The organism is Bradyrhizobium sp. CCBAU 53421 (genome assembly GCF_015291625.1).
Lineage (GTDB): Bacteria > Pseudomonadota > Alphaproteobacteria > Rhizobiales > Xanthobacteraceae > Bradyrhizobium.
On sequence record NZ_CP030047.1, the window covers coordinates 6,287,931 to 6,345,601 of the forward strand.

Consider the following 57,671-nt stretch of genomic DNA (forward strand, 5'->3'; position numbering starts at 1 on the left):
AACCAGCAGGCCGAAGGGGGCGATGCGGTCCATCGAGCAGCGCGCGATCAGCCAGAACCAGAGGCCGAACCCGACAATCCCCCCGATAAAAATGGTGTAGGCCAGCGCCAGCCAGCCGCGTCCATCCGCCGTGGCAAGGCTCGCCGCTTGTCCATACTCAAGCAGCAGCGACATCAGCAGCACCTGCGGCACGGTGAGCAGCGACGACCACCCCATCAACATCAGCGGGTCAAACGGGCCGTAACGTTTGGTCAGGACCGTGGACACCGCGAATGCGAAGGCGGCTCCGACCACAAGCAGCAGCGGCAAGGCGTTCGCCGACCGGCCGGGCTCCGCTGTCAGCACCACGCCGGCGAACGCAAGCACCACGCCGGCAGATGTGACGAGCGACGGCCGCTCCGCCAGCAGCGGCCAGGCCAGCAGCACGGTGAAGGGCGGCGCAAGTTGATAGGCGACGGCCGACATGCTTCCCGAGCCAAGCCCGAGTCCGACATAAAACAGCCCGAAGTTCAGCCCGCCGAGAAAGAGCGAGATAACTGCGATCGGGCCGAGCTGTTGGCGCGTCGGCGCTTTGACGAACGGGACAAGCAGGAGCGCCATCGCCAAAAAGCGCAGCGCGAGGAAGAACAGCGGCGGAAATTCCGTCACGCCGACCTTGATGACTACGAACTGGTAACCCCAGAGCAAGGGAACGGCCACCGCGCAGACGATCTGGATGGCAGACATGGCATCTTTCCTTTCAAGACCGATCGGTCTATATATCGGCACGCCAATAGCGAAGGCGTCCACGGGTTCCTTACCGGAGGAAGCGATCGAGCAGCGCGTCGGCGGTGGCTTGCGACGTGCTCCGCGCCGGAGCCGTTTTGGCGACCACGCGCAGCCCCCAAAGGAAACAGATCAGAATTCGGGCGGCACTCGACGGCTCGACGCCAGCGGCCAACTTGCCCGCGGTCTCCGCACGGGAAAATGCGTCCGCCACCCTGGCCTCCATGATCTTGAAGAAGCTCGCGAAGCGACGACCAACTTCGGCATCCTGGCCAGCCAGTTCCATCGCCGTCGCCACCAACAGGCAGCCGCGCCGGCCATTGGCACCGCACGCGCGCTCGACGTAACCGGCGAGATAGGCCCGCAGGCCATCGACCGGATCTCTGCCTGGATCGAGTTCGTCATCCATCCGGGTCAGGGCATCGGCAATGTAGCGATCGAGTGCGCGCAGGAACAGCGAGTGCTTGTCGCCGAAAGCGGCGTAGAGGCTGCCGCGCGAGAGTCTTGTCGCACGCAGCAGGTCCGGCAGCGCGGTGGCATGATAGCCGCGCGACCAGAACACATTCATCGCGCGCTCGACGGCGGCGTCCATGTCGAAACTTCGCGGGCGACCACGGGGCGCCTGCATGGTGATCTGGCGGCTCATCACGGATATATAGACCAATTGGTCCATATATCGCAAGGGATCGTTTCAGTGATTTTCGACTGCCGCGTAAGATGGGTCGAGCGGAGTGCGGGTGGCTTTCCCTTCGTCATTCCGGGGCTCGCGCAGCGAGAGCTGCGGAATCCTTTCCACCACTTCCGCAAGGCTCGGAGGAAATGCGCCGCGAGAACGAGGACGTATGGTTGACACGTCGCGTAACAATTGCGCACGGGAGCCAGGACGACGGCGTGATTTCGGTGCAATGATGCAATTGCAACTGATTGGCGATTGCGTGTTTGGGAACGACACTTGATGTTCACGGTTGGCCTGCTACACCGCCGCCCATGAACTCTTCCAGCACCAGCGCATCCAGCACCAAGACATCCGTCGCCGCGATCTCGATCCTCGCCAGCGGCAGCATGGCCGCGGCGAAGTTCGTCGTCGGGATCGCGATCGGATCGCTGGCGCTGATCTCCGAGGCGCTGCACTCGACGATCGACCTGGTCGCCACCATCATCACCTGGGCGGTGGTGCGGGTGTCGGACCAGCCGGCCGACGCCGAGCATCATTACGGCCATGGCAAGTTCGAGAGCGTCTCGGCGCTCGGCATCATCGCCCTGCTCTATGTGCTGGCCGGCGGCATCCTGGTGCAGGCCTACAGCCATTTGCGCGAGGGCGCGCCGCCGCCGTCGATCTCGGCCATCCCCTTCATCGTCCTCGTCCTCGATATCGGCGTCAATTTGTGGCGCGCCCGCGCGCTGCATCGTGCCGCGCGCGACACCAAGAGCCAGGCGCTGGCCGCCGACGCGTTGCATTTCGCTTCCGACGTGATGGGCTCCGCGGCCGTGATCGTCGGCCTGGTGCTGGCGGGCTTCGGCTTCTGGTGGGGTGATGCGGCGGCGGCCATCGCGGTCGCCGTGATGATCGCCCTGCTCGGCCTGCGCATGGCCCGCGAGACCGTCGAGACCCTGCTCGACCGCGCCCCCGAAGGCGCGCTGGAAAAGGCCACCGCCGCCATCAAGGCGGTGCCTGGCGTGGTCGACGTCGACCGCCTGCGGGTCCGCATGGTCGGCGCCACGCATTTCATCGACGCCATCGCCAAGGTACCGCGCACCTACCCGATCGACCGCGTCGAGGACATCAAGCGCCGGGCGCAGGCCGCGATGACCAAGACGTTCGGCGATGCCGACCTCACCTTCACCGCGGTACCGGTGGCGCGCGACAATGAGAGCGTGCGCGAACGCATCATGGTGATCGCGCGCAACTCCGGTCTCGCCATTCACCACGTCACCGTGCACGACATCGGCGGCAAGCTGATCGTCGGCATCGACCTCGAGGTCGACAGCGACATGGCGCTTGACGCCGCCCACGACATCGCCCACGAGCTCGAGCGCGCGATCCGCGAGGATTTTGGCGAGGACGTCGAGGTCGACACCCATATCGAGCCGCTCGAGCCGGAGCTGCCGTGGGGAACCGACGCCGCACCCGATCGCATCGAAGCCATCAAGGCCGCGCTGGCCGGCTTTGCCGATGGCGGCGCGATCCATGACATCCATAATGTGCGGGTCCGCAACACCGACGCCGGCGAGATCGTCAACTTCCATTGCCGCGCCGCGCCCTCGCTGAGTGTGATCAAGGTGCACGAAAGCGTCGACGAGATCGAACGCAAGCTGCGTCGCACGTTCCCCACCGTGAAGCGTGTGATCAGTCACGCAGAACCGGCGCGCGCGTAAATCTACGGAGCCGTTCCTGTTTCGGACTCACTTTGCGCGACCTGATTCTGTTTTGGACAAGAATTATTTCGTATTAACGAATCGTTGACTCTCGACAGTCTCGGAAATCTGGATTCAAATGATCATGATTCGGATGCATCGTGGGGAGCATCCGATCCGGGTAAAAATCAGCTTAGAGCGGGGGTCTAAGGCATGGCGCGCGCGCATGCAGCGAACGCGTGCGTCCAATCCGATTCGATCAAAGGATTGGCGCAGTCGATCGCGAAACCGGCCTATCACAGGCTCTTGACGGCCGAGCCTGCACTGCGCCGCGCCGTTCCTACGCTGATCATCGCCTTCCTCATCACGATTTGCCTCGGCGCCTTCGTCCAGGTCATCGACCAGAACCGCCAGAAGCGCGGCGCGATGAAGCGCGACCTGGCCGCGCTCTCCGACATCCTCGCCGAACGTCTCGACCGCCTGACCTCGGTGCGTCGCGACCGGCTCGCCAATATCGAGCGGATGCAGGAGCTGCTGCCCGATCTCATTCCCTCCTGGGGCATCGCCTATGGCCGCCACATCATCATCACCAGCGCCGATCATCGCGTGCTGGCGCGGGTGCCGATCGACGGCGCCGGCGAGAACGACCGCGTCCTCGACATCGTCTCCACCGCACAGCTCCTGATCGCCCCGGGCCAGCAGGGCGCGGTCAGCGACATGACCTTGCCGAACGGCGCCGGCGCGCTGGCGATCTCGCAGCTCGTCAAGTCGCTGCCCGGCCAGGTCGTCGTCATCCAGGAGATGAACGAGCCGATCTGGGGATCGGACGCCGCGCTCTCGGTGACGCTGTCGGCGACCACGAGCTTCGTGGTGCTGATCCTCGGCTTCGCGTTCCACTGGCAATCGACCCGCGCCCGCGAGGGCGACCTGATCAACGACGCCGTGCGCGGCCGGATCGACACCGCGCTCAATCGCGGCCGCTGCGGCTTGTGGGACTGGGACCTGTCGCGCGGCCGGATCTTCTGGTCGCAGTCGATGTTCACCCTGCTCGGCCTCGATTCCCGCAACGACCTTCTCACCTTCGGCGAGGTCAACGCGCTGGTGAACTCCGACGACATCAACCTGTTCGACATCGCCGAGCAGCTGATCTCGGGCAAGATCGATCACATCGACCAGAGCTTCCGCATGCGCCATGTCGGCGGCCACTGGATCTGGCTGCGCGTCCGCTGCGAGCTCAGCCACGCTGCTGCCGACAGCGGCCTGCATCTGATCGGCATCGCCGTCGACATCACCGAGCAGAAGAGCCTCGCCGAGAAGTCGGTGGAAGCCGACCTTCGGCTGCGCGACGCGATCGAGACCATTCCGGAAGCCTTCGTGCTCTGGGATGCCGAGGACCGCCTCGTGCTCTGCAACTCGCACTTCCAGCGGCTGCACAAGTTGCCGGATAGCGCAGTCAACCCCGGCACCTCCTATGAGACCGTGATCGAGGTCGGCAGCATGCCGGAGGTACGCACCCGCCTGCACGAAAGCGGCGTGCCGGCGCCCGGCGCCCGCACCTTCGAGGCCCAGCTCGACGACGGCAGCTGGCTGCATATCAGCGAGCGCCGCACCAAGGACGGCGGCTACGTCTCGGTCGGCACCGACATCACTCGCATCAAGGCGCACGAGCAGAAGCTGGTCGACAACGATCTGCGCCTGCGTGCCACCGTGATCGATTTGCAGCGCTCGCAATCCGAGCTGGAGCGCCAGGCCGTCGAGCTCGCCGACCTCGCCGAGAAGTACTCGCAGGAAAAGACCCGCGCCGAGGACGCCAACGCCGCGAAGTCGAAATTCCTCGCCAATATGAGCCATGAGCTGCGCACGCCGCTCAACGCCATCATCGGCTTCTCCGAGATCATGGGCTCTGGCCTGTTCGGCACGCTCGGCTCGGACAAGTACGCGGAATACTGCCACGACATCCTGACCTCCGGAAAATACCTGCTCGAGGTCATCAACGACATTCTCGACATGTCGAAGATCGAAGCCGGCCGCATGAAGTTCGACATGGAGCCGCTCGACCTCTCCGGCATCCTCGCCGAGTCGCTGCGGGTGGTCTCCGGCCGCGCCGAGCACAAGGGCCTGTCGCTGGAATCGGATATCGAAAGCACGATCTCGGTCGTCGCCGACCGCCGCTCGGTCAAGCAGATCATCGTCAACCTGCTCTCCAATGCGGTGAAGTTCACGCCGGACAACGGCCGCGTGCTGGTGCGCGGCCAGATGCTCGACGACTCGATCGTGCTGCTGATCGCCGACAGCGGCATCGGCATCGCACCGGACTCGCTGCGGCGGCTCGGCAAGCCGTTCGAGCAGGTCGAGAGCCAGCTCACCAAGAGCTACCAGGGCTCCGGCCTGGGCCTCGCGATCGCGCGCTCGCTCACCAACCTGCACGGCGGCTCGATGAAGCTGCGCTCAAAGCTCGGCGTCGGCACCGTGGTCCGCGTCACGCTGCCCCGCGATCCGCGCTCGCTGCAGACGAGGCTGCCGGAAGCGGCCTGACCCCACGCTACTTTGCGAGCACCCCTTCCAGCAGGACGGAATCGCCGAGCACGGCAAGCGTCTCGCGCGGCGTGAGATGCGCGACCGCCTCGTCGAAGCTGTCGCTGGCCTCGATCCGCGCCCGCGCTACCGCGAGATGAAGATCGATCTCGCCCGGACCGCCGCGCCGCGCCGGCGGCAGCGACGCGAGATGACGCCGCAGCAGGCCGGAATCCTGCCGGAGCATTGCGAGCGCGGGGGCGGATGCCTGGGCGGGCTGCGACGCCAGCTCGTTGGCACGGATCAGCACGCGCGGCGGCCCGCTCTCCTCCGGCGTCACGAACAGCGCGCGCATCGCGGGCTTCGCGGTCCAGGCGCCGATCGGAATCGCGAACAGCAGGCCAACGATCACCGGCGACATCCAGAGCAGCAGCGGCAATGACACCGCCCAGGCGCTGATCGCCATCGCGACACCGCAGGCGGTCGGGATGCCGTACTTGCGATAGAGCTCGCGTCGCTCGACCGCGCCATCGTCGCGCCGCTGCGTCTGCCAGCCCGCGTCGCGACCGAGCAGGATCTCGACCACGGCAATCGACTGGAACACCATCATGACCGGCGCGATCATCGCCGAGATCAGCACCTCGGCAATGACACCCGTCAGCGCCCGGAAGCCGCCGCCGAATTGCCGCCTTGTGTCCCGCCGCGTCAGCAGCAGGATGAAGCCGAGCAGCTTCGGCACGATCAGGAGCGCCATCGTCAGACCAAACACCCACGCAGCGAGCACGGGATCCTGCGCCGGCCAGTTCGGGAACAGCGAGAAGCCCTTCGGAAAATATTCGGGGCGAATGAAGCGCGCCTGCAACGAGATCAGAATGCCGAGCAGCAGGAACGCAAGCCAGAGCGGCGCGGTGATGTAGGAGCCGATCCCGGTCATGAAATGCAGCCGCGAGATCCAGTGCAGGCGGCGCGTGGTCAGCACCGCGAGATGCTGCAGATTGCCCTGGCACCAGCGCCGGTCGCGCGCGGCAAAGTCCAGCAGCGACGGCGGCACCTCCTCGAAGCTGCCGCCGAGCGTCGGCGCCATGTAGATGCCCCAGCCGGCGCGCCGCATCAGTGCCGCCTCGACGAAATCATGGCTCAGGATATGGCCGCCGAACGGCTTGCGCCCGGAGAGTTCGGGCAACCCCGCCTGCTCCGCAAAGGCCTGGATCCTGATGATGGCGTTGTGCCCCCAGTAATTGCCCTCGGAGCCGTGCCACCACGCGACGCCTGCGGCGACCATCGGCCCGTAGAGCCGGCCGGCGAATTGCTGCAGGCGGCTGAACAGGCTGCGCGCATTGACGATGACCGGCAGCGTCTGCAGCAGCGCCGCCTGCGGATTGGTCTCCATGGCATGGACCATCCGCACCATGGTGTCGCCCGACATCAGGCTGTCGGCGTCGAGCACGATCATGAACTGGTAGGCACCGCCAAACCGCGTGATCCACTCCCCGACATTGCCGGACTTCCGCGCGGTGTTGTCGGCGCGATGCCGGTAGTAGAGCCGGCCACCACCGCAGGCATCGCTGAGCGCGAGGAACGCCTGTTCCTCGGCGATCCAGATATCGGGATCGCGGGTGTCGCTCAGCACGAACCAGTCGAAGCTGTCAGCCTGTCCGGTCGCCTCGATGGACTCGTAGATGGCGTGCAGGCGCGCCATCAATTGATGCGGATTCTCGTTGTAGGTTGGCAGCAGCACCGCGGTCCGGCTCGTAAGCTGCGGCAACGGACCATCGTCGCGGATCGGCAGGGAATTCCCGTTGCGCCGAAGCAGCACGAAGAAGCCGGCCAGCGCCGAAGCGAACGAAAACGCGATCCAGGCGAGCAGCGCCACGAACAGCACCAGCACCATGCCTTCCATGATCGTCACGCCGCCGACCTGGACCACCATGTACATCTCGTAGGCGCCCGCACAGGTCAGCGCGACGGTCAGCATCAGGACGAACGCGCGGCGCACGAACATGCCCGCACCGACCGACACCGGCGTGCTCACCGCGCGCGGCGGCTGGCCGAGATCGGCCGCCGCCATCGCAAGCGGGCTCTCTCGTGGCAGGAAGCCTTCGGCCGCTGCCGCGACGTCGGGACGAGGCGACGTGACTATGGCGCCCATCGATAGACCCAGATCTCCGAGAGCGGCTTGTCATCCTGCGCCAGATAGGCGCGCAGCTCGATCGGCTCCTTCTTGACGGCACACTGGAAGCTGAGCCGCCATCCGCCGGTATTCGGGTTCGGCTGCGTGACGATGTTGGTGATCTCGGCCTTCTCCGCCGACACGACGCCCTTGATGCTGGCGGGATCGATCCCCTTCAAATTGTCGCCGAACAGGTCGAGCACGAACAGCTTGCTGTTCTCGCCATGCGCGCCGATACCACTGCGCGTGAAGCGCGCGAGCGAATGCGGCTTCGGCGCGTCAGGTCCCCAATGCAGCCGATAGGTGAGATTGGTCTCGCTCTTGGCCTTGAGCGGCGCCTTCGGCCGCCAGAACGCGGCGATGTTGTCGTGGATCTCCTCCTTGGTCGGAATCTCGAACAGGATCACCGCGCCCTCGCCCCAATCGCCGATCGGCTCGACCCACAGGCTCGGACGCTTCTCGAAGCTCGATTCGATGTCTTGATAGGCGAAGAAATTCTTCTCCCGCTGCATCAGCCCGAAGCCGTGCGGATTGATGTCCTGGAACGTGCTGATCTGCAGGTCGCGCGGATTGCTCAGCGGGCGCCACAGGCTCTCGCCCCTGCCGTTGTAGATCGCAAGCCCGTCGGAATCGTGCACCGACGGCCTGAAGTCATCGACCTCGTTGCGATCGTTGGGACCGAAGAAGAACATGCTGGTCATCGGTGCAACGCCGGCGTGCTCGAGATCGGCGCGCGGATAGAGCGATGCCTCGACATCGAACACGGTGGTCTTTCCCGGCCTGATCGTGAAGCGGTAGCTCGCCGCGCAGCTCTTGCTGTCGAGCAACGCGTGAATGACGAGGGATGTCGCGTTGGGCACCGGCCGTTCGAGCCAGAATGCCTTGAAGAACGGAAACTCCTCGCCCTTGGCCTCACCGGTATCGATCGACAGGCCGCGCGCCGACAGGCCATAGGTCTCGTCCTTGGCGACGGCGCGGAAATAGCTTGCGCCGAGAAAGACGCAGACCTCGTCGTAATAATCCGGCTTATTGATCGGCGCGTGGATGCGAAATCCGGCAAAGCCGAGGTCGGTCTCGGTGAACGCAGGCACGGTCTCGCCGAACGAGAACATGTCCTTGCTGTAGCCGACTTCGCTGACCTTGCCGTCCGCGACCTCGAAGATCTTGACCCTGTTCTTGTAGGCGAAGCCGCGGTGGAAGAACTGCGCCTCGAACGGCAGCCTCGCACCGCGCCACAGCGCACGCTCCGGCGCAAAGCGGATGGAGCGATACTGATCGTAAGTCAAATCGGTCAGGCCATTCGGCAACTTCTCGTCCGGCGCCTCGAACGACTTGCTGGCGAGATTGCGGGCGAGCTCCCGCACCATCGAAGGGTTGAAGGGTGCATCAGACGTGTTCCCCGCCGCGGCGGTCGCCCGCTGCGGCAAGAGCATCAGTGCCGGCAACATGGCCGATCCGTGGAGTAACTGGCGACGATTCAAATCGGCTCCTGCTTGCTGACCGGGACGCCGCAATGAAACCGCTCAACCCTCGCTGAGTTCCATGATTGACACGCGCGCAGGACGATTGCTTCGCCGCGCGCCGAAGCGCGGCGATCATCTGAAGGGGAACCGTCGTGGAAGAGCCTCGATTGCCGCGCTTTAAGCGCTCTCGAGCTTCGGCGCGACCTCGCGCGCGACCTGCACCAGGGCCGCGATCAAGGGCGTCATCGGATCACGCTGCGGGATCACGAGGCCGATGCTGTAGTCCACCACCGGATCGACGATCGGAATGCTGCGCACCGCGTCGGCAAGGCCAAGCGTCTCGGCAAGCTTGGCGGGCATCACGCTGGCCCAGCGTCCGGTCTTCACGTGAGTGTAGAGCACCAGCAGCGAGTTCGACGTCAGCGTCGGCGTCGCCTCCGCACCGACCGAGGTCAGCGCGCGATCGATGATGCGGCGGTTCTGCATGTCGGGCGTCAGCAGGCACAGCGGCACGGTGCCGACTTCCTTCCACGTCACCTGCTTGCGGTCGCCGAACATCGCATCCGGCGCCGTCAGCAGGCGATAGCTCTCGTTGTAGAGCGGGATGGTGCGAACCTTGCCGATCGGCTCGTTCTCGATGTAGGTCAGCCCGGCATCGACCTCGAGATTTTCAAGCAGACCGAGCACGTCGGCGGACGTGCACGACTGGATGCGGAACCGTACATCGGGATGCCGCGCCCGGAACGGCGTGGTGAGCGAGGCCACCATGCCGAGCGCGGTCGGGATCGCCGCGATCCGGATCTCGCCCGACAGCTTGTCCTTGAGGCTGTTGATCTCCTGCTTCATCGCCCGCGCATCGCCGACGATGCGCCGCGCCCAGTCCAGCGTCCGCTCGCCCTCGGGCGTGAACCCCTGAAAACGCGATCCCCGCTGCACCAGCATGACGCCGAGGATCTCCTCGAGCTGCTTGAGGCTGGTCGACATGGTCGGCTGGGTGACGCCGCAGGCCTCCGCAGCCCGGCCGAAATGCCGCTCCTTGGCCAGCGCCAGCAGAAGTTCCAGCTTGTCGATCAAGGTTCAAATCCCTTCGGAAAACGGCGCCCCAAGCGGCAGCCCGACGCGTCCATAGGTAGCACGATCGGGGCGCGATCCCGAAATCCAAAGCGCCCCGGAAGTGCGTGATTCCAGAACATTATTGCGATCCCGGATCGTCCCATTCGGCAACGCTATTAATCGCGTTTCGCAATCGCCGCATGAGACAGCTTTATTGATGTTTCGAAGGATTCCAATTCTCATGTGCGCAGCAAAAAACTGATCGTGAGAAGCGCTGATGACGGTGGGATACGAACCTTGGGACACGGCGCGCGGCGCTGAAATCATCGCCGAGCATGCCGGGCTGGAAGGCGCCACGCTGGTGATCCTGCACGCGCTGCAGGAGGCCTTCGGCTACGTGCCGCAGCCTGCGATCCCGATGGTCGCCGAGGCGCTTAACCTGTCGCGCGCCGAGGTGCACGGCGTATTCACCTTCTATCACGACTTCCGCAAGGAGCCCGCCGGACGCCACGTCCTCAAGCTGTGCCGCGCCGAGGCCTGCCAGGCCGCCGGCGGCGATGCGCTTGCGGCGCGCGCTGAGGCCAAGCTCGGCGTATCCCTGGGCAATACCACCGCGGACGAGCGGGTGACGCTGGAGCCGATCTACTGCCTCGGGCTGTGCGCCACCGCGCCCTCGGCGATGCTGGATGGCCGCGTGGTCGGCCGGCTCGACGAAGCGCGCATCGATGCGCTGGTCGCGGAGGCACAGCGATGACGATGCGAATCTACGTCCCCCGCGATGCCGCGGCCGTCGCCGTCGGCGCCGACGATGTCGCCCTCGCCTTCGCGCAGGCCGCAACAGCGCGCGGCGCCGCAATCGAGATCGTCAGGAACGGCTCACGCGGGCTGTGCTGGCTGGAGCCGATGGTCGAGCTTTCGACCGCGCAAGGCCGTATCGCGTTCGGTCCGGTGACGCCGGCCGACGTGCCGTCGCTGCTCGATGCGATGGCCGGTAACGGCCAGCACGCGCTGCGGCTTGGTGTCACGGACGAGATTCCCTGGCTGAAGCGCCAGACCCGGCTGACCTTCGTCCGCTGCGGCGTGGTCGATCCGCGCTCGGTCGACGACTACCGCACCCATGGCGGCTACAGGGGCCTGGAGCGCGCGCTGACGCTGAGCTCCGACCAGATCTTGGCCGACGTCACGACGTCGGGCCTGCGCGGCCGCGGCGGCGCCGGCTTCCCGACCGGCATCAAATGGAAGACGGTGGCGCAGGCCAGCGCCGACCGCAAATACGTCGTCTGCAACGCCGACGAAGGCGACAGCGGCACCTTCGCCGACCGCATGATCATGGAAGGCGACCCCTTCGTCGTGATCGAGGGCATGACGATCGCGGGTATCACGGTAGGCGCCACCAAGGGCTACATCTACATCCGCTCGGAATATCCGCACGCGGTCGAGGCGATGAACGCGGCGATCGTGGCGGCTCGGCGCGCCGGCTTCCTCGGCAAGCGGATCGGCGGCTCCGCGCATGAGTTCGATCTCGAGGTGCGGGTCGGCGCCGGCGCCTATGTCTGCGGCGAAGAGACTTCGCTCTTGGAGAGCCTCGAGGGCCGCCGCGGCATCGTGCGCGCCAAGCCACCGCTGCCCGCGCATAAGGGCCTGTTCGGCCGTCCGAGCGTGATCAACAACGTGCTCTCGTTCGCGGCGATCCCCTTCATCCTCGACAACGGCGCCAAGGCCTATGCCGATTTCGGCATGGGCCGCTCGCGCGGCACGATGCCGATCCAGCTCGCCGGCAACATCAAATATGGCGGGCTATTCGAGACCGCGTTCGGCGTCACGCTCGGCGAGCTCGTCGACGAGATCGGCGGCGGTACCTTCACCGGACGCGAGGTGCGCGCGGTGCAGGTCGGCGGCCCGCTCGGGGCCTACTTCCCCCGCGCGCTGTTCGACACGCCGTTCGACTACGAGGCGTTTGCCGCGCGCGACGGCCTGATCGGCCATGGCGGCATCGTGGTGTTCGACGACACCGTCGACATGGTCAAGCAGGCTCGCTTCGCGATGGAGTTCTGCGCGATCGAATCCTGCGGCAAGTGCACGCCGTGCCGGATCGGCTCGACCCGCGGCGTCGAGACCATCAACAGGATCATCAACGGCGAGCGCGTCGCGGAAAACCTCGCCGTGATCGAAGACCTCTGCAACACCATGAAATTCGGCTCGCTGTGCGCGCTCGGCGGCTTCACGCCCTACCCCGTGATGAGCGCACTGAAACACTTCCGGGAAGATTTTGGCGGAGATTTAGGTCCCGCACCGGCCCGGCTGCAGGCCGCGGAATAGCAAGGAAATCACGATGTCGCTGATCCAGGAAATCGATTTCGGCACGCCCAGGTCCAAATCCGAGACGATGGTCACGCTGACCATCGACGGCAATCAGATCACCGTGCCCGAGGGCACCTCGATCATGCGCGCGGCGATGGAGGCCGGCACCCAGATCCCGAAGCTGTGCGCGACCGACATGGTCGATGCGTTCGGCTCCTGCCGGCTCTGCCTGGTCGAGATCGAGGGCCGCGCCGGCACACCGGCCTCCTGCACCACGCCTGTCATGCCCGGCCTCGTCGTGCATACCCAGAGCGAGCGGCTGAAGAAGCTGCGCAAGGGCGTGATGGAGCTCTACATCTCCGACCATCCGTTGGACTGCCTGACCTGCGCCGCGAACGGCGACTGCGAATTGCAGGACATGGCGGGCGCGGTCGGCCTGCGCGACGTGCGCTACGGCTATGAGGGCGAGAACCACGTCTTCGCCAAATCGCACGGCTGCGAAAACGACAACTGGATGCCGAAGGACGAATCCAATCCGTACTTCACCTACGATCCCTCGAAGTGCATCGTCTGCTCGCGCTGCGTCCGCGCCTGCGAGGAGGTGCAAGGCACCTTCGCGCTGACGATCTCCGGCCGCGGCTTCGACAGCCGCGTCTCGCCCGGCATGAGCGAGAGCTTCCTCGGCTCCGAATGCGTGTCCTGCGGCGCCTGCGTGCAGGCCTGCCCGACCGCGACGCTGACCGAGAAATCCGTGATCGAGATCGGCCAGCCCGAGCACTCGGTGGTCACCACCTGCGCCTATTGCGGCGTCGGCTGCGCCTTCAAGGCCGAGATGCGCGGCGAGGAAGTGGTGCGCATGGTGCCGTGGAAGGACGGCAAGGCCAATCGCGGCCATTCCTGCGTCAAGGGCCGCTTCGCCTGGGGTTATACCACCCACAAGGAGCGCATCCTGAAGCCGATGATCCGCGAGCGGATCGAGGATCCCTGGCAGGAAGTGTCATGGGACGAGGCGTTCAACTTCGCCGCCGCCAAATTCAAGGGCATCCAGCAGAAATACGGCCGCGACGCAGTCGGCGGCATCACCTCGTCGCGCTGCACCAACGAAGAGACCTATCTGGTGCAGAAGCTGATCCGCGGCGGCTTCGGCAACAACAATGTCGACACCTGCGCCCGCGTCTGCCACTCGCCGACCGGCTACGGCCTGTCACAGACCTTCGGCACCTCGGCGGGCACGCAGGATTTCGATTCGGTTGAAGACACCGACGTCGTGATGATCATCGGCGCCAACCCGGCCTCGGCGCACCCGGTGTTCGCCTCGCGGCTGAAGAAGCGGCTGCGCCAGGGCGCCAAGCTGATCGTGCTCGATCCGCGCCGCACCGAGATGGTGGAGTCGCCGCATGTGAAGGCGCTGCATCTGCCGCTGATGCCCGGCACCAACGTCGCGGTGGTCACTGCACTCGCCCACGTCATCGTCACCGAAGGGCTCGTCAACGAGAGCTTCGTGCGCGAACGCTGCGACTGGAGCGAGTTCGAGGAATGGGCGGCCTTCGTCGCCCAGGAGAAATACAGCCCCGAAGCGACCGCGATCATGACCGGCGTCGATCCGAAGACTCTGCGCGAGGCGGCGCGGATTTATGCCACCGGCGGCAACGGCGCGATCTATTACGGGCTCGGCGTCACCGAGCACAGCCAGGGCTCGACGACGGTGATCGCGATCGCCAACCTCGCGATGGCGACCGGCAATATCGGCAGGCCCGGCGTCGGCGTGAACCCGCTGCGCGGCCAGAACAACGTGCAGGGCTCCTGCGACATGGGCTCGTTCCCGCACGAGCTGCCCGGCTATCGCCATATCTCGGGTGACGCCGCGCGCGAGCAGTTCGAGGCGATGTGGAACGTCAAGCTCAACAAGGAGCCGGGCCTGCGCATCCCCAACATGTTCGATGCCGCGATCGAGGGCACCTTCATGGGGCTCTACGTGCAGGGTGAGGACATCCTGCAATCCGATCCGAACACCAAGCATGTGGTGGCGGCGCTATCGGCAATGGAATGCGTCATCGTTCACGATCTCTTCCTGAACGAGACCGCGAACTACGCCCACGTCTTCCTCCCCGGCTCGACCTTCCTCGAGAAGGACGGCACCTTCACCAATGCCGAGCGTCGCATCCAGCGCGTCCGCAAGGTGATGACGCCGCGCAATGGCTATGCCGACTGGGAAGTGACGATCCTGCTCGCCAAGGCGATGGGTTTCGAGATGCACTACAACCATCCGTCGGAGATCATGGACGAGATCGCGGCGCTGACGCCGACCTTTACCGGCGTCTCCTATGCCAGGCTCGACGAACTCGGCTCCGTGCAGTGGCCGTGCAACGAGAAGGCGCCTGAGGGCACGCCGATCATGCATATCGGCGGCTTCGTGCGCGGCAAGGGCAAGTTCATCGTCACCGAATATGTCGCGACCGACGAGCGCACCGGCCCGCGCTACCCCCTGTTGCTCACGACGGGGCGTATCCTCAGCCAGTACAATGTCGGTGCCCAGACCCGGCGAACCGAAAACGTGGTCTGGCACGCCGAGGATCGTCTCGAGATCCACCCGCACGACGCCGAGCAGCGTGGCGTGCGCGACGGGGACTGGGTGCGGCTGGCGAGCCGCGCCGGCGAGACCACGCTGCGCGCCGAGATCACCGACCGCGTGGCGCCGGGCGTGGTCTACACCACGTTCCACCACCCGGACACCCAGGCCAACGTCATCACGACCGATTTCTCGGACTGGGCGACCAACTGTCCGGAGTATAAGGTGACGGCCGTGCAGATCTCGCCGTCGAACGGTCCGTCCGACTGGCAGAAGGCCTATGACGAGCAGGCACGCAACTCCCGCCGGATCGCGCCGGCGGTGGAAGCCGCGGAGTAGCGATGCGCGAGCCGGTCCGCAAGGCTATCCGGAAAGTCTGGCGCGACGGCGTCTTCAGCGACGGCGCGCGCCTGATCCCGGAAGAGACGCCGCTGGCGCTGACCTATAATGGCGGCACTTACGCCGTGATGATGGGCTCGCCCGAGGACCTCGGCGACTTCGCGGTCGGATTCAGCCTGAGCGAAGGCATCGTGCAATCGGCCGACGAGATCGAGACGCTGGACATCGTCGCGCTCGACGACGGCATCGAGCTTCGGATGTGGCTCAAGCCTGACAAGGCCGAACGGATCGCCGAGCGGCGGCGCAACATCGCCGGCCCGACCGGCTGCGGCCTGTGCGGGCTCGATTCGATCAGCGAGGCGGTCCGGCCGGCCGCGGTGGTGCCCGCGGGTCGCATCTTCTCGCCGCGCGAGATCATGGCCGCGGTGGCGGCGGTCCCGCCGTTGCAGGAGATCAACCATCAGACCCGCGCCGTGCATGCCGCCGCGTTCTGGACCGCCGCGCGCGGCATCGTCGCGCTGCGCGAGGATGTCGGCCGTCACAACGCGCTCGACAAGCTCGCCGGCGCGCTGGCCCGCGACAAGGTCGCAGCCGGCGACGGCATCGTGCTCTTGACCAGCCGCCTCTCGGTGGAAATGGTGCAGAAGACCGCCGCGATCGGCGCGCCGCTGATCGCCGCCGTGTCGGCCCCGACCGCGCTCGCGGTCCGGATGGCGGATGCCGCCGGCATCACGCTCGCCGCGATCGCCCGCGCCGATGGATTTGAAATCTTTACGCATCCGGAACGCGTCACAGGCGCGGTGCCCGGCAAGGAGTCCGCCTATGTCGTCGTCGCCTGACAAACTGGTCTATATGGCGAACCAGATCGGAAAATTCTTCCACAGCCAGGGGCACGACCGGGCCGTGCAGGGCATTTCCGAGCACATCTGGAAGTTCTGGGACCCGCGGATGCGCAAGCAGATCTTCGCCCATCTCGACGCCGGCGGCGCCGGCCTCGACCCCGACGTCCACGACGCCTTGCAGAAGCTGAAGCAGCACGCGTAGCGGCAAGGTAAGGCGCGCGACCTTCCCTCACCGTCACCCTGAGGAGCGCGCCCTTGCGCGCGTCTCGAAGGGTCGACGGCCCGGCTGGTGGCCGTGCATCCTTCGAGGCTCGCAAGAGCTCGCACCTCCAGCGACAAAGGCGAAGCCTTTGCGCGGGGATGACGGAATTAGCTTGCTCAGCTTGCTCAGTGTCGTCACCCGCGCATGCGGGTGATCCAGTATTCCAGAGACGGTCGTGCTTGAGCCGATAGGCCGCGGCGTACTGGGTCGCCCGGTCGAGCCGGGCGACGACAACAGTGGATGAGGACTAAGCTTCACGTCCTCTCAGGATTACGGAGCGAGAGCTACCCGCCCACAATCGCATTGAACACCCGCCGCACCTCGGTCTGGGTCTCGCGCAGGCGGGCTTCGAGCGCGGAGAAATCCGGCGTGTCGCCGGCCCGTGCCATCACGCGCAGCAAATCTTCGCCCGCGGTCTCCGGATTGAACTTGCCGGTGACGCAGAGCCGCAGGATCTGCGTCAGGTCATGGTAGAGCCGCGCCGCCGAGCGCAGGATCTCGGCCTCGGACTGCCCGAGCAGGCCGAGCTTGGCGGCATTGTCGAGCACCTGCAGCGTCGAGACGCTGAGGATCTCCGGCTTCACCGAGGCGTACGCGAGCTGGAGATACTGCGCGATGAAATCGATGTCGACGAGCCCGCCGGCGGCGAGCTTGAGGTCCCAGACATCGTCCTCGCCCTTCTCCAGCGCGATCGCGCGCCGCATGTCGGCAACGTCGGCCGCGGTCGACGCCGCATCGCGCGGCCGGGTCAGCACGCTGCGGATGATCGCCTCGATCTTCTCGCGGAATTCCGGCGATGACGAGATGACGCGGGCGCGCGTCAGCGCCATGTGCTCCCAGGTCCAGGCCTCGCGCTCCTGATAGTCGGCGAACGAATCGATCCGCGAGGCGACCGGGCCGGCGCGACCTGACGGGCGCAGCCGCATGTCGACCTCGTAGAGCACGCCGTAATTGGTCCGGGTCGTGAAGGCGCTGATCAGGCGCTGGGTGAAGCGGGCAAAATACTGCGCGCCGTGCAGCGAGCGCTCGCCGTCGGAGTCCGGCGCCTCGCTGTCGAAATCGTAGAGCGTGATCAGATCGAGGTCGGAGGACGCCGTCATCTCGCGGCTGCCGAGCCGGCCCATCGCGACGATCGCGGTCTCCTGCCCCTTGATCCGGCCATACTGCGCGGCGAACTGATCGGTGACGAGGCCGTGCACGGTGTGCACAATGCCTTCGGCGACATCGGCAAAGGCCGTGCTGGCGTGCTGCGCCGACACCGTTCCGGAGAGGATCCGCGTGCCGATCAGGAACAGGCTCTCCTGGCCGAACAATCTCAAACGATCGAGGAAGTCCTCATAGGACGACGCATCCTGCAGCGTGGTGGCGAGCCGCTCCGACAGCTCCTTCTTGTCCGGCATCGCGCCGAAGAAGCGCGGGTCGACCAGGCCGTCCATGATCTGCGGCTGCCGCGCCAGCATGTCGCCGAGCCGCGGCGCAGCACCGAGGATCAGCGCCACCAGCGCGACGAAATCGCGGTTCTGGCTGAGCAGCGAGATCAGCCGCCCGCCCCGCTGCAGCGCGCCCAGGAAACGGTCGAACGCCGCCACCGCATCGTCAGGCTCCTCGGCATCCGCGAGACCGTCGATCAGGCCGGGAATGAATTCGAGGAACGCCGCCCGCGTCGCTTCCACGCGCAGCGCGCGATAATCGCCCTCGATCCATTGCTGCACGGTGCCGGCGACCATGACAGGCTTCTTGAAGCCGAGGCTGGCGAGATGCTCGATCAGGCGGCCGTCTTCGGGCCCGGCACCATAGTCGATATCCGGCAGCTTCGCGCTCCCGGTCGGATCGTCGCCCTCGAACAGCTTGCCGTAGTGGTTCTGCACGATGTTGAGCTGGCCGAGCAGGTCTTTGGCAAAGGCCTCGCGATTCTCGTAGCCGAAGAAATGCGCGAAGCGCTCGACGTCCTCGGGAGCTTCGGGCAGCGAATGGGTCTGCTCGTCGGCGATCATCTGCAGCCGGTGCTCGACCCGGCGCAGGAATTCGTAGGCCGTGGTCAGCTCGTCGCGCGCCTCAAAGGTGATCCAGTTGCTCTCGGCGAGCACATTGAGCGCCTCCAGCGTCGGCCGCACCCGCAACTCCGGATGGCGACCGCCGGCGATCAGTTGCTGGGTCTGGGCGAAGAACTCGATCTCGCGGATGCCGCCGCGGCCAACCTTGACGTTGTGGCCCTCGACCGAGATCTCGCTCTGGCCGCGATAGGTCTGCATCTGCCGCTTCATGTCGTGGACGTCGGCCAGCGCGGCGAAGTCCAGATGCTTGCGCCAGACGAATGGCGCGAGTTCGCCGATCAGCGCTTCGCTTGCCCTGGGGTCGCCGGCGCAGGGCCGCGCCTTGATCATCGCGGCGCGCTCCCAGGTGCGCCCCTCGCGCTCGTAATAATGCAAGGCCGCGTCGGTCGAGATCGCGACCTGGGTCGAGGCGGGGTCCGGGCGCAGCCTGAGATCGACGCGGAACACGTAGCCGTCGCCCGAGCGCTGCTGCAGCATCCGCGCCATCGCCTGGGTGACGCGGACGAAGAACGGCTGCGGCTCGATGTCCTCGGCGAGCGAGGTGGCTGCGCGATCGAAGAACACGATCAGGTCGATGTCGCTGGAATAGTTCAGCTCGCCCGCACCCATCTTGCCCATCGCGAGCACGATCAGGCCCGAGCCCACTTCCGGATGGTCGGGATCGACGGCGGTCATGCGGCCGCGCTCGACCTCCTGCCGGAACAGATAGCGCAGCGCCGACTGCACCGAATTGACGGCGATGTCGGTCAGCGCCGCCGTCACCCGCATCACCGGCCAGACGCCGCCGATGTCGCACAGCGCGATCATCAGCGCGGCTTCCGCCTTCATGCGGCGAAGCAGGACCATCACGTCGGCCTCGCTGCCGGCGGCGAGCACGTCGCGCGAGGTGGTCTCGATCAGGCCCGCAAGATGCGACTCCGGGTCGCAGGACAGGATCCGGATCAGCCGCGCGGCATCGGCGCGCGCGAGCTCGAACAGATAGGGCGAGAACTCGGCGATGCCGCGCAGGATGTCCCGTGCGAACGGGTGCTCCAGCAGCGCCGCGAGCGCAGCCGATTGCACCGGTTCGAGCTCGGCGAACCAGTCGGTCAGGCGCTGATCGGCAGATACGGAAGCGGCGACACGCGGTCCATCCGCGAACCGCGCGGCCAGATGGTGTCGATCCGCGTTTCCCGGCGCGGCGGCATTCATGCCGCCTTCTGTGGCACATCCTGCGTTTGAGCCGCAAGCCTGTCACTGCCGCCGGCCCGCGCCGGCAGCACCAGGGTGGCCACCAGCCCCGGATGGGCGTCACCGAGCCGCAGCTCGCCGCCATGGAGCGTGGCCACCGCCGAAGCCAGGCTGAGGCCGAGACCGGAACCGGGTAAGGTGCGGCTCGCCTCGAGCCGGACGAAGCGCTCCACCGCGTGCTTGCGGTCGCCCTCGGGGATACCAGGCCCATGGTCGGTGACGCTGAGCAGAACCTGATCGCCCTCGCGCCGCGCCTCGATCAGGATCTCCCGCGCATCGGCCTTCAGCGGCTCCACGGCCGCGTCGGGCTTGCCGTATTTGATAGCGTTCTCGACCAGGTTGGCAACCGCCTGGCTGATCAATTCGCGGTTGCCGTGAATCGGCGCCGGCGCGGTCTTCACTTGCAGCGTCATGCCATCGTCCTCGGCCAGCGGCTCGTACAATTCGTGAATGCCGTTGGCGACATCGGCGCCGTCGAAATCGTCCATGTTGCCGCGCGCCTGGCCGGACTCGGCACGCGCGATCATCAACAGCGCGTTGAAGGTGCGGATCAAGCCGTCGGACTCCTCGATCGTTCGCTCCAGCGCCGCGCGATAATCGGCCTCGCTGCTGGAGCGCGCCAGCGCCTCCTCGGCGCGGTTGCGCAGCCGCGTCAGCGGGGTCTTGAGGTCGTGGGCGATGTTGTCGGAGACCTCCTTCAACCCCGTCATCAGCGCCTCGATGCGCTCCAGCATGACGTTGAGATTTTCCGCGAGACGGTCGAGCTCGTCGCCGCTGCGGCCGACCGGCAGCCGGCCGGACAGATCGCCCGCCATGATGCGCCTGGTGGTGCCGGTCATGGCGTCGATCCGGTGCAGCACGCGGCGGGCGACGAAGATGCCGCCGCCGATGCCGAGCACGACGACGACGAGGATCGACCATTGCGCCGCCTTGGCGACGATGCCGAACAGCCGCCGCCGTTCCTCGAGGTCGCGCCCGACCAGCAGGCGGAAGCCGTTGTCCATCTCGGCGACCCGCACCAGCGCGCGATGATCGGTCTTGTCCTGGTCGTCGATCCGGCGATAGGCGGTCTCGGTCCAGCCCTGCATGCTCATCACGCCCGGCGCCAGCGAGCCGACATTGCCGGCCAGCGCCTGCCCGTTCGGCGCGGTCAGGAGATAGAGGTTGGCGCCCGGCCGCAGCGCACGATTGCCCATCGTGGTCAGCAGGCCGTGCAGGCCGCGACGGTTATAGATCGCGGTGATCTCGCCGATCTCGACGTTGACGGTCGTGGTGATCTGCTCGGTGATCAGCCGCCGCGTGTTCCAGGCGAAGTAAGCCAGCAGCGAGGCGGCAAACAGCGCGAACAGGAACAGGTAGACCAGCGTCAGCCGAAACGCCGTGGTCCGGATCAGTTTACCGAATGCCGTCACGGATCATATACCCCGCGCCGCGGATGGTATGCAGCAGCGGCCGCTCAAAGCCCTTGTCGATCTTGGAGCGCAGCCGCGAGATGTGGACGTCGATCACGTTGGTCTGCGGATCGAAATGATAATCCCAGACGTTCTCGAGCAGCATGGTGCGCGTCACCACCTGGCCTGCATGCTTCATCAGATATTCGAGCAGGCGGAACTCGCGTGGCTGCAAGGTCAGCTCATCCTTGCCTCGGGCGACGCGATGCGACAGCCGGTCGAGCTCGAGGTCGCCGACCCGGTAGGTGGTCTCCTCGGCCGGCCCGACATTGCGCCGCGACAGCACCTCGACGCGCGCGAGCAGCTCGGCGAACGAATAGGGTTTCGGCAGATAGTCGTCGCCGCCGGCGCGCAGGCCCTTGATGCGATCATCGACCTGGCCGAGCGCCGACAGGATCAGCACCGGCGTCCGGTTGCCCTTGTCGCGCAGCATGCCGATCAGTGACAGACCGTCCCGCTTCGGCAGCATGCGATCCACCACCAGCACGTCGTAATCGCCGGTCTCCGCCATCGACAGACCCTCCTCACCGTCGGAGGCGAGATCGGCGATATAGCCGACCTCACGGAACGCCTTGACTAGATAGTCGGCTGACTCGCGGTCGTCTTCGATGATCAGGATGCGCATTTGCGGAGCGGTTGCGGTCACGGGAATGGGCCCTCTGTCAGCATGACGCGGCCGGCCTGCACATGCAAGACGACCGCGAATATTCCGAATTGTTTGAGAAAAGTGGGCGGTGAAGCTGGGGGACCTCACCGCCCTGAGACCTTCCGACGGAGGGGGGCATATTCCATCGAAAGGCAACGTAGGGAGCGAGCAAGGGGCCCGCCCCCCGGAACGCGCCGTCGGCGGGGGCGACTAATGCCGGCGACGCTTTCCAACTCATAGATAGTTATCCCTTGGCCAAAGGCACTGCCACAAAGCGCGACGAACCGCCGCTCTTCACGCGCATGAGAACGCTGTTCTTGTTGTCATTGCGCGCCGCGGTGATCGCATCACGCACCTCACCGGCGGTGCCGACGGACTTGCCGGCGACCTCGAGGATCACGTCGCCTTCCTTGAAGCCCCGCTCAGCGGCAGCACTCTTGGGATCGACTTCGGTCACGACCACGCCTTCCTTGCCGGCGCCGGCCACGCTGTTGGCAGGCGCCACGGTGAGGCCCAGCTTCGGCACGTCGGTGCCACGGGACGAATTGCCCTTGTCGCTGTTGTTGTCGGTGTCAGCCTTGGCTTCCAGGCTGTTCGGCAACTGGCCGAGCGTCAGGTTGACGGTCTTGTCCTGACCCTTGTGCAGCACGTTCAACTTCACGGCATTGCCGGGCGCGAGGCCGCCGATGGTGCGGGCGAGCTCGCGCGCATCCTTCACCGGCTCGCCGTTGACGGCGGTGATGACGTCGCCGGACTCGATGCCGGCCTTGGCCGCGGGGCCGTTGGCCTGCGGTTCGGCAACGAGCGCGCCTTCGGCCTTCTTCATGCCGAGGCTGTCGGCGATGTCGGAGGTCACCGGCTGGATCTGGACGCCGATCCAGCCGCGGCTGACCGAGCCCTTGTCCTTGAGCTGGGCAACCACGCTCTTGACGGTCTGGGCCGGGATCGAGAACGCGATGCCGACGCTGCCGCCGGACGGCGAGTAGATCGCGGTGTTGACGCCCATCACCTCACCGGAGACGTCGAACGCCGGGCCGCCCGAATTGCCCTTGTTCACGGGCGCATCGATCTGGATGAAATCGTCATACGGGCCGTTGCCGATGTCGCGGCCGGAGGCCGAGACGATGCCCGCGGTCACGGTGCCGCCGAGGCCGAACGGATTGCCGACCGCCAGCACCCAGTCGCCGATGCGCGGCTTGGTGTCGGAGAGCTTGGCGAACTGGAAGTTGGAGCCGCCCTCGACCTTGATCAGCGCGAGGTCGGTGCGCGGATCGGTGCCGATCACCTTGGCGGAATAGGTCTTGCCGTCGTCGGTGGTGACTTCGACCTTGTCGGCGCCGTCGACGACGTGATTGTTGGTCACGGCAAAGCCGTCAGCCGAGATGAAGAAGCCGGAGCCCTGGCCCGTCACCACGCCACCGCCACGCGGTCCGCCGCGCAGACCCGGGGGCAAGCCATCCGGACCGCCGAAGCGGCGGAAGAAGCGCTCCATCGGCGAACCCGGCTGGAACGGCGAATCGTCATTGTTGCCGCTGTCGTCCTTGGCCACCTTCTCGCGAATGTTGACCTTGACCGAGATCACCGACGGCTTCACGCGCTCGACGATGTCGGCGAAGCCGATCGGCTGCTGAACCTTCTTGACCTCGTTGTTGACCTGCGCATGCGCGGGGGTCGTGAACAGGTCGGCCGGGTTGTGGGTGGGGCTGAAGCCGTAGGTGGCGGCACCGAGGCCGGCCACGACCGACGCCATCAGCGCGAGTTTACGGGCAGAGAACAGCGAGCGCTTCGGCGCCTTGTAGGACGGAAGGGACGAGAGGTCGGGACGGTCGGTCATGTGTTGAGATCTCCAGGGCCAGAATCATTCGGTGCGGGGGCGAGCACCTGATGCGCCTGAACATGGGGTCATCAGCCTTACAGCGCGCTGGCTGCGGAATTAAACTTTGGTAATTGAGCCGGCCCGCGCTGCGGCAGAATAGCGCATGCAAATTAAGGGCTTAGAAAGGAACTAACGCGGCTTGTCCGGCGCGGATTCGGCCGCCAGCAGCCGTTCCAGCCGCGCTGCTTCGTCCGGCGTCAATCCCGGGCCGGAATCGCCCCCGCCAGCGGCCGGATTCGGCCTGCGCCGACCGAGCCGCCAGAGCGCGAAACCGCCCAGCAGAAGCGCCAAAGGCGGGGTCAGCCACAGCACCAGCGTGTGCTCGTTGAGGCGCGGCTTCAGCAGCACGAATTCGCCGTAGCGGGCGACCAGGAAATCGATCACTTGGCGGTCGCTGTCGCCGGCCGCGATGCGCTCGCGCACCAAGAGGCGGAGGTCGCGTGCCAGCGGCGCCTCCGAATCGTCGATCGACTGGTTCTGGCAGACCATGCAGCGCAGCTCTTTCGAAAGCTCGCGCGCCCTCGCCTCCTTCGCCGGATCCGACATGATCTCGTCGGGCAGCACCGCCCGCGCCGGCATCGCGCCGAGCATCAGGCTCATCGCAAACACGGCGGCTGCAAGCGCGCGCGACCGCATCACTCGGCCGCCTGCAATGCGCGCGCCGCCGACTTGGCCGGCTTCGGCGCGCCAACCCTGAGGCGGCGGTCAGACAGCGACAGCAGCCCGCCGAACGCCATCAGCACCGGCCCCCACCAGATCATCAGCACCAGCGGCTTGTGATAGATCCGCACCGCGATGGCGCCATCGGCCGTGGTATCGCCGAGCGAGATGTACAGCTGGCTGGCGCCACGGGTCAGCAGCGCGGCCTCGGTGGTCGAGGCGCCGCGGGTGGTGAAGTTGCGCTTCGATGGCGTCATCACGCTGACCTTCTCGCCGTCACGGGTGACGGTGAATTGCGCGACCATCTCGCGGAAATTCGGCCCCTGCCGCGGGTTGAGGCCGTCGAGCCGCAGCTCGTAGCCGGCGACCTTGGCGACGTCGTCCGGCTTCATGGACCCGATATATTCGCTGTTCCAGGTGGTCTCGCAGACGATCCCGATCAGCGCGACGCCGAGCCCGGCATGCGCGAACGCGGTGCCCCAGGTCGCGCGCGGCAGGCCGCGGGCGCGGCGCAGCGAGAGCGACAGCGGAATCCGGAACAGCGCGATACGCTCGGCGAGGTCACACAACGCGCCCATGATGACGAAGGCCGCGAGCCCGATCGCGAGCGGCGCCAGGGTCGCGCCGCCATAGGTCCACGCAAGCACCAGCGCGATCGCAACCAGCGCGACGATGCCGGCCACCATCAGCCGCTGCGCCGCGCCGAGCAGGTCGCCGCGCTTCCAGGCCAGCAGCGGCCCGAACGGCACCGCCAGCAGCAGCGGCACGAACAGCGGCGCGAAGGTGAAATTGAAGAACGGCGCACCGACCGAGATCTTCTCGCCGGTGAGGACCTCCAGCGCCAGCGGATACAGCGTGCCGATGAACACCGTCGCGCAGGCGGTGGTGAGCAGGAGATTGTTGAGCACCAGCGCGCCTTCGCGCGAGATCGGCGCGAACAGCCCGCCCTGCTTCAGCGCCGGCGCGCGCCAGGCATAAAGCGACAGGCTGCCGCCGATGAAGACGAACAGGATCAGCAGGATGAACACGCCGCGGGTCGGATCGGTTGCGAAGGCGTGGACCGAGGTCAAGACGCCGGAGCGCACCAGGAAGGTGCCGAGCAGCGACAGCGAGAAGGTCAGGATCGACAGCAGCACGGTCCAGACCTTCAGCGCGTTGCGCTTCTCCATCACCAGCGCCGAATGCAGCAGCGCCGTGCCGGCGAGCCACGGCATCAGCGAGGCGTTCTCGACCGGATCCCAGAACCACCAGCCGCCCCAGCCGAGCTCGTAATAGGCCCAGTAGGAGCCCATCGCGATGCCGAGCGTGAGGAATATCCACGCCATCAGCGTCCACGGCCGCACCCAGCGCGCCCAGGCGGCGTCGATCCGCCCCTCCAGCAGCGCCGCCACCGCGAACGAGAACGAGATCGAGAAGCCGACATAGCCGAGATAGAGCATCGGCGGATGCACCGCGAGGCCGATGTCCTGCAGCACCGGATTGAGGTCGCGTCCCTCGAGCGGCGGGTTGGCGATGCGCAGGAACGGGTTCGAGGTGATCAGGATGAACAGATAGAAGGCGCTGGCGACCCAGGCCTGCACCGCCAGCACATGCGCACGCAGGGACAGCGGCAGATTGTTGCCGAAGGCGGCGACGAGGCCGCCGAACAGCGCCAGGATCGACACCCACAGCAGCATCGAGCCTTCATGGTTTCCCCACACGCCGGTGATCTTGTAGAGCAGCGGCTTCAGCGAATGCGAATTCTCGAAGACATTGGCGACCGAGAAATCCGAGCTGACGTGCAAGGTCACCAGCGCCGCGAACGACGCCGCGACGAACAGCAATTGCGCCAGCGCGGTCGAGCGCGCGACGTTCATCAGCGCCGCATCGCGCCAGCGCGCGCCGACGATCGGCACGATCGACTGGATCAGCGCGAGCCCAAGAGCCAGCACCAGGGCATAATGTCCGCTTTCGGCGATCACCGCATCGCTCCCTGGGTCGGCGCCGCGGAGGCGCTCGGCATGTTGTTTGGTTTGGCGCCGTAATCGTCCTTCCAGTGGCCCTGCTTCTTCAGGGCATCGGCGACATCCTTCGGCATATAGGTCTCGTCATGCTTGGCGAGCACGGTGTCGGCGCGGAACACGCCTGACGCATCGAGCGCGCCTTCGGCAACGACGCCCTGCCCCTCGCGGAACAGGTCCGGCAGGATGCCCTTGTAGGCGACCGGCAGCGTCGCGCCGCCGTCGCCGACGGTGAAGGTCACCGCGAGATTGTCGCCGCGCTTCAGCGAGCCCTGCTCCACCAGGCCGCCGAGGCGGAAACGCTTGCCCGGACCGAGATGCTTCTCGGCGACCATCGACGGCGTCGAGAAGAACACGATGGAATCGCGCAGCGCGTTCAGCACCAGGCCCGCGGCGATCGCGAGCACGACGAGCGCGCAGCCGATCAATGTCAAACGCCGTTGCTTCCTGGTCATGGTCCATCCTTGCGCATGACGTTACCCGAAAACCGCTGTGCACTCTTCGGCGTCATGGTCTATCCATCAAGCCCGAGATTCTTCAGCCCCTCATTGAGCTGACGCAACCGGTCCGCATTGTTGGCCACCGCCTGCCGGGCATCGGCGCGCGCGCTCATCGCCTTGTCGCGCTCCCCCATCACGAGATAGGCGCGGACCAGCCGCAGCCAGCCCTCGACGTCGTCGCCATTGGTCTTCAGCCGCGTCGCCAGCCGGTCGACCATGCCCTTGATCATGGTGCCGCGATCGGCCTCGCTCATGTCCTGGGCTGCGGCCACCGCGCCATCAGGCAACGCGGGTGCGCTGACGCCACCGGGTGAGCTGACGCCCGGCGCGCTGCCGCCGACCCGCACCAGCGCAGCCTGCACCAGCGGCCGCCACGGCGCATCGGACGGCCCCTTCGCCAGCATCTTTTGCCAGAGCGCTGCGGCATCGGCCTTGCGACCGTCCTGCTCGGCGGCGAGGCCGAGGAAATAGTTCGCCTTGGCGTCGTCGCCATTGAGCGCGACGGCGCGCTCGAACTCCGCCTTGGCGTCAGCGGTGACGACGCCGCCGGCAGTCCCCATCAGCGCCTCGCCGAGATCGGCGCGGCGATCGGCGGTCTCGCCGGCATAAATGATGGCGTTGCGATAGGCGCGGACCGCGTCGTCGTAGCGGCCGAGCCGCGACAGCACCGGCGCCAGCACCGTCCAGCCACGGCCGTCGGTCGGGTTCTTCTCCAGATGGGCCTCGACCTGCGCGACCAGATTGGCGAGCGGCTGATTGGCATCGGCCACCCGGCTGCGCTCGGCGAGCGGAAAGTCGCCGAGGCGCGGCGAGCCGAGCGCGAGATAGAAGCTCGAAGCAATCACCGGCAACCCGACCAGGGCCACGACCGCGGCGGCGCGCCGCAGACTGAGACTGCCTGTCACCGGGGCGTCACGTCCGCTCTGGTCGGCGGCGGCGAGCAGCCGGCGGCTGATCTCGATCCGCGCAGCGTCGGCTTCGGCGGCGCCGATGAGCCCACCGGCCATGTCGCGGTCGATCTCGGCGAGCTGGTCGCGGTAGACCACGACCTCGCTGCCGCCGCTATCCGCCCGTCCGCGGCGGCTGAGCGGCCACAGCACGGCAAAGATCGCCGCGACCGTCATCAGCGCGAACACAAACCACAGCGTCATCAAGCGGTTCCCGGATGGAACGGCGGCTTCCGGCAAGCCGCCTTAGAATCGCTTTACACTACCCGTGGCGAGCCCGGCAATTGACAATTGCTGGATCGACCGAAGGTCGAAATCAGGCGGTTTCCGGCACCGTTCCGGCGGACTTGCAACGGCGTTACCTGGCGAAGCCGCGGGCGACCAAAATATCGAAAACAACCCCATGCACAGTAGCCGGCGGGCGCCCGCCGGCGCTCGAAGGACGACTTGACACGTCGGGCAACTCAGCATCACACTTCCATTATTCCGAAATTGCGCAAATGCTGGTCGTTCCGCCCTTCGGGCTGGTCGATTTGTCGTCGAGCATGCTCGCGAATTACGGTCACCTACAAGATTGTCCGGCAGCGCTTCCCGTCAGGGCGCGACTTTGCAATTGAATGCGCCGTCACCCTAGTCCCCCGGTTCGTGTCGGACGGATCGCTGTCCACGTCCAAACATCATCGGCGGCCGCCGGAGCGACCTTCGCTTTCTCCATGTTCGCGGACTTGGCGTAAAGCGAAGCCCCTTTCGTCCATTTGGAGCGCTTGTACGACAGGCTCCGCAATGCCTTGTCCTTACAGGCGGCGCAAGCGTGCCTCGTATCAACCAAAAGTTTGGCTACCGTATTCTTGCTAGCACTAGTAAGCCGAGCAATGACGCGGATCGACTGCCCTTCGCACAGGAGATGGAGAATTTGCGCACCAGCAGTCTGGTCAGACTGCTGATACCGGCAATTAGGTGAAATGATACCGTTACGTCATTAGGTGACGTAATGACCTTGAATACTAATTTTGCGCATGCTATATTCCTCTTCCTGAGGGGCAGATGGACGTTGAGTTTGACGACGACAGTCTCGACCAACTGGAGACCGATCTCCAGTTCACGGGCGGATTCAACAAGGCCATCGTGAAGGGGTTTCGGAAACTGATGCAGGTGATACGGGCCGCAACCGACGAGCGCGACTTCTATGCAATGAAAAGCCTGCACTTCGAAAAGCTTGAGGGCAACAGGGATCACGAGAGATCGATGAGGATCAACGACAAATACCGCTTGATCCTGGAACTGGAAGGAAATGCTCCGAACAAAAAGGTTCGGGTCAAGAAGATCGAAGATTACCACTAGAAAGGGAGGGCATCGTGAATAGCAGAGTACCCGCCGAAGTCTTCCCTCCCGGGGAGTTTCTTGCAGATGAATTGGCTGCACGTGGATGGTCGCAGACGCTCTTTGCCGAGATCATCAAGCGCCCACAGAAGCTCGTGAACGATATCATCTTGGGCAAGCGCTCCATCACGCCGGAGACCGCTACCGATTTCGCGCAGGCTCTTGGCACATCAGCGCAGTTCTGGATGAACTTGGAATCAGCATGGCAACTCTCGAAGGTGCCAGCGCGCGACGATTCTATTTCCCGTTCGGCAGCGCTGCATGATCGCTTCCCTATTAAGGAAATGATGAAACGCGGTTGGATCGTTATCGACGACGCTTTGCTGATCGACGGCCAACATCGTGTCGGCGCGCTTGAGAAGGCGGTCTGTGATTTCTTCGAGATTGCCAGCATCAATGATGAGATCGAGTTCAGGCACGCCGCGCGCAGGAATTATCAAAAGAACGTTTCAGCGCATCAATGGGCTTGGATTTTTCGCGTCAATCAGCTGGCTACTTCGCTCAAGGTTTCCCCCTACTCCGAAGCGGCTTTGCGCGGGCGTATCCGTGACCTTGAAAGGCTTATGCTCGAACCCGAAGAAATCCGACACATTCCGCGCATCTTATTAGAGTGCGGTGTACGTCTAGTGATCGTCGAGCCGATACCTGGCTCGGAGATTCAGGGCGTTTGCTTCTGGATTAATGAGAATAGATCCCCCGTTATTGGTCTCACTCTCAAGGGGGACCAGATCGACAAATTTTGGTTCGACTTCTGGCACGAAATCACTCACGTCTTGAACGGTGATGGGAAAACCGAGATCATCATTGATGATTTTGATGAGTCCAAGCCGGTCAAAGATAAAATTGAAGAGAATGCAAATCGTGAAGCAGCCAACCACTGCGTTCCGATTGGCGTTATGCGTGACTTCATCCTACGTCATGATCCCATGTTCTCAGAAAAGAGCCTTCTGGGATTTGCTCGGATTGTGAAGCGACATCCCGGCATCGTCGCCGGACAAATCCAGCGTCGTACGAAGCGCTGGGAGCTATTTAAAAAACACCAGCCGAGGATACGCCACATCATCACTCAAACCGCTTTGACTGACGGTTATGGAGTAGCGATATGACCACCTACGTAAAGCAGATGCAGCGTATCGTTGACGAATATCGGCTCGACGGCATGCCGTGGCCGACTTCGGCAAAGGCCATCGCCGACTGGGCAATATCACACGCAAGGTGGGAAATGCCCTCGGCTGCAATCCGCCGTCGTTGCGCAGATGATATCGCGTCGGCCATGCGCGAAGAGTATATGACCGACCGAAAAGGACGGCGCGTCCGATTGCTTCACCCTGCTCCGATTGCATCCGAGGGGCAGACCGAAATGGTTTGGGACGATATCCGCACTGCCCCGCGCGATCACATGCAGATGTCCTTCCAGCACCGCCGAAAGGGAATCGTGGGCGATTGCCGCCAGATGAAGGTGGACGTCGACAGCTACAACGAAGCGCACCCAGAAGCCGAACCAATTCAGATCGTATTTGACTTCACTATGGACCTTGCCGAGTTGGAAGCCGCCGACGAGGCGGCCTAGGACCGATCGACATTCAGGATTCCCAAGCGGTTTGATCGCTGATTCATAGAGTTCCGTGATTCGAGACACGGAGCAGATGGTGGCGGCGAAACGATATGAGCTGACGGAGGCGCAATGGGCGAGGGTTGCGCCACTGCTGCCGGGGAAAGCCGGCGACCCGGGACGGACGGCTGCGGACAATCGACTGTTCGTCAACGGATGTTTGTGGGTCTTGCGATCGGGCGCACACTGGAGCGACCTGCCGGAACGGTACGGCAAGTGGAAAACGGTGCATCAGCGCTTCAGCCGCTGGTGCCATGCCGGCGTCTGGGAGCGCGTGTTCGCTGCTCTGACCGCCGATCGCGACAACCAGTATCTGATGATCGACAGCACCATCGTTCGCGCCCACCAGCAGGCGACGAGCGGAAAAGGGGGGCCAAAGATCAGGCGCTGGGGCGTTCCCGAGGCGGACTGACCACCAAGATCCACATGCTGGCTGATGCGCTCGGCCGTCCGCTCCGCTTCATCGTCACGGCTGGGCAAGTTAATGACATCACCCAGGCGCCCGCACTGCTCCACGGCCAGAGCGGCGATGCCGTGCTCGCCGACAAGGCCTATGACAGCAACGCCTTGCGTGCGATCATCGCGGAAATCGGCGCAACGGCGGTGATCCCGTCAAACCGCACCCGCAAGATCATCATTCCGCACGACGCCGACGCCTACAAACAGCGCAACCGCATCGAGCGCTGCTTTTGCCAGCTCAAACACTTCCGACGCTTGGCAACCCGTTATGACAGGCGATCTGACAACTTTACTGGCTTCATCCATCTCGCAGCCGCAATGATCTGGATGCAATGAATGTCGATCGGCCCTAGGTGTTCAGTCCCGAGGTCAAGTGGATAGGATCGATTCTTAAGCGGCTTGGCCCGTCGGCCCATGCTTTGCGGATAGCTTCATAGGGCGTGAGACCACGCCGGGTCTTGAGGCGTCTGATGAAATTGCAAGTATCAAGGAAGGCAGCGAGGTGATCTTCCATTGCCGGTGGGTTTCGCAGTGGTATCGCCGGACGGTTGCCTCCTTGAATTCCGGCGACAGTGCACTCAATTGGCGCAAACGCAGGTGACATTAGTAGTCGTCGTTATTTTGAGGGAGAGCACCATGAAGCCTTTAAACGCTAAGGTATATCGATCTGGTGAAACGGTTTCGCAATGGCATCACGAGACTGACAGCGTCAGTATTCACCAATACCGGAGCGAGAAGAATATCCAGATATCATTCAAGCTTGCCTCTAAGGGAGGCGGCGTTACTGACGTCGCAGTACGGATTGAGTCCGGCGCGGGATTCGACACTCTGCTAAACGAGATGTGGAAGGCCGATCCAGATCGCGTCGTCGCCCTTATGGCTAGGCAACTCAACGGGCATTTCTGGCCGGACTAGTCTTCTTAGCGTGCTTCTTCGGATTGGCTATATCCGACGTCGATTTGCAATGCTGTGGCGGCCTTTTCGCTGCCACGTCAACGACGCGTTCAAAGCGCATGCGTCAAGCTCTAGCTCGACTTCACGCTCTTCCCATTCGATGGTTTTCTTAACCATGTCAGATGTCGAAGTTCAAAAGACCATTGGTCTGTATTGTTCGTTGATGGACGAGATCAAATTTCGGATCGAATGGATTAAGAGCGTAATTCACGCAAAAATCTCCATAGCTGAGACGATAGGTCGAGATATCGGGTTCCTGGAACTCAGACTGATCTGCGAGTTGATCGCGCTTAGCTGCGCTGTCGCCCACGGCGATATCAAAGAAACACGGCGCGGTAGGTTCACCGAAAAATATCAGGCTGATTTCTTTATGAAAGCGCTAGAGGCGCTAAAGTCCGACTTTTATCCCAAGCCGATGCTCATGATCGAAGGTCAGCCTCCAATTCCCACGGCTGTAGGACAGATAGTATTGCCGCCCCCTCCAATGCAGTCCGGCTTTCTCACCAAATCAGACCTTGTGAAGCTGTACCGTGATTGCGGTGAACGACTCCATCGTGGCTACTTGCCAGATATCCTCGATGGAAAGCAGATTGAGAGCGAATATTCGATGATCGGCAAGGCCGTGGATAAGATTGTTTACCTTCTCAACTACCACGCCATCGACCTGATCACTGGCGAGGAGATGTGGTGCGCGATGATTGGCGGACCAAATGGAGAGGCGTTCGCTGGGAAGGTGACGGCTCGAAGGGTTCCGTAGCACACACTGGATCTACTCGGTGTAGCCATGCTTGCATCTCGACTGCCCCGGGGCGCGCCGGCCTCGTTAGCGAAACGCCCGAATTCTCAACGTCTTGGGGCCGAAGGCACCGAAAATTGCGGTGACGGCTGCCCTACCCCGCCCGCGACGACTTGCGCTCGCCGGTCGCGGCATTCTCGGCCGCACGGTTCATCAGCGAGGCGTAGTCGTGGCCGAACAGCACTTCGCAGAACCGGATCGCGGCCTTGACCTGCTGCTGGCGGAAGGCGCGGACCCGGGCATCGCCACCGCGCAAGGATTGCACCAGCCCCTCGGTCGACTGCTCGACATAATGCTGCAGGTCCGAGAAGGTCCGCAGTGTCACCTCGTTGATGGCGAGCTCGCTGGCATAGGTGCGGCACACCGCGACGAAATCGATCAGGGCGGCGGCGTCCTCGACCTCGGACGCATCGATCTTGGCGCCGGCGGTGATGTCCTTGTCGGCGCGCTGGCGCAGGATGCGGCGGACCCGGCCCGGCACGCTGTCGATCTCCGATTGCAGCGCGTTGGAGGTATCGGCGCGCACCGAGGTGAGCTGGCGGCCCCAGGTGGAGTCGTTGCGCAGGTCGAGCTCGGTGCGCAGGCCGCGGACGCCGTCATGCAGGGTCTTGAGCTGCTCGCCGACATAATCGAAATGCCCGCGCTTGATGTCGGTGCGCAGGCAGGCCGCGACGAACGACAGGTCATGCAGCGCGATGGTGACGGCGATGCCATAGGGCGTTGCCGCGACCCGCAGCTCGTCGTCGGAAGCCGCCATCTTGATGGCAAGGCGGATGATCTGCCATGGCGCGGCAAGCCGCTGCGCGATCAAAGACAGCGCGAACGGCAGCAGCTGCGGCGTCTGCAGCGACGGCAGCTTCAGCGCCTCCATCGCCGAGGCGATCTGGGAATCGGCAAGCACCCTGATCTGGCTCGGCAGCCGGCTGCCCAGGGTTTCCAGCGCCTCGCGGGCCTGCAGCACGAGGCCGATCGGCAGCAGATCCTCGACAACGCTCGGCGGACCGACGCGCGACAGCGCGCGCTGGCGATCGTCCTGCGTCGGTGATGCGACCTTGATGATGGCTTCCGCGGCCGCAAGCTGGAACTTGCGCGCGGCGATCTCCATCGGGCCGCTCTCGGTGGCCGCCGCCAGCGCCTTCTCGAATTCGCGGGCGGCCTCCGGCGCGCCCTCGCGGGCCAACCACTGCCAGATCGGCAGCAGGGAGGCACGGCGGAGCTGGCCGGGCCGGGTCGGGAAATTGGTTTCGGCGAGGAACGGTTCGAGCGACCGGAACAGCAGCCGCGCCGGATCGTCGCTGCGCGGCTGGATCTGCTCGTCCTGCTCGGCGCCGCGCACGATCTTCCGCAGTTGTTCCAGGACCAGATTGGCGACGGCGACATCGTCGCCGCGTTCGACGGCGCGCTCCAGCTCCCGCATCAGCAGCGCCTGCGATTGCGGCGGAAGCTGCGCGAGATAATCCCTCAGCCGCTCGGTCGATTTCTGGCTCATGCCCGGTCGTGAAACTTAGGTGCCCGGCAAACGCCGCAGCCCGTCCCCCCGCGATGATAGAGGTGGGCGCGTTAAGAAGCCGTTTAGGAATAATGACGACAGCGACGCCCAAAAGGCTGCGCCGCGTCCGCACGGCAAATCGCGCGTGATGTCTGCGAAGATTGTCCGCGAACTCTCCTCGCCTCCCCCGCAAGCGGGTGCCGTCCTAATTCGGACGCTCGCTCCGGGGAACCAGGACACTTGTCAAACACCCGGGAAAAAGCGGCAGCTTATTTACGTTCGATTCACACAGGTGATTTCTGAAACCGCTCGTTGATTCGATACTTTCGCGACTGGGCAGGGCATTTCATCAAGATCAAATTACAGCCCAGAGGGGCCGTCAATTATCGGCAACCGGCGGTTCGGCGTGGGAATGGGAATAAAGATCGGCTCCGGCATTACCTCCAAGGGTGCTGGGGCCGTTTCTTTGCGCGCCACAGGAACGAGGCGTGTCGGCTGGCGGTTGTTTTATGTCTGGCGCCCCCGCCGGGTGCGTCGGATGACGTATGTAAACTCGGTCCCGGCTTGCGCCCCCTCGCTGGGGCCGTTCTTTTTCACGGTTAGGAACAGCCCCCGGTGACGTTCCGTTGTCGCGTGGTCCCGGTGCTCAAGACGGACAGCACTTGGACACGGCCTCAGCGTTCCCCCGGCGCTGGGGCCGTTTCTTTGGGGTGAAGAAGAAAGGTTCGGCTTTCGCCGGGCCTCGTGGTTCAAGCTGACCTGCAATTCGCGCCATCACGGCTTTCCACCATCAATGCACGCGGCAGACCACGAAGGAATGAAAGAGGCCGCCAACTGAAGCGGCCTTACTGTTTCGTTCCGTGGAACACGAAGGCAGCTTGAAACAGCAGCCCCCGCTTCGTTCGAACTTCGATTGTCACGTTATGATCGTCGCCAGAGCGGCCTGCATCTCGTGCGATGTCGGCCATTGTATGTGCCGCTTCCACCTTGGCGTCTCGCAGGTTGCTGAATTCCAGTCCTTCTTCATCGGGGTAAAAATATCCATCGTCTCGGATGTCGAAGAAATAGCGGATCATCGTTGGTCCCCCGTCTGTTAGAGGCGGGAGCGCATAGAACTCTCAGCCACCGGCGCCCGATATAGTTGTCGGTGATATCTCGACAACTAGGGCCTCCTTGGAGGCGTTCCTATACGTTTGACTGGAACTCCGTTCACCCACGGAGAACCCCGGGTCGTTCCGTTCATTGACTTGGCTCAAGAACGAATGGCGTCCCAAATCAACTTAGGACACGGACGGACACGCGCTCCGACAAATTAGGACAGACGGTGAAACACCGGGGAGACGGGCCTGTCATAATCTGCAATCCTCAAGACACGGCGCGGTGAGCGGCCTCAGCGTTCGTTCCAACGCGCTGGGGCCGTTTCCTTTCACCGTGCTTCTACGGAATCCGCTTTGGGGACAAAGAGGTTTAGTGTCCCACACCGGGCTATTTCATAAAGATCATTTTTTTGGTTATCCGGCAGGGGTCGCTTACGTAGGCGGCCCCTATTTTATGTGCGGCCCCCCGCTACGCGGCAGAGATTGTAGTGAGCCACGTACAGGCCCACAGCAGCGGCGGGTGATCCAGCTTCCTTGAAAAGCCGTTGGTGAGGCGCGCGAAGCGCTTCCGCGTCGCGTCCACCATTCAGCGCGATCCCGCCCGCTCCGTTGGGGCAAGTAGATTATGTTGCTTGTGTAGGACGCGATTGACGGTGACGTCGGCAAACAGCCTTTAGGTCGTGGATGATTGAAGCCCCCCAGCGCGCAGCCATTCGGTCATGCTGGCGCCGGCCTCAGCTTGCCGGGCTAGCTTCAGGAGCGCTTCTCTCTCGATACCTGGGGCGAGCGCTGCGGCCTGTTCGCGTAGCTCTCTGGCTCTCTCAACAAGGCGCGCTTCAAGTGAATTGGTGTGTCTGACCCGACGTCGAATTTGGCCCATGTGACCTTTTTCCTCCCTCAGCTCCTTACGGGAACGGGGCTGTAAATCGACATGGGAACGCAAAGTTCCTATCGGGCTTCCTTCATGGTCCGCTCGACTTCATCGGCTAGCCTCCGGTGATGTGCGGCCAACTTGGCGAACAGCTCTTTCTTGGCCTCGTTGGTCGCCAGCTTGCTGATGAGCTCGCACTCTTCCGCCTCGACACGAAGCTTCTCCAAGTGCGTCTGCATGTCCTTCATGGGCAGTCTCCCGAGATCGGGGGATCATTGCACGGGGAACAAGCCGCGCAATACGACTTCTGGAACTCCGGTCACCCACGGAGAACCCCGGGATTGGATCTAAATCCTTTGATCTAGATCATGGGCGGGCGTCCCACACGGGGGCTGACAGCACCTACAAGCGGGAAAGGGAGCGCACCGCCTTCGTGACCACCATTCAACCTAATCTCTCCCGCCCTACACCGCCGGCAACACCAGCTCGGCCCGCAAGCCGCCGATCGGCGCGTCACTCAGCGCGAGCTTGCCGCCATAGAGGCCGGCGAGATCGGTCACGATCGAGAGGCCAAGCCCCGAGCCGGGCTTGGATTCGTCGAGCCGCTGTCCGCGCCGCGACACCTGGGCGCGCTCGGCCTCCGACAGGCCGCGCCCGTCGTCGTCGACCACGATGCGCAACCTGGGTCCGGCGCCCGAAGCCTCCGGCGGGACCACGCCGACCTCGATGAACACCTGCGAGGCCGCCCATTTGCAGGCATTGTCGACGAGATTGCCGACCATCTCCTCGAGGTCCTGCCGCTCGCCGCGAAACCGCGCCGCCGGATCGGCCTTCGCCTCGATCGCGAGGTCGCGGTCGCGATGGATCTTCTCCATGGTCCTGCGCAACGCCTCGATCACAGGGGCGACGTCGGTGATGGTGCTGACGATGGTGGCGCGGGCGGCGATCCGCGCGCGCTCGAGGTGGTGCGCGACCTGGTCGCGCATCAAATCGGCCTGCTCCAGCACCTTGCTGGCAAAGGAATCGCCGGCATGCGCGCCCGCCTCGTTCACGATCACCGACAGCGGCGTCTTGATCGCGTGCGCGAGGTTGCCGACATGGGTGCGCGAGCGCTCGACGATCTCCCGGTTGGCGTCGATCAGCGCGTTGGTCTCGCGCGCGAGCGGCGCGATCTCGACCGGAAACCGGCCCTCCAGCCGCTCGGCGCGGCCGGAGCGGATGTCGGCGATCGCATCCGAGATGCGCTTGAGCGGCGCGAGGCCATAGCGCACCTGGAAGATCGTGGTCAGCAGCAGCACGATGCCCAGCGCAGCGAAGGTGCCGCCGAGGTAATAGTCGAAGCTGCGCGTCTCATCGAAGATCTCGGTGGCATCGCCGGCAACGCTGACCAGGAACTTGCCGTCCGCGCCGAGATCGACCGGCCGCTCCACTACCCGCAGGCTCTGGCCTTCGGGCCCGTCGACATAGCCGAGGCGGACGCCGGCGGCGGTCAGCTCGGCGCCGTGCTCCTCGAGCTTGGGCAGCTTCTTGTCCCACAGTGAGCGCGAGGCGCGGGTCTCGCCCTTTTCGGTATCGGTGCGGGTGATCTGCCAGTACCAGCCCGACAGCGGCAGGTCGAACAGCGGCTCGCCAAGCGATTGGAACTGGCGGTCCGCCGGCTCGTCCGGCGTTGCCACCTCGGCGATCAGGGTGCGCAGATAGAGATTCAGCCGCCGGTCGAAGGCGCGCTCGGTCGCGTCGCGATAGACCGACGACAGGATGACGCCGGTGATCGCCAGGATCACCACCACCCAGGCGGTCGCCGAGACGAACAGGCGGGTCGCAAGCGAGCTGCCGCCCATCAGGGCACAGTCTCGAACAGCGTGTCAGCGGCAACAGACATCAGGGATTCAAACATTGGCGAATCCAGTTTCTCCTGGCTCGGATCATGCCAATGCCCGCATGGCGATCAAGCGCCTTAAGAGCATGATCCGATTGAACAGGATATCCTCTTATCCTGTTGTTTGATCGCGCTTTCCTCGCGCGAGCCGGTTCGTTCAACAAATGCTTTAGGTCGGCGGCGACAGCATGTAGCCGAGGCCCCGAACCGTCTGGATGATATCGACTTCCAGCTTCTTGCGGATGCGGCCGACGAACACCTCGATGGTGTTGGAGTCGCGATCGAAGTCCTGGTCGTAGAGATGCTCGACCAGCTCGGTGCGCGACACCACCCGCCCGGTGTGGTGCATCAGATAATCAAGAAGGTTGTACTCGTGCGAGGTCAGCTTGATCGGGTTGCCGTTGACGGTGACCCGCTTGGTCCGGGTATTGAGCGCCACCGGCCCGCAGTTCAGCTCGACCTGGGCATGCCCGGTCGCGCGGCGCAGCAGCGCGCGGATCCGCGCCAGCACCTCCTCGAGATGGAACGGTTTTGCGACATAGTCGTCGGCGCCGGCATCGAAGCCCTGAACCTTGTCGCTCCAGCGGTCACGCGCGGTGAGAATCAGCACCGGCATCACCCGCTTGTTGCGCCGCCAGGCCTCAAGCACCGAGATACCGTCCATCTTCGGCAGGCCGATATCCAGCACGACGGCGTCGTAGGGCTCGCTGTCGCCGAGGAAATGCCCCTCCTCGCCGTCGAACGCGCGATCGACCACATAGCCGGCGTCCGTCAGCGCGGTGGTGAGCTGGCGGTTCAGATCCGGGTCATCCTCAACGACGAGCAGACGCACTTTAGCCTCCGAGAGTGAGCATTGCGATGTTCCGGCATCAAATGAGGCTGCCGGCCGTGAACGGCCTATGAATGGAGCCGCAACGCAAAGCTTATTTTTTCGTCAGGTGCACCATCCGGGGAACCCGCGCAAGCAGCGCAGGTTCCATCAAACAGATACGGGTGGATCGGGATTGGGTTCCAGATTGAGGTAATTAATTACCTGAAATTTGGATACCCGCTGCTGACCTATCATCGCAAGCGGGCGTCGTCAGCGTCGTGAGCATGCTCACACAACGCGGCGGGTTAACCTTCGGCGGGCATTTAATTATCGCGGACAGGAGCGATGCGCTAATCCAGCGCGCGGCAGGGCACAGGGACCGGGAATAGTTGATTGCCTGTTTCGAAGATCAGGACGTTTGGTGTGGCCGCCGGCTGGCTTGCGCTGGCCTTCATCGCATTCGTCACATTGTCCCCGATCCAGGACCGTCCGTCGTTCTTCCATCCTCAGACCGAGCGCTTCGCTGCGTTTGCAGTGATGGCGATGGCCTTTGTGCTGGGTTACCCGCGGCGTACCGCGCTGATCGTGCTCTTTGTGGTCTTCAGTTCGTTCACACTCGAGGCGATGCAATTGCTGACACCGGACCGTCACGGCCGGCTGCTTGATGCGATCGTGAAGGTGGCGGGAGGTCTCGCCGGCGTCGGCGCGGGTCACCTCATCCTGCTGGTGCTGCGCAGCCAGTTCGGCCGGCTGAGGTCGCGCGCGGACGCAACGTGATCCTCCGGACGGCTCAATCGCGCTTCGGAGCTTCCGCGGACCTGGTGCCGCCTTGCGCCATGCATTGCTGAAAGAAGTGCAGCCGGTCGCCATTCATCGGTGCGACACCCGGCCGCTTGTACGGATAGACCATATAAGCCGCGCGCAAGCATCGCTTCGCGGTCTCGGCATCGGGTGCCGCGATGGCGGCGCTCGACCACAGCAACAGCGCCAGCACGGCGCTGAACCGGACGGCCGCACCGCTCACGGCTTCTCGCATTCCGAGTAGAACACGCCATTCGCGGCCGCCAGCCGCTGCAGGCAATGCCGCTTGTCCGTCACTGCGCCCTCGACGGTGAAATCATAGGCCTGCGCCTTCAGGATCAGGGCGTAGCGTCCCGGCGACAGCGGCGCATCGTCGCGCGGCTCGATCTCGAACATCTGCGGATCCTCCTTGAGCGGCGCGGCGCGGAACGGGATCGAGATGTTGCGGATCACCCAGGTGTCGTCGCCCGGCGTGACCACGGGCTTGCCGGTCGCGTCGAACGTGGTCTGCCGGGTCACGCGCGCGATCAGCCTCACGTCGATCGGATCTGACGCACCGCTGGAGCCTTCGCGGCGGAACACGATGAAGCGGAGATGCCCGTCCGGCAATGTGGTCTCGCTCGGCCGCGTGATCGCCGCCGAAATCGCGATGCGGGGATCCGGCGCGCGGCCCTGGATCAGCTGCAGCTCGGAAAGCTTGCCGCCGCTCTCGGCGTAAACGCCGTAGGCGGTCGGCAACGGCCGCTGCGGCGCCGGCGCCACGGCGGCCACGGCCTGGGCAGGCACCGCGGCAACGACCGCCGGCCTTCGGGTTTCAGCCGGCACCGGCGCGAGCGTTCCCGCAATCATCGCGCGCGCTGCGGCCAGCGACACGCCGCGTTGTTGCAGCACGACAACGGCCGCGACCAGTGCAAAGAAGCCAAGCATCGCAACGTAACGCAGCGGCGCCGATGACGACCACCGCGGCCGGCGCGGCGCCTCGGCGCGATCGAGCGTCGTGACAAATGCCTCCTCGGCATCGATCCGGGGAGGCCCCTCGATCCGCCGCGCGGCGCCTGCCGCCTCCAGGAAGGTGGGCAGCGCCCGCGCCGGCGGCACCGAAAACCTTTCGAACACATTGCTCGCGGTGTGCGCCTCGACGCCTTCGATCGCCGCCTCCAGCGCCTGCATCAGGCGCTGTTTTTCCTTGGGATCCTCGTGCGCGAGCTGCTGCAGCTTCTGGCGCGCGAGCTCGTAGACCGCGCTGCGCAGCTGTTGCGGGTCGGAACTGACGGAGTCGATGGTTCGCGCCAGCACCAGCGCGAACTCCACCTCGGGATGCGCAGCGCCGATGTCCCGGACCGTCCTCTGGGCTGGCGTCGACGTCATGAATGTTAGTCTGGTTTGCCCATAAAGTTACGATACTCTATGTGGCTTTTAACATTAACACAAATGGCGCACCCGCGGATGACAGCGCGGCAGGGCCATACCGATCCGAGCTGGATTGAGGCCGCAATCGGCTAGCGCCGGCGCGGATGTGCCTTCTGGTGCCACGCCCAGGCCGAGCGAATGATGTAGCCGAGATCCGACCGGCTCGCCTTGAAGCCGAGGCCGCGCTCGGACTTGGCGGGATCGGCGACCAGGATCGGCGGATCGCCGGCCCTGCGCTCGCGCACCACGCTCGGCACCGCTTCGCCGGTCTCGGCGCGGATCGCGTCCAGCACCTCGCGTACCGAATAGCCGGTGCCGGTGCCGAGGTTGAACACGCCGCCGGCGTCGCCCTTCAACAGCAGCTCGAGCGCTGCGATATGGGCGGCGGCGAGATCGTCGACATGGATGTAGTCGCGCACCGCGGTGCCGTCAGGCGTATCATAGTCTTCGCCGAAGATCGCGAAATCCGGCACGTGTCCCAGCAATGCCATCAGCGCGCGCGGAATCAAATGCGTCTCGGGATCGCGGAGTTCGCCGATGGCGCCGGAGGCATCGGCACCGCAGGCATTGAAGTAGCGCAGGCAGACCGATTTGAACTGATAGGCGGCGCGATAATCATCGAGCATCTGCTCGATCATGTATTTGGAGCGGCCGTAGGGATTGACGGTCGGCCCTGCGGCGCTCTCGGGAATCGGATCGCGGCCGGCATTGCCATAGACGGCACCCGTAGAGGAGAACACCAGGCGGTCGCAGCCCGCCTCGCGCATGCCGCGCAGCAGGCCGAGCGTGCCGGCAACGTTGTTGGTGAAGTATTTCTGCGGATCCGCGACGGACTCGCCGACCGCGCTGAACGCGGCGAAATGCATCACGGCAAGCGCATTGTGCCCGCGGATGGTGGCAGTGATCTTGTCGTGATCGGCGACGTCGCCGGTCACGAGCGGTCCCCACTGCACGAAGTTGCGATGGCCGGTGGACAGATTGTCATAGACGACCGGGACGAACCCGGCCTCGGCGACCGCCTTGGCGCAATGGGATCCGATATATCCCGCGCCGCCCGTGATGAGGATCGAACCTCTGCTCGTCATCGAAAATGCCGTCCCTGCGCGGACCAATCCCGCGCCTCAACAAAGGCAATGATCGCATGGGTACGACATTCCGTCCGGCGCGGCAAAATGCCGATGGGAATAGCGTTAAGACCGAACGGATTGAGTGCAGCAGTGACGGTTAACGCGACCCCAGCGGCACGTTGGTCTGCTGCCCGACCGGCGGCGCGTGTCGCGGTTGCCGCCCGTAGGGGTAAACCGGTGTTGCCGGCGGGACCGGCCGGGTCGCCTGCGGCCGCGATGTCGGGACGCCGCCGCCCGGGCCATCGATCGAGTAGCGCGTGCCGCCCTGTGAGGTCTGCCCGGTGCCCTGTGCGAACACGGGAGCCGCTGCGGCGACGACCAGCGTCGCAATCGTGACAAGGCCGGCCAGCTTCATGTCGATGCCTCGATGGGGTGGACCGGGTTAACCGGTCACGCCTCCAATCGTTCCGGAATGTTGTCGCTGCGCGCTTGCGACCTTCATCATCCCGAATACGAAAGCGGCGCGGCGAAGTGTCTCGCCGCGCCACGTTCTATCGATGGGACTAGCTCGAAGATTCAGGCGCCGGCCTGCGCGACGGCGGCCCAGTGGTCGGGATTCGCCGGGGTCTGCATCCTGACCCAGCGATAGCGCGCCTGCGACCAGCTGCGGATCTGCGCGTTCAGATTGTCGAGCACGACATCGCCGCCCTCGACGCGGACCACCAGCACGAGATGATGCTCGCCCCAGGAGGTCACCACCTCGCTCAGCAACAGGTTGCGCATCGGCCAGCCGCGCGCCAACAGCTCATGGCGCTTGCTGACCGCATAGTCGTTGCAATCGCCGCGTGCCGGATTGATCAGCCATTCCTCGCCGGCGAGGCCGCGTTCGTTGCGCTGTGGCACGATGCTGCGATTGACCGCGGCATTGACCTCGATCAGGTCGGCGATGCGCTGCTTGGTCAGACGCGTGGCGCCGCCGCGGAACACAATGCGCGCCTTCGGCTTGCATTCGTCGGCATAGCGCATGCAGAACATGGTGTAGGCCATCGGCGCCAGTGTCGGCTCGCTGAAGCGGATCTTCTCGACCACGCCGCGCAGCGGCAGCGGGAAGCCGATCATTCCGGCCTCGGTGTGCTGCGCGCTGGTCCCGAGCGCGACGATGGCCAGAAGCAGGGCCATCACTCTCTTGACGCTGTACATTCCTCACTCCCCAAAGTGACGGGAAGCATCTACGGGAAATGTCTTGAGCTTAGGCTCAAGCGCGCGGCGGCATTTGCTTCAAATGCCCGGATGCGCGCGAGCCGTCCGTTAACCAAGCCAGGTTCCCGCGCCGGCAGGCCGTTCGACTGTCGAATGATAACGCGCGTGAAGGTCGACGGATCGCGGCGTTATCGCGCTTTTCGGCCTCTTTTCGTGCGATTTCTGCCGACGCTGCCGTTCGGATGAGGGAGCAGGTGCGGCGCAGGATCTCTTGTTCCCGTGCGGGCATGGTTGCCCGATGTGAAGCAGCCAGCGCGCTCTGTTAAAATCTAGACCGTCGCGCGCTGGCGCGGCGCGATCCCGCACCAGCTCATGACGAGATCGGCGAGCGTCTTGATCTCGATGTCCGCGGGCGTGCCGCCGGCGAAATCGGCCACCGATTGTCCGAGCGCGACGGCGCGAACATAGGCCGAGCGGCTTCCGATCATCGGCCCGATCTCCTCGTCGAGCGTATCGAGCTCCTCGATCAGTTGCTGGCCTTCGAGCGTGCGCTGGTCGACGCGGTTCGGCACGATCATGGCGCGCAGCGCCGTGCGCCGCGCGGCGCGCACCTCCCGCACGATGTCGATCGTCCGCGCGGTGGCCTCGATGTCGAGGCCGGACGGCGTACACGGCATCAGCACGATATTGGCGACCGCGAGCACGGCGCCCAGCACCCGGTCGTTGGGCGCGGAATCCACGACGATGATCTGATGCGGGATCTGACGCATCAGCTTGGCCCATTCGGCAACGGGGCGGGTTTCCGGATCGAGCTGGTAGACCGGGAACGACAGATTGCCCGGCTCGGCCCAGTGACAGGCGGACGCCTGGGAGTCGGCGTCGACCAGCCCCACCACGCCCGTACGCCGGTCCAGTTCCGCGGCCAGCAAGACCGCAAGAGTCGTCTTTCCGACCCCGCCCTTGCGCTGGGCAACCGAGATGACAAGCGGCATCGCTAGCTCCTGGCGTTATCCCCCGTGCGTGCGCGGGAGGACACCTTCATCAACGAGCGTCAGCATCCGGGGCAGACAGACCCGCTTCGCATCGTAATTGTCCCTCACGAAGCTCCTCGCCTTCATCCGCATCTTCTTGAAGGCTTTCGGCCGTGACAGCACCGAGACTACCTGATCCGACAGCGCATCAATATCAAAAAACGGCGTCAGCAGGCCGTTGCCGTCAGAGATGATGTCGCGAAGCGGGGCCGTGTCCGATGCCACCACCGCACATCCCGCGCTCATGGCCTCCAGCAGCGACCATGACAGCACGAAGGGATAGGTCAGATAAACGTGCACCGAGGAGATCTGCAGCAGTTCGAGATACGGTTCCCGCGGAATCCGGCCGAGGAAATGCACACGGCGCAGGTCGATGTCCGACCTGATCTCGTCCAGGAACATCGACTTCCAGCTCGAGCCCTTGGGCGGATTCGCGCCGTAGGATGTCCCGCTGCCGCCGACGATCACCACCTGCGCATTCGGCCGCGCAGCCATGATCCGCGGCAGCGATCGCATGAAGACATGGAAGCCGCGCACCGGCTCCAAATTGCGCGAGACGTAAGTGATGACTTCGTCATCCGCCGACAGCGTCGCGCCGTTCGGCAGCTGAAACCGCGCGACGGGATTGGGCTTCACCTCGTCGGTGTCGACGCCTTCGTGGATGACCTCGATCTTGCCCTGAAACTCGCGGGGGAAGGTCGAGCGCTGCCAGGGCGTCGGCGAGACGCCGGTATCGCATTCGGTGAGCGACAGCAGCGTGGTCGCATTCTTCAGATGGAGCGCGACGTTGCCGTCGAGGCCGGTCATCGGAAACTCCGGATCGAAGCCGACGTCCCTGCCCTCGGCGCCGTAGTAGAATTCGCAATACAGAATGATCCGCGCCTTCGGAAACATCGTGCGCAGCGGCAGCGTCTCACCCCAACCGGGATGCGCGAAGATCAGGTCGGGCACGAAGCCCTGCCCCGACAGCGACGACAGCGCATACAGCACCTCTTCGGCACGCCGCGCTTCGGTATCAAAGCGGCGGGCAAAGGGATGGACCATCGAGGAGTCCGATTTGGTCGTCGAATATTTGAGCAGCCGGATATCCGGCGTCGTGCTCGCGGTCGACGAACCGACCGCAACGACCTTGTTACCGGGCTGCTCGGCGAGTGCACGCGCAATGTGGCGGTACTGGGCAGGAAAGTTGTTGTGGACGAAGAGGACGTTCATCGGCGGGCGAGCGCGCCCCCAGGCCGCGCGGTCTTCGGTTGGGGTCAGGGTCGATACCATGACCGGCAGGGTGTCTTCGATATGCACGTGCGAAACTATCTCACCGGATTAACATTAAGCCCCCTTCTATCACACAGATTTTTGGGGCACACTGTGCGAGAAACATATCGACCCATTCCGTTAGGCTCGCAGGCGACCATGAACGAACAGATTCAGCAGAAAACCATTGACCTGGCACGAGGGCTTTTCCTGGTTCGCTACAATGGCGCGGAAGACAAGACATCACCTCCGGTGGTGCGCGTATATCCGGATCGCGCCAGCCTTAACAATTGTAACATTATTACCGGGCCCGACGGAGCCAATGGAACCCTGTTTGCGCCCGAGACCGCGCTGGTCGTGTCCGTCGCCCGGCCGAGCCGCCTGATCGTCGAGGTCACCGCAGGGCGCGCCGGCGGGTCGACCGCCGCCAATATCAAGATCGAACCGCTGACCCAGGGACAACCGGCCATGCAGCCGGCCAGCCAGCCCTTCGACAGCTATGAGCCCGAGGCTGGCCCAGAGGAACCGAGCGACCTCAAGCTGCTCGCGCATGTCGCCGGTTTGGGTGACGTGACGGTCGGCTCGAATACGTGGATCGCCGGACCGGCCGCGCCGGCCCGGATCGAGGGCATTTCGCTCGAATGGCCGAACAAGCCCTACGATCTCAACCTGCAATACGCCGTCAAGTTCGCCCGGCCGCAGCGCGGCGACAACCAGTTCGTTCCGCTCGGAACCTTTGCCGGAACCCGGGGACGCGCGCTGGCGATCACGGGGTTCTCGCTGGAAGCCACCGGCCCGGGCGCGGATCGCTACGCCATCGCCGCCGAAACCATCTTCCTGGGGGCTCCCGCGTTGCGCGTCACCGGGAACCGGATTGTGGTGTCGGGCCCTTCAGGCCGGGAACCGCTGGTGGGCCTCAAGCTCAGTCTCGAAGAGCATCGGGTGCAGGCAGCGCCGCTCGCGCCCCGGCAGCCAAGGCGTGCCGAACCCGCCCCGGCCCCCGTCGCGATGCCGCGGCAGGAGGCACCGCGCCTTGAGGGACGGGTGCGCGTGTTCCGGAGCCGGCAGGGCGCCGTCAAGACGGCGGGCTGAGCATGTGGGCGGACAAGGGCGACATTTGACCGCCGACGCGCGCAGGATCGCCTTTACGTCCAAGACGCTCCACCACGTCGATCTCGAGCGGGCCGCTGTCGGGGCGCTCGAGGCGCGTGATTTCCGGCGCGCATTCGCGCTCGCCGACCGCCGCTGCCGGATCCTGCCGCATCCCGGTGCCCGCGCCTACCTGCTGCGCGCCGAAGCGCTGTTTCGCCTCGACCTCAAGGATGCGGCTGTCGCCAGCGTCGCCAAAGCGCTCGAACTCGAACCGGACGACCTCGCCGCCGCGCGGCGCATGATGGCCTGGGGCGACGGCGTCAAGCAGATCGAAGCCGCACGAAGCATCGCGCGGCGCGATGACGATCCGGATTCAGTCAAAAGTGCCCTCCTGCTGCTCGAGCAGAGTGGTCAGGACAGCTGTGCCCGTGTCGACTTCCTGGATGAGGAGGTGAAGGGGTGGGTGACGTGGCGAGGAGCTGACGACCCGCACCTTTCGCTGGCGCAGGCGGACCAATCCAGCACCCTGCAGCTTCCTGCCGATCCCCGTCACAGGTTTGCGCTCAACGGGCGACGCGCTGCGAGCTTCCGTCTAATGCGGCCGGCGTCCACGACCTCGCAACGTCTCGAGATCGCACAGGCTGACCGCGTCATCGCGAGCATTCAACTCCCGGCCAACCGCGCGCCGGATCGCCGCAACGCGCCACAACGGCCGCTTCGCGCCGGGAGCGCCGAAACTCCCCCGCTCACCATCATCATCCCGGTCTACCGGGACTTGGCCGCGACACGTGCCTGCATCGAGAGCGCATTGACTGCGATCGCTTGCACGCCGGGCGCGACCATCGTCGTCGTCGATGATGCCTCGCCCGAGCCCGACATCAAGCGCCTGCTCGGCGAGCTGGCGTCCGAACAGCGCATCCGGCTGCTGACCAACGCGCACAATCTCGGCTTTGTCGGCGCGGTCAACCGGGCGCTTGGTGAGACCCATGCCGGCGATGTCGTGCTGCTGAATTCGGATGCGACGGTGCCGAAATACGCGCTGCAGCGCTTGCGAAGCGCGGTACGATCGACGCCGGGCGTCGGCACCGCGACCCCGCTCTCGAACAACGGCGAATATACCAGCTTTCCGGTTGCGAACCGGTCGAACCCCCTGCCCTCGCCCGACGAGCTCGACCTGCTGGACGAACTTGCCGGCACGGCAAATTCCGGAATGGCGATCGACATTCCTAACGGCATCGGGTTCTGCCTCTACATCACCCGCGAATGTCTCGACGCCGTGCATGCGCTCTCCGACGATTTCTATCGCGGCTATCTCGAAGACGTCGACTTCTGCCTGCGCGCCGCGGAGGCCGGCTTCCGCAATGTGTGCATCCCTTCGGTCTTTGTCGGACACGAAGGTTCGCGCTCGTTTCTTGGCGAGAAGCGTTCGCTGGTGCTGCGTAATCTTCGCGTGCTCGAGCACCGTTACCGGCGCTATGCGACGGAGTGCGCGGCGTTCCTGCTCGCCGATCCGCTGCGCGATTGCCGCGCGGCGCTCGAGCTCAAGCTGCTCGCCGACGAACAGCGCGCCGCCGCCCCGCATGTCATCCTCTGCGGCTCCGCCATCGGCCGCGAAATTGCCATCAAGCGCTGCAGGCAGCTCGCGGCGGACGACGAGCGCGGTCTGATCGTTCACTTCCGCACCGAGGGGCAACGCCAGCTGGCTGCGATCTTCGCTCCGGATGGCGAAATACCGCAGTCGATCGCCCTCGACGTTGCAGCGCCCGAGGGCCGCGAGGCGCTTCTGAAGCTTCTCGCCGATCTGCGGGTCCGCTCGCTGGAGATTGCGGAACCGGACCGCATCCCCAGCGCATGTCTCGCCCAGCTCACGCACCATTTCACCTATGAGCTCCTGATCACCGACACCAGCCTTGCGATGCGCGCCGCGATCGGAGCGGGTCTCCATCCGGACTGGACGGGTCTCGTCGAAGGGGCCCGGCACGTGATCGCGATCGGCGAAGACGGGGCCGCCTTTTCCGTATCGGTTCTCGGCCTGCAAGTGGTGCGGCCGAGCGACCCGCCGGCGCGGCCGGTCCGGCATCCTCCCGTGAGCGGTCCTGCGCGTCTCGGCCTGCTTGCCCTGCACAGCAACGCGGCGGAATTTCGCTTCGTGAGAGCGCTCAGCGATCAATTGGCCGATGCCCATGCAGACGCCGGGATCATCGTGCTCGGCACCACCCTCGACGATCTCAGGCTGATGCAGCGGACGAATGTCACGGTGACCGGCGAAATCGGCGTCGACGACGTCGCGATGCTCATCGAAGGTCACGGCATCACCAAACTGGTTCTCGACATCGGCGAACCGGCATTTGGACATCCGCTGGTGGACGCGCTGCTGGCGACGGGATTGCCGACCGCCGCGACGGAATGGATTCCGGCACCAGCGGGACGTGGCCGAAAGACCGACCTGAAGCTGCAGCCCGGCCTTGATGCCGATGATGCGGTTGCCGCCGTCCTCGACTGGGTGGTCGAGGATGTGCGGCTACATCCCGATTGGAGGAACGGTCGGCACAGGCGGGAGGTTGGCGCGCGGTTTCCATGACCGCGGCGGCCATGCCAGCGAAGAGAACGGCGTCGAATCCAGCCCCAGCAGCGGGCTGTAATAGGGATCGTCGAGCAGCACCTCGCCCCACTTCGCGCGCAACATCGCCAGCTCGTGCCCGAAGCGGGCCTTGCGGTCCGGCGCGGAATCACGGCCCCGGCTTGCCGACTCCAGGTGAACGAGTTTCGCGTCCGGCGCGAGTACGATCCGCCTGCCGAGCTGGCGCAGCTTCAGGCACAGATCGATATCGTTGAAACTGATCGGAAAGCGGATCTCATCCATGCCGCCGACCGCCACGAAGTCGCGCTTGCGCATCAAGAGGCACGCGGCCGTCACCGCCGAACATTCGTGCGCCACTTGGAGCAGATCGCCGTAGCCGGGATCACCGTCCATCCGGTCGTTGAAGGCGTGCGCAGCGGAGAAATTCGCGCCCAGCACCACCCCGCCGTGCTGCACGACGCTGCTCGGCCAGAGCAGCTTTGCGCCGACGGCTCCGACATCGGGAGCGGCGAGCCGCCACAGCATCTCCGCCAGCCAGCCGTCGTCGAGCGCCTGGATGTCGTTGTTGAGGAAGCAGATGTTCTCGGTGTCGACGCAGTCGACGGCGGCGTTGTTGATGGCTGCGAAGTTGAAGGGCCCCTCGACCGAAATGACGTCGATTTCGTCCGCTGAAAGACCCTCGAGATAGTCCAGCGCTTCCGGTTCGCTCGAGCTGTTATCGACGACGAGGATCCGGGCGTTGGTCTCATGCGCGGCCGGCAAGACCGTCTCGATGCATCGCTTGAGCAGTTCGGCGCGATTTCTGGTCGGGATGATGATGGTAGTGCGCTCGTTCCAATCGACCACACGCCTGACCCGCACGGCCGGAAGAAGACCAGCTTTCCGCGGCTCGACATTCGCCTCGACACCGGTCCTGGCGAAATAGGCCTTGCTTGCTGCGACCAGTTCGGCGGTTGCGACCGACGCATCGATCCGCGGCAATGCCGCGACCGATCCCGGCAGATGATAGGTTCGTTCAAGCTCCGCGCAGCCAATGAAGATGTCGTAGAGCGACGCCGCCGATCGCAGCGCTTCCACAGCCCGTTCGCGGCGCACGGCAAAGCAATAGGCGCCATAGCCCTGCTCGAGCGTTCGTTCGAGATCGAAGGCCGAGAACAGCAGCGGCCAGACAGCGCCGGCGCCGGCCGAGACCTCGACGTCGCCATAGACGACATCGCAGCCTGGCTCGGACGCGAACACATCAGCGAAGCGCTGCAAGGCATCTTCAGCAAGGATCGTCCCGCTCAGACAGAAGACGAAGAACGCGCTGCTCGCGGCATCGCCGTCGACGAACTCGCGCGCAGCGCCGGGATCGAACTGACTGAACCCCCGCACCGGCAGGCACACCGCCGACCAGGCCGCGTGCTGTTGGGCTTCCAGGCTCTCGATACTTTCGTCCACCCTTGCCTCGCCGATCAGGACGACCGCCGCCTCGGATGAAACATCGGCCTCTGTTGTCGGCGAGAAGCGCTCTTTCCAGCTGCGATAGGTGTGAAACGGCACCGAGGCGGGCAACAGCTGATCGAACAATTGCCCGCGCAGCCGCTCGCTGTCCCAGCGTCCGAGCTCCGCGATGGTCTGCTCCAGGCCGCGCTCGAACGCGACGAATGCGACCGGCTCCGAGATCAGGTTGCGTCCCGAAGTCGTTCGCGCGGACAGCCCGCGCACGCGACCATCGGCAAAATGCTCGGGCAGATGAAAATCGATGCGGCGGCCGACACCGAACTCGCTGCCGCGGGCGACGTTGGTCCATCCGGTTGGCTTCACGGTCATCACCGGCCGCTGCGCAATCAGGATCTCGATGTCTTCGTCGACCTCCTGCGCAAGCCAGCCCTCGAAGCGCAAGCCGCCGGCCCATTTGATCTCGCCGATTCGATGCCACTGCGCTTCCGCTGCCGCGATATCGCAGCGAATCGGAGCGCCGACGGGACTTCCGATATTGGCCAGCCTTGCCTCGATGATCCCGGCGCTCGAGCTGACTTCATCCTGCACGTTGAAGGTAAAGCCAAATCGACCATCACCGATTCCGGCTTCGGCAAGCTCTGTTACAAACTCGTCACACAATGATGACATGTATGGCTCGCCATCGACCAGCAGTTCGACGGCGTAGCGCCGGGTGGGATCGGCGCGGTCATAGACGAATCCGGAAAACGTCGTGCGATCGTATCTGGAGAACTGCGTTTGCAACGACGCGTAGTCAGCTCCTGAGGGCCTCTGCTTGCCAATCGTCTTCGTGCTCATGTCCACCCCTCAAACGGCGGCTCGATTGTCGGTCGATTTCAAGTTGAGAATGTGTCCGTGGCGCGCCCAAGGTGGCTAGCAAGCGCTCAACTGCACTCGTGCCATCACCGTTTGCACAAAAAGCCGCCGATCTCCAACACAAACGATACGTTATAAAACTTGGCGTTATCGGCACCAATTGTGCTAGTGCTAACTCCTCCTCTCCACACTGATCGACGAGCGGATTCATGAAGATTGCAATGGTTGGAACGGGATATGTAGGTCTCGTGTCCGGAGCGTGTTTTGCCGATTTCGGCCATCAGGTCGTGTGTGTCGACAAGGACGCCGGCAAGATCGAAGCCCTGAAGCGGGGCAAGATCCCGATCTACGAAACCGACCTCGATAAGCTCGTCGAGACCAATGCCGCTGCCGGCCGCCTGACCTTCACGACGGAGCTCGCCGGCGCCGTCGGCGACGCTGATGCCGTCTTCATCGCGGTGGGAACGCCCTCGCGGCGCGGCGATGGCCATGCGGACCTGAGCTACGTCTATGCTGCCGCCAAAGAGATCGGCGCAGCGCTCAAGAAATTCACCGTGGTGGTGACGAAATCGACCGTGCCGGTGGGCACCGGCGACGAGGTGGAACGCCTGATCCGCGAGACCAGTCCCGACGCGGATTTCGCGGTTGCTTCGAACCCCGAATTCCTGCGCGAAGGCGCCGCGATCCAGGATTTTCGCCATCCCGACCGGATCGTCGTCGGCACCGAGGACGAGCGGGCCAAGCGGGTGATGGGCGAAGTCTACCGCCCGCTCTATTTGAACCAGGCGCCGATCCTCTATACCGCGCGACGCACGGCGGAATTGATCAAATACGCCGCAAATGCCTTCCTCGCCACCAAGATCACCTTCATCAACGAGATCGCCGATCTCTCTGAAAGGGTCGGGGCGAACGTGCAGGAGGTCGCGCGCGGCATCGGGCTCGACAACCGGATCGGAACCAAGTTCCTGCATGCCGGCGCAGGCTATGGCGGCTCGTGCTTCCCGAAGGATACCCGTGCGCTGTTCAAGACGGCGCTCGATCACGACGTCCAGCTGAAGATCGTCGAAGCCACGCTGACCGCGAACGATAACCGCAAGCGCGCGATGGCGCGCAAGGTCGCCAACGTGCTCGGCGGCGAGCTGCGCGGCAAGACGATCGGCGTGCTTGGCCTGACCTTCAAGCCCGATACCGACGACATGCGCGAGGCGCCGTCGATCCCGCTGATCAACGGCCTGATCGATTTCGGCGCCAAGGTTCGCGCCTACGATCCCATTGGCATGGAGCAGGCGCGCAAGGAATTGCCGGAGATCGAGTACTGCAAGGACGCCTATGAGTGCGCCCGCCAGGCGGACGCGCTGGTCATCGTGACCGAGTGGCGCCAGTTCCGCGCGCTCGACCTGAAGCGGATCAAGCAGGAGATGAAGCATCCTGTCGTGGTCGACCTGCGCAACATCTACCGGCCGGACGAGATGGCCGCGCACGGCTTCACCTACGACAGCATCGGCCGGCCGCGCTAAGCGGCCGATCCAGCGCCGTCTAATCCAAAGCGCGATGAGGTTGAATCCTCATCGCGCTTTTTGCTTGTCGTCTCGGCATCGTCCCGGCCTAAACGCCTCGCGTTCGGCGCGGGGACGCCGCTTCACATTCTAAGTTCTAGGCGTGGGCCGGTGCGCCGAGCTGGACATATGCGTCGAGCTCGCGTGCGAGCGCTTCCTGCCATGTCGGCATCGAAATCCCGAACTGCGTCTTCAGCCGCGTCAGATCCAGCCGCGAATTGCCCGGACGCACCGCCTTAGTCGGGAAGTCGGCCGCACCGATCGGCACGATGTTGTCGACGGCGAGCGTGACGCCGCGCGACCGCAGCCCGCCGACGATGGCCGTTGCAAAGCCGTGCCAGCTGGTTTCGCCGGCGCAAACCAGATTGACGACACCGCCCCTGCGCGCGAGCTGATCGTGCAGCGTGGTGATGTTAGGCAGGACGATGCCGGCGACCGCGCTGGCGATCGCCTGTGCCGTGGTCGGCGCGCCGATCTGGTCGGCCACGATCCGCAGCTCCTTACGCTCGCCTGCAAGCCGCGCGATGGTGCGCAGGAAATTGGTGCCCTTTGCGGCATAGACCCAGGAGGTGCGCGCGATCAGATGCGCCCCGCCCGCGGCCTGGATCGCGAGATCGCCGGCAAGCTTGCTGGCGCCGTAAGCCGACAGCGGTTCGGTCGGGCTGTCCTCGCGCCAGGACCGGTCGCCTGAACCGTTGAAAACGTAGTCCGTGGAGAAATGCACCAGCGGCACGCGGTTCGCAGCCGCCCATTTCGCCAGCGTTTCGGGTCCCTTGGCGTTGACCAGGAACGCCAGCTCGCGCTCGTCCTCGGCGCGATCGACGGCCGTATAGGCCGCGGGATTGATGATGAGATCGGGCTTCAGTCTCTCGAGCTCCGCCGTCAACATCTCCGGCTTCGACAGATCGAATTCCGCGGTCGGCGGCGCGACGATGGTGCCGTGGCTTTCCAGCAGGGGCTTCAGCGCACTGCCGACTTGGCCGCGCGTTCCCGTCAAAAGAATCCGCATCAGATTTGTCCATAGGTCGGAAGATTGCTGGCGTCGGCGAGCAGCGGCGCATCCGCGTCCTTGGCCGACAGCTGTGGCTTGTCGACGCCCCATTTGATCCCGATCGCCGGATCATCCCACCGGATCGAGAGCTCGTCCTTGGGGCTGTAGAAGTCATCGCATTTGTAGAAGAAGTCGGCGGTTTCCGAGAGCACCACGAAGCCGTGGGCAAAGCCGCGCGGCACCCATAACTGCCGGCGGTTGTCCTCGCTCAATTCGACCGCGACATGCTTGCCGAAATTCGGGCTGCCGACACGCACGTCGACGGCAACGTCCAGCACCTTGCCGCGCAACACGGTGACGAGCTTGCCCTGGGTGAGCGGGTTCTGCAGATGCAGCCCGCGCAGCACGCCGTAGGCCGAGCGGGACATGTTGTCCTGCACGAAGGGCCGCGCAATGCCGTGCTCGACATAACGGGGCGACTGATAGGTCTCGAGGAAGAAGCCGCGCTGGTCGCCGAACAGCTTCGGCTCGACGATCAGGACTTCAGGAAGCTCGGTCTTGATGACGTTCATTTAACATTTGTTCCAGTTTGACGCGCCCGAAATGTTAATTTCCCTCTCATAACAAACTTGTGCAGCGCGCGCTATATGTTATGTTCTGATAGTCAAATTGTGAGGGACCATGAAAGGCATTATCCTTGCCGGTGGCACCGGCTCGCGCCTCTACCCGGTGACGACCGTCGTCTCCAAGCAGCTGCTGCCCGTCTTCGACAAGCCGATGATCTATTATCCGCTGTCGACGCTGATGCTCGGCGGAATCCGCGACATTTTGATCATCTCGACGCCGCAGGACAAACCGCTGTTCCAGCGCCTGCTCGGCGACGGCAGCGAGATGGGTGTCCGGTTCGCCTATGCCACGCAGGAGACCCCGCGGGGCCTCGCCGACGCTTTCATCGTCGGACGCGAGTTCATCGGTGATGACTCCGTCGCCCTTGTGTTAGGCGATAACATTTTCTACGGCCATGGCCTGCCGAGCATGCTGTCGGCCGCCTCGGTGCGCAGGAAGGGCGCCACCGTGTTCGGCTACGTCGTCAACGCGCCCGAACAGTACGGCGTGATCGAGCTGGACGGCACCGGCCGGGCGCTCTCGATCGAGGAGAAGCCGAAGCGGCCGAAGTCCAACGTTGCCGTCACCGGTCTCTACTTCTACGACAATGACGTGGTCGACATCGCGGCCCGCATCAAGCCGTCCCCGCGCGGCGAGATCGAGATCACCGACGTCAACAAGGCCTATCTCGAGCGCGGCGACCTCTTTGTCGAGGTGCTCGGCCGCGGCTTCGCCTGGCTCGACACCGGCACCCATTCCTCGCTGGTCGAAGCCAGTCATTTCGTCCAGATCCTGGAGCAGCGCCAGGGCCTGCGCATCGCCTGCCCCGAGGAGATCGCGCTGCGCCAGGGTTACATCTCGCTCGAAGCCTTCGCGCGAGTGGCACAGAAGACCGCCAAGAGCAGCTACGGCGAATATCTGCTGTCGGTCTACCGCTCGTTCCAGGGTCAGCCCCGCACGGCCGAGGTATTCAAACATGCGGTTTAAGGGATCGACGATCTTCGTCACCGGCGGCGCCGGCTTCATCGGCTCCGCCGTGGTCCGGCACCTGCTGCGAGACACCCACGCCCGCGTCGTCAACATCGACAAGCTGACCTATGCGGCGAACCTGGCTTCCCTGCCCGGCTCGAGCGAGAGCCTGAACTACACCTTCGAAAAGGCCTGCATCTGCGAGGGACAGGGGCTGCGCCGGCTGTTCGAGAAATATCAGCCCGACGCGGTGATGAATCTTGCCGCGGAAAGCCATGTCGACCGCTCGATCGACGGCCCCGGCGAATTCATCCAGACCAACATCGTCGGCACCTTCACGATCCTGCAGGAGACGCTGCGGCACTGGCGCACGCTCTCGCCCGAGAAGCGCGACCAGTTCCGCTTTCTGCACATCTCGACCGACGAGGTGTTCGGCTCGCTCGGCGACGAAGGCCTGTTCACCGAGACCACGGCCTATGCACCGAACTCGCCCTATTCGGCCAGCAAGGCGTCGTCCGATCATCTGGTGCGCGCCTGGCGCGAGACCTACGAGCTGCCGACCCTGGTGACCAACTGCTCCAACAATTACGGCCCCTATCATTTCCCGGAAAAGCTGATCCCGCACATGATCATCAAGGGGCTCGCCGGCGAGCCGCTGCCGGTCTATGGCGACGGCCAGAACATCCGTGACTGGCTGTTCGTCGAGGACCACGCCAGGGCGCTGACCCTGGTGCTGGAGCGCGGCGAGGTCGGCGAGACCTACAATGTCGGCGGCCGCAACGAGCGCACCAACCTGCACGTCGTGGAAAGCATCTGCGACCTGCTCGACGAGGTCGTGCCGGCAGCAGCGGGCCCGCGGCGCCAGCTGATCAATTTCGTCGCCGACCGTCCCGGCCACGACCGCCGCTACGCCATCGATGCCACCAAGCTCGAAACCGAGCTCGGCTGGCGCGCCGAGGAGAATTTCGAGACCGGCATCGCCAAGACGGTGCGCTGGTATGTCGACGAGCAACCCTGGTGGCGCGCGATCCTGGAGCGCGGCTACAAGGTGGAGCGCGTCGGGCTGAACCAGTAGCCGCCGATCTCTCCAGATCGCCGGCGTGGCCAGCCACCAGGAATCCGAGAAGCGCGATGATGATTCGACGGGATCTCATCGCGACCTGACGAGCCGCGACCGCCTTCCGACGGTGGATTGGCATCCGCCAACCAAACAGCAAATCGAGAAACCACGGGGTCCCGCCATGAAAATCGCAATGGACGGTCAGGAAGTGACATTGTTCAAGAGCTTCGTGGATCTCTCGACGCGCTACCTTGAATTTGGCTCGGGAGGAAGCACCTGGCTCGCCTGCCAAACCAGGAAGGAGTGGGTCATCTCGATCGATTCCTCCCTGGAGTGGCTCAACAATGTCGGCGACGCCACGCGCGATGCGAGCACCAGGCCGCAGCTGCTGCATGTCGATATCGGCAAGCTGC

At 64.6% G+C, this 57,671-nt stretch carries 47 protein-coding genes and 2 pseudogenes (2 of these 49 cut by a window edge); 20 read left to right on the forward strand and 29 right to left on the reverse strand.

The window, feature by feature from the left end:
* Together XH92_RS29820 and XH92_RS29825 are read right to left on the reverse strand one after the other, a co-directional pair.
* Positions 1-726: the 5' portion of a DMT family transporter gene (locus XH92_RS29820; RefSeq protein ID WP_194461482.1), read on the reverse strand. Its footprint begins 123 nt before the window's first position; only the first 726 of its 849 coding nucleotides appear in the window; its start codon is at positions 724-726; its stop codon lies beyond the left edge, outside the window.
* Positions 727-796: 70 nt separating this feature from the next.
* Positions 797-1,393 (reverse strand): TetR/AcrR family transcriptional regulator, encoded by a 597-nt coding sequence (locus tag XH92_RS29825; protein ID WP_194461483.1) that lies wholly within the window; start codon positions 1,391-1,393, stop codon positions 797-799.
* A 359-nt stretch (positions 1,394-1,752) separates the two neighbouring features.
* Here XH92_RS29825 and XH92_RS29830 point away from each other — a divergent pair, with 359 nt between their 5' ends.
* Positions 1,753-3,141, forward strand: a complete 1,389-nt coding sequence (locus XH92_RS29830; RefSeq protein WP_194455315.1) for a cation-efflux pump — start codon at positions 1,753-1,755, stop codon at positions 3,139-3,141.
* A gap of 192 nt (positions 3,142-3,333) precedes the next feature.
* Complete coding sequence (locus XH92_RS29835) at positions 3,334-5,655, forward strand: PAS domain-containing sensor histidine kinase (protein WP_194455316.1); 2,322 nt, start codon at positions 3,334-3,336, stop codon at positions 5,653-5,655.
* 7 nt (positions 5,656-5,662) lie between these two features.
* On the opposite strand, the gene mdoH is transcribed toward XH92_RS29835, so the two are convergent.
* The 3 genes from mdoH to XH92_RS29850 form a co-directional block, all read right to left on the reverse strand.
* Positions 5,663-7,783, reverse strand: a complete 2,121-nt coding sequence (mdoH, locus tag XH92_RS29840; protein WP_194455317.1) for a glucans biosynthesis glucosyltransferase MdoH — start codon at positions 7,781-7,783, stop codon at positions 5,663-5,665.
* Entirely contained in the window at positions 7,771-9,237 is a 1,467-nt protein-coding gene (locus XH92_RS29845) for a glucan biosynthesis protein G (RefSeq protein ID WP_194461484.1), read from the reverse strand. The genes mdoH and XH92_RS29845 overlap by 13 nt, the downstream gene beginning before the upstream one ends.
* Before the next feature lie 207 nt (positions 9,238-9,444).
* Entirely contained in the window at positions 9,445-10,341 is an 897-nt protein-coding gene (locus tag XH92_RS29850; protein WP_021082045.1) for a LysR family transcriptional regulator, read from the reverse strand.
* Positions 10,342-10,597: 256 nt separating this feature from the next.
* On the opposite strand from XH92_RS29850, the gene XH92_RS29855 reads away from it, so the two are divergent.
* From XH92_RS29855 to XH92_RS29875, 5 genes are read left to right on the forward strand one after another with little or no spacing between them, the layout of a single operon-like run.
* Entirely contained in the window at positions 10,598-11,074 is a 477-nt protein-coding gene (locus XH92_RS29855; protein ID WP_194455318.1) for a formate dehydrogenase subunit gamma, read from the forward strand.
* Entirely contained in the window at positions 11,071-12,639 is a 1,569-nt protein-coding gene (locus XH92_RS29860; RefSeq protein WP_194455319.1) for an NADH-ubiquinone oxidoreductase-F iron-sulfur binding region domain-containing protein, read from the forward strand. The genes XH92_RS29855 and XH92_RS29860 overlap by 4 nt, the downstream gene beginning before the upstream one ends.
* Before the next feature lie 13 nt (positions 12,640-12,652).
* The gene (fdhF, locus tag XH92_RS29865) at positions 12,653-15,529 is read left to right on the forward strand and encodes a formate dehydrogenase subunit alpha (protein WP_194455320.1); all 2,877 of its coding nucleotides are present in this window, start codon (positions 12,653-12,655) and stop codon (positions 15,527-15,529) included.
* A gap of 2 nt (positions 15,530-15,531) precedes the next feature.
* Positions 15,532-16,368: a formate dehydrogenase accessory sulfurtransferase FdhD gene (fdhD, locus tag XH92_RS29870; RefSeq protein WP_194455321.1), complete on the forward strand. Its 837-nt coding sequence runs from the start codon at positions 15,532-15,534 to the stop codon at positions 16,366-16,368.
* Positions 16,352-16,573 carry a formate dehydrogenase subunit delta gene (locus XH92_RS29875; protein ID WP_194455322.1) on the forward strand — a complete coding sequence of 74 codons (222 nt, stop codon included), beginning with the start codon at positions 16,352-16,354 and terminating at the stop codon, positions 16,571-16,573. The genes fdhD and XH92_RS29875 overlap by 17 nt, the downstream gene beginning before the upstream one ends.
* A gap of 344 nt (positions 16,574-16,917) precedes the next feature.
* Here XH92_RS29875 and XH92_RS29880 read toward each other — a convergent pair whose 3' ends face one another.
* The 9 genes and pseudogenes from XH92_RS29880 to XH92_RS43190 all read right to left on the reverse strand — a co-directional run.
* A complete protein-coding gene (locus XH92_RS29880) occupies positions 16,918-19,878 on the reverse strand; it encodes a bifunctional [glutamine synthetase] adenylyltransferase/[glutamine synthetase]-adenylyl-L-tyrosine phosphorylase (protein ID WP_194455323.1) in 2,961 nt (986 codons plus the stop codon).
* Complete coding sequence (locus tag XH92_RS29885; RefSeq protein WP_194455324.1) at positions 19,875-21,329, reverse strand: HAMP domain-containing sensor histidine kinase; 1,455 nt, start codon at positions 21,327-21,329, stop codon at positions 19,875-19,877. Before XH92_RS29885 ends, XH92_RS29880 begins: the two co-directional genes overlap by 4 nt.
* Positions 21,313-21,993, reverse strand: coding sequence for a response regulator transcription factor (locus XH92_RS29890; protein ID WP_194461485.1), 681 nt, complete (start codon positions 21,991-21,993; stop codon positions 21,313-21,315). Before XH92_RS29890 ends, XH92_RS29885 begins: the two co-directional genes overlap by 17 nt.
* A 265-nt stretch (positions 21,994-22,258) precedes the next feature.
* Positions 22,259-23,848, reverse strand: coding sequence for a Do family serine endopeptidase (locus XH92_RS29895; protein WP_194455325.1), 1,590 nt, complete (start codon positions 23,846-23,848; stop codon positions 22,259-22,261).
* A gap of 171 nt (positions 23,849-24,019) precedes the next feature.
* Positions 24,020-24,526 (reverse strand): cytochrome c-type biogenesis protein, encoded by a 507-nt coding sequence (locus XH92_RS29900; protein WP_194455326.1) that lies wholly within the window; start codon positions 24,524-24,526, stop codon positions 24,020-24,022.
* Positions 24,526-26,511: a heme lyase CcmF/NrfE family subunit gene (locus XH92_RS29905; protein ID WP_194455327.1), complete on the reverse strand. Its 1,986-nt coding sequence runs from the start codon at positions 26,509-26,511 to the stop codon at positions 24,526-24,528. The genes XH92_RS29900 and XH92_RS29905 overlap by 1 nt, the downstream gene beginning before the upstream one ends.
* Positions 26,508-27,005, reverse strand: coding sequence for a cytochrome c maturation protein CcmE (gene ccmE / locus XH92_RS29910; RefSeq protein ID WP_194455328.1), 498 nt, complete (start codon positions 27,003-27,005; stop codon positions 26,508-26,510). Before ccmE ends, XH92_RS29905 begins: the two co-directional genes overlap by 4 nt.
* A 59-nt stretch (positions 27,006-27,064) precedes the next feature.
* The gene (gene ccmI, locus XH92_RS29915; RefSeq protein WP_194455329.1) at positions 27,065-28,201 is read right to left on the reverse strand and encodes a c-type cytochrome biogenesis protein CcmI; all 1,137 of its coding nucleotides are present in this window, start codon (positions 28,199-28,201) and stop codon (positions 27,065-27,067) included.
* Positions 28,202-28,652: 451 nt separating this feature from the next.
* Positions 28,653-28,961, reverse strand: a pseudogene (locus XH92_RS43190) (hypothetical protein); the annotation flags it as partial.
* Between the two features lie 80 nt (positions 28,962-29,041).
* On the opposite strand from XH92_RS43190, the gene XH92_RS29920 reads away from it, so the two are divergent.
* The 6 genes and pseudogenes from XH92_RS29920 to XH92_RS29945 all read left to right on the forward strand — a co-directional run bounded on the left by XH92_RS29920 (position 29,042) and on the right by XH92_RS29945 (position 33,159).
* Complete coding sequence (locus XH92_RS29920) at positions 29,042-29,338, forward strand: type II toxin-antitoxin system RelE/ParE family toxin (protein ID WP_194455330.1); 297 nt, start codon at positions 29,042-29,044, stop codon at positions 29,336-29,338.
* 14 nt (positions 29,339-29,352) lie between these two features.
* Positions 29,353-30,483: a helix-turn-helix domain-containing protein gene (locus XH92_RS29925; protein WP_246787729.1), complete on the forward strand. Its 1,131-nt coding sequence runs from the start codon at positions 29,353-29,355 to the stop codon at positions 30,481-30,483.
* A complete protein-coding gene (locus XH92_RS29930; protein WP_194455331.1) occupies positions 30,480-30,947 on the forward strand; it encodes a hypothetical protein in 468 nt (155 codons plus the stop codon). The genes XH92_RS29925 and XH92_RS29930 overlap by 4 nt, the downstream gene beginning before the upstream one ends.
* Positions 30,948-31,023: 76 nt before the next feature.
* Positions 31,024-31,784: pseudogene (locus XH92_RS29935) on the forward strand (IS5 family transposase).
* Between the two features lie 300 nt (positions 31,785-32,084).
* Entirely contained in the window at positions 32,085-32,363 is a 279-nt protein-coding gene (locus tag XH92_RS29940; protein ID WP_194455332.1) for a hypothetical protein, read from the forward strand.
* Between the two features lie 154 nt (positions 32,364-32,517).
* Entirely contained in the window at positions 32,518-33,159 is a 642-nt protein-coding gene (locus XH92_RS29945; protein WP_194455333.1) for a hypothetical protein, read from the forward strand.
* 133 nt (positions 33,160-33,292) lie between these two features.
* Here XH92_RS29945 and XH92_RS29950 read toward each other — a convergent pair whose 3' ends face one another.
* The 5 genes from XH92_RS29950 to XH92_RS29970 all read right to left on the reverse strand — a co-directional run bounded on the left by XH92_RS29950 (position 33,293) and on the right by XH92_RS29970 (position 39,366).
* Entirely contained in the window at positions 33,293-34,687 is a 1,395-nt protein-coding gene (locus XH92_RS29950) for a hypothetical protein (protein ID WP_194455334.1), read from the reverse strand.
* Positions 34,688-35,532: 845 nt separating this feature from the next.
* A complete protein-coding gene (locus XH92_RS29955; protein ID WP_194455335.1) occupies positions 35,533-35,763 on the reverse strand; it encodes a hypothetical protein in 231 nt (76 codons plus the stop codon).
* Between the two features lie 969 nt (positions 35,764-36,732).
* On the reverse strand, positions 36,733-36,903 hold the full coding sequence (locus tag XH92_RS29960; RefSeq protein WP_194455336.1) for a hypothetical protein: 171 nt from the start codon (positions 36,901-36,903) through the stop codon (positions 36,733-36,735).
* Between the two features lie 216 nt (positions 36,904-37,119).
* Complete coding sequence (locus XH92_RS29965; protein ID WP_194455337.1) at positions 37,120-38,496, reverse strand: sensor histidine kinase; 1,377 nt, start codon at positions 38,494-38,496, stop codon at positions 37,120-37,122.
* Between the two features lie 207 nt (positions 38,497-38,703).
* Positions 38,704-39,366 carry a response regulator transcription factor gene (locus tag XH92_RS29970; RefSeq protein ID WP_016841655.1) on the reverse strand — a complete coding sequence of 221 codons (663 nt, stop codon included), beginning with the start codon at positions 39,364-39,366 and terminating at the stop codon, positions 38,704-38,706.
* A gap of 372 nt (positions 39,367-39,738) precedes the next feature.
* Between XH92_RS29970 and XH92_RS29975 the strand changes: the two genes are divergently transcribed.
* Positions 39,739-40,122: a VanZ family protein gene (locus XH92_RS29975; protein WP_246787730.1), complete on the forward strand. Its 384-nt coding sequence runs from the start codon at positions 39,739-39,741 to the stop codon at positions 40,120-40,122.
* A 13-nt stretch (positions 40,123-40,135) separates the two neighbouring features.
* Here XH92_RS29975 and XH92_RS29980 read toward each other — a convergent pair whose 3' ends face one another.
* The 7 genes from XH92_RS29980 to XH92_RS30010 form a co-directional block, all read right to left on the reverse strand.
* Positions 40,136-40,369, reverse strand: a complete 234-nt coding sequence (locus XH92_RS29980; protein ID WP_246787731.1) for a hypothetical protein — start codon at positions 40,367-40,369, stop codon at positions 40,136-40,138.
* Positions 40,366-41,514, reverse strand: a complete 1,149-nt coding sequence (locus tag XH92_RS29985) for a hypothetical protein (protein ID WP_246787732.1) — start codon at positions 41,512-41,514, stop codon at positions 40,366-40,368. The genes XH92_RS29980 and XH92_RS29985 overlap by 4 nt, the downstream gene beginning before the upstream one ends.
* A 131-nt stretch (positions 41,515-41,645) precedes the next feature.
* Positions 41,646-42,641, reverse strand: coding sequence for a UDP-glucose 4-epimerase GalE (gene galE / locus XH92_RS29990; RefSeq protein ID WP_194455339.1), 996 nt, complete (start codon positions 42,639-42,641; stop codon positions 41,646-41,648).
* Between the two features lie 139 nt (positions 42,642-42,780).
* Positions 42,781-43,038: a hypothetical protein gene (locus XH92_RS29995; protein WP_194455340.1), complete on the reverse strand. Its 258-nt coding sequence runs from the start codon at positions 43,036-43,038 to the stop codon at positions 42,781-42,783.
* Between the two features lie 161 nt (positions 43,039-43,199).
* A complete protein-coding gene (locus XH92_RS30000; protein WP_246787733.1) occupies positions 43,200-43,823 on the reverse strand; it encodes a transglutaminase-like cysteine peptidase in 624 nt (207 codons plus the stop codon).
* 329 nt (positions 43,824-44,152) lie between these two features.
* Positions 44,153-44,815 (reverse strand): ParA family protein, encoded by a 663-nt coding sequence (locus XH92_RS30005; protein WP_194455341.1) that lies wholly within the window; start codon positions 44,813-44,815, stop codon positions 44,153-44,155.
* 15 nt (positions 44,816-44,830) lie between these two features.
* Positions 44,831-46,066: a glycosyltransferase family 4 protein gene (locus tag XH92_RS30010; RefSeq protein ID WP_194461490.1), complete on the reverse strand. Its 1,236-nt coding sequence runs from the start codon at positions 46,064-46,066 to the stop codon at positions 44,831-44,833.
* Between the two features lie 198 nt (positions 46,067-46,264).
* Here XH92_RS30010 and XH92_RS30015 point away from each other — a divergent pair, with 198 nt between their 5' ends.
* Both XH92_RS30015 and XH92_RS30020 read left to right on the forward strand, forming a co-directional pair.
* A complete protein-coding gene (locus tag XH92_RS30015) occupies positions 46,265-47,197 on the forward strand; it encodes a hypothetical protein (RefSeq protein WP_246787734.1) in 933 nt (310 codons plus the stop codon).
* Between the two features lie 25 nt (positions 47,198-47,222).
* The gene (locus tag XH92_RS30020; RefSeq protein ID WP_194455342.1) at positions 47,223-49,778 is read left to right on the forward strand and encodes a glycosyltransferase family 2 protein; all 2,556 of its coding nucleotides are present in this window, start codon (positions 47,223-47,225) and stop codon (positions 49,776-49,778) included.
* Here the strand turns inward: XH92_RS30020 and XH92_RS30025 are convergent.
* Complete coding sequence (locus tag XH92_RS30025; protein ID WP_194455343.1) at positions 49,719-52,058, reverse strand: glycosyltransferase family 2 protein; 2,340 nt, start codon at positions 52,056-52,058, stop codon at positions 49,719-49,721. The two genes, XH92_RS30020 and XH92_RS30025, sit on opposite strands and share 60 nt — an antisense overlap.
* A 227-nt stretch (positions 52,059-52,285) precedes the next feature.
* Here XH92_RS30025 and XH92_RS30030 point away from each other — a divergent pair, with 227 nt between their 5' ends.
* Positions 52,286-53,593, forward strand: coding sequence for a UDP-glucose/GDP-mannose dehydrogenase family protein (locus XH92_RS30030; protein ID WP_194455344.1), 1,308 nt, complete (start codon positions 52,286-52,288; stop codon positions 53,591-53,593).
* Between the two features lie 136 nt (positions 53,594-53,729).
* Here XH92_RS30030 and rfbD read toward each other — a convergent pair whose 3' ends face one another.
* Entirely contained in the window at positions 53,730-54,641 is a 912-nt protein-coding gene (gene rfbD, locus XH92_RS30035; protein ID WP_194455345.1) for a dTDP-4-dehydrorhamnose reductase, read from the reverse strand.
* The gene (gene rfbC / locus XH92_RS30040) at positions 54,641-55,195 is read right to left on the reverse strand and encodes a dTDP-4-dehydrorhamnose 3,5-epimerase (RefSeq protein ID WP_194455346.1); all 555 of its coding nucleotides are present in this window, start codon (positions 55,193-55,195) and stop codon (positions 54,641-54,643) included. Before rfbC ends, rfbD begins: the two co-directional genes overlap by 1 nt.
* 109 nt (positions 55,196-55,304) lie before the next feature.
* Here rfbC and rfbA point away from each other — a divergent pair, with 109 nt between their 5' ends.
* The 3 genes from rfbA to XH92_RS30055 all read left to right on the forward strand — a co-directional run.
* Positions 55,305-56,216, forward strand: a complete 912-nt coding sequence (gene rfbA, locus XH92_RS30045) for a glucose-1-phosphate thymidylyltransferase RfbA (RefSeq protein ID WP_194455347.1) — start codon at positions 55,305-55,307, stop codon at positions 56,214-56,216.
* Positions 56,206-57,273 (forward strand): dTDP-glucose 4,6-dehydratase, encoded by a 1,068-nt coding sequence (gene rfbB, locus XH92_RS30050; RefSeq protein WP_194455348.1) that lies wholly within the window; start codon positions 56,206-56,208, stop codon positions 57,271-57,273. Before rfbA ends, rfbB begins: the two co-directional genes overlap by 11 nt.
* A gap of 166 nt (positions 57,274-57,439) precedes the next feature.
* Positions 57,440-57,671: the 5' end (the start) of a hypothetical protein gene (locus tag XH92_RS30055; RefSeq protein WP_246787736.1), read on the forward strand. The gene runs 335 nt beyond the window's last position; the window shows 232 of its 567 coding nt (coding positions 1-232); its start codon is at positions 57,440-57,442; its stop codon lies off the right edge, out of view.

Excerpts from the sequence above, each read along its gene's own strand:
- XH92_RS30015 (WP_246787734.1), top strand. The coding sequence starts at position 46,265 with ATGAACGAACAGATTCAGCAGAAAACCATTGACCTGGCACGAGGGCTT.
- XH92_RS29845 (WP_194461484.1), bottom strand. The coding sequence starts at position 9,237 with ATGCTCTTGCCGCAGCGGGCGACCGCCGCGGCGGGGAACACGTCTGAT.
- fdhD (WP_194455321.1), top strand. The coding sequence starts at position 15,532 with ATGCGCGAGCCGGTCCGCAAGGCTATCCGGAAAGTCTGGCGCGACGGC.
- XH92_RS29860 (WP_194455319.1), top strand. The coding sequence starts at position 11,071 with ATGACGATGCGAATCTACGTCCCCCGCGATGCCGCGGCCGTCGCCGTC.
- XH92_RS30005 (WP_194455341.1), bottom strand. The coding sequence starts at position 44,815 with ATGCCGCTTGTCATCTCGGTTGCCCAGCGCAAGGGCGGGGTCGGAAAG.
- XH92_RS29830 (WP_194455315.1), top strand. The coding sequence starts at position 1,753 with ATGAACTCTTCCAGCACCAGCGCATCCAGCACCAAGACATCCGTCGCC.
- XH92_RS29835 (WP_194455316.1), top strand. The coding sequence starts at position 3,334 with ATGGCGCGCGCGCATGCAGCGAACGCGTGCGTCCAATCCGATTCGATC.
- XH92_RS29875 (WP_194455322.1), top strand. The coding sequence starts at position 16,352 with ATGTCGTCGTCGCCTGACAAACTGGTCTATATGGCGAACCAGATCGGA.
- XH92_RS29855 (WP_194455318.1), top strand. The coding sequence starts at position 10,598 with ATGACGGTGGGATACGAACCTTGGGACACGGCGCGCGGCGCTGAAATC.
- XH92_RS29965 (WP_194455337.1), bottom strand. The coding sequence starts at position 38,496 with ATGGGCGGCAGCTCGCTTGCGACCCGCCTGTTCGTCTCGGCGACCGCC.
- XH92_RS29920 (WP_194455330.1), top strand. The coding sequence starts at position 29,042 with ATGGACGTTGAGTTTGACGACGACAGTCTCGACCAACTGGAGACCGAT.
- XH92_RS30000 (WP_246787733.1), bottom strand. The coding sequence starts at position 43,823 with ATGTACAGCGTCAAGAGAGTGATGGCCCTGCTTCTGGCCATCGTCGCG.
- XH92_RS29960 (WP_194455336.1), bottom strand. The coding sequence starts at position 36,903 with ATGAAGGACATGCAGACGCACTTGGAGAAGCTTCGTGTCGAGGCGGAA.
- XH92_RS29950 (WP_194455334.1), bottom strand. The coding sequence starts at position 34,687 with ATGAGCCAGAAATCGACCGAGCGGCTGAGGGATTATCTCGCGCAGCTT.
- XH92_RS29945 (WP_194455333.1), top strand. The coding sequence starts at position 32,518 with ATGTCAGATGTCGAAGTTCAAAAGACCATTGGTCTGTATTGTTCGTTG.
- XH92_RS29890 (WP_194461485.1), bottom strand. The coding sequence starts at position 21,993 with ATGCGCATCCTGATCATCGAAGACGACCGCGAGTCAGCCGACTATCTA.
- mdoH (WP_194455317.1), bottom strand. The coding sequence starts at position 7,783 with ATGGGCGCCATAGTCACGTCGCCTCGTCCCGACGTCGCGGCAGCGGCC.
- rfbD (WP_194455345.1), bottom strand. The coding sequence starts at position 54,641 with ATGCGGATTCTTTTGACGGGAACGCGCGGCCAAGTCGGCAGTGCGCTG.
- XH92_RS29825 (WP_194461483.1), bottom strand. The coding sequence starts at position 1,393 with ATGCAGGCGCCCCGTGGTCGCCCGCGAAGTTTCGACATGGACGCCGCC.
- XH92_RS30030 (WP_194455344.1), top strand. The coding sequence starts at position 52,286 with ATGAAGATTGCAATGGTTGGAACGGGATATGTAGGTCTCGTGTCCGGA.
- rfbB (WP_194455348.1), top strand. The coding sequence starts at position 56,206 with ATGCGGTTTAAGGGATCGACGATCTTCGTCACCGGCGGCGCCGGCTTC.
- XH92_RS29930 (WP_194455331.1), top strand. The coding sequence starts at position 30,480 with ATGACCACCTACGTAAAGCAGATGCAGCGTATCGTTGACGAATATCGG.
- ccmI (WP_194455329.1), bottom strand. The coding sequence starts at position 28,201 with ATGACGCTGTGGTTTGTGTTCGCGCTGATGACGGTCGCGGCGATCTTT.
- ccmE (WP_194455328.1), bottom strand. The coding sequence starts at position 27,005 with ATGACCAGGAAGCAACGGCGTTTGACATTGATCGGCTGCGCGCTCGTC.
- rfbA (WP_194455347.1), top strand. The coding sequence starts at position 55,305 with ATGAAAGGCATTATCCTTGCCGGTGGCACCGGCTCGCGCCTCTACCCG.
- XH92_RS29955 (WP_194455335.1), bottom strand. The coding sequence starts at position 35,763 with ATGATCCGCTATTTCTTCGACATCCGAGACGATGGATATTTTTACCCC.
- XH92_RS30010 (WP_194461490.1), bottom strand. The coding sequence starts at position 46,066 with ATGAACGTCCTCTTCGTCCACAACAACTTTCCTGCCCAGTACCGCCAC.
- XH92_RS29985 (WP_246787732.1), bottom strand. The coding sequence starts at position 41,514 with ATGACGTCGACGCCAGCCCAGAGGACGGTCCGGGACATCGGCGCTGCG.
- XH92_RS29940 (WP_194455332.1), top strand. The coding sequence starts at position 32,085 with ATGAAGCCTTTAAACGCTAAGGTATATCGATCTGGTGAAACGGTTTCG.
- rfbC (WP_194455346.1), bottom strand. The coding sequence starts at position 55,195 with ATGAACGTCATCAAGACCGAGCTTCCTGAAGTCCTGATCGTCGAGCCG.
- XH92_RS29880 (WP_194455323.1), bottom strand. The coding sequence starts at position 19,878 with ATGAATGCCGCCGCGCCGGGAAACGCGGATCGACACCATCTGGCCGCG.
- galE (WP_194455339.1), bottom strand. The coding sequence starts at position 42,641 with ATGACGAGCAGAGGTTCGATCCTCATCACGGGCGGCGCGGGATATATC.
- XH92_RS29900 (WP_194455326.1), bottom strand. The coding sequence starts at position 24,526 with ATGCGGTCGCGCGCGCTTGCAGCCGCCGTGTTTGCGATGAGCCTGATG.
- XH92_RS29895 (WP_194455325.1), bottom strand. The coding sequence starts at position 23,848 with ATGACCGACCGTCCCGACCTCTCGTCCCTTCCGTCCTACAAGGCGCCG.
- fdhF (WP_194455320.1), top strand. The coding sequence starts at position 12,653 with ATGTCGCTGATCCAGGAAATCGATTTCGGCACGCCCAGGTCCAAATCC.
- XH92_RS30025 (WP_194455343.1), bottom strand. The coding sequence starts at position 52,058 with ATGAGCACGAAGACGATTGGCAAGCAGAGGCCCTCAGGAGCTGACTAC.
- XH92_RS29995 (WP_194455340.1), bottom strand. The coding sequence starts at position 43,038 with ATGAAGCTGGCCGGCCTTGTCACGATTGCGACGCTGGTCGTCGCCGCA.